This is a genomic window from Lysinibacillus sp. NPDC095746 (assembly GCF_044763535.1).
Classification (GTDB): domain Bacteria; phylum Bacillota; class Bacilli; order Bacillales_A; family Planococcaceae; genus Lysinibacillus.
In genome coordinates this window covers 1-57,671 of sequence record NZ_JBIWGL010000021.1, presented here as the reverse complement: position 1 = coordinate 57,671, position 57,671 = coordinate 1, and the positions used below count along the sequence as shown (strand labels likewise).

At 36.1% G+C, this 57,671-nt stretch carries 50 protein-coding genes and 2 pseudogenes (1 of these 52 running past the window's edge); 50 read left to right on the top strand and 2 right to left on the bottom strand.

The window, feature by feature from the left end:
- From ACIQ7N_RS16165 to ACIQ7N_RS16015, 31 genes and pseudogenes are all read left to right on the top strand, one after another.
- Nucleotides 1–366, top strand: the final stretch of a protein-coding gene (locus ACIQ7N_RS16165; RefSeq protein WP_132360512.1) for a sensor histidine kinase. 783 nt of this gene lie to the left of the window's left edge; only the last 366 of its 1,149 coding nucleotides appear in the window; the start codon falls outside the window, past its left edge; it ends in the stop codon at nucleotides 364–366.
- Between the two features lie 35 nt (nucleotides 367–401).
- Nucleotides 402–1,076 (top strand): response regulator, encoded by a 675-nt coding sequence (locus ACIQ7N_RS16160; protein WP_132360514.1) that lies wholly within the window; start codon nucleotides 402–404, stop codon nucleotides 1,074–1,076.
- 478 nt (nucleotides 1,077–1,554) lie between these two features.
- Nucleotides 1,555–2,118, top strand: a complete 564-nt coding sequence (locus ACIQ7N_RS16155; protein WP_402933845.1) for a nuclear transport factor 2 family protein — start codon at nucleotides 1,555–1,557, stop codon at nucleotides 2,116–2,118.
- Between the two features lie 400 nt (nucleotides 2,119–2,518).
- Nucleotides 2,519–3,361 (top strand): DegV family protein, encoded by an 843-nt coding sequence (locus ACIQ7N_RS16150; RefSeq protein ID WP_402933842.1) that lies wholly within the window; start codon nucleotides 2,519–2,521, stop codon nucleotides 3,359–3,361.
- Between the two features lie 228 nt (nucleotides 3,362–3,589).
- Nucleotides 3,590–4,957: an ATP-dependent helicase ComFA gene (locus tag ACIQ7N_RS16145; RefSeq protein WP_402933839.1), complete on the top strand. Its 1,368-nt coding sequence runs from the start codon at nucleotides 3,590–3,592 to the stop codon at nucleotides 4,955–4,957.
- Nucleotides 4,954–5,544, top strand: coding sequence for a ComF family protein (locus tag ACIQ7N_RS16140; RefSeq protein ID WP_402933836.1), 591 nt, complete (start codon nucleotides 4,954–4,956; stop codon nucleotides 5,542–5,544). The genes ACIQ7N_RS16145 and ACIQ7N_RS16140 overlap by 4 nt, the downstream gene beginning before the upstream one ends.
- A 299-nt stretch (nucleotides 5,545–5,843) precedes the next feature.
- Complete coding sequence (locus tag ACIQ7N_RS16135; RefSeq protein WP_132360524.1) at nucleotides 5,844–6,257, top strand: TIGR03826 family flagellar region protein; 414 nt, start codon at nucleotides 5,844–5,846, stop codon at nucleotides 6,255–6,257.
- A gap of 388 nt (nucleotides 6,258–6,645) precedes the next feature.
- Complete coding sequence (gene flgM / locus ACIQ7N_RS16130; protein WP_132360526.1) at nucleotides 6,646–6,906, top strand: flagellar biosynthesis anti-sigma factor FlgM; 261 nt, start codon at nucleotides 6,646–6,648, stop codon at nucleotides 6,904–6,906.
- Nucleotides 6,907–6,933: 27 nt separating this feature from the next.
- The gene (locus ACIQ7N_RS16125; protein WP_402933832.1) at nucleotides 6,934–7,434 is read left to right on the top strand and encodes a flagellar protein FlgN; all 501 of its coding nucleotides are present in this window, start codon (nucleotides 6,934–6,936) and stop codon (nucleotides 7,432–7,434) included.
- Between the two features lie 49 nt (nucleotides 7,435–7,483).
- Nucleotides 7,484–9,025 carry a flagellar hook-associated protein FlgK gene (flgK, locus tag ACIQ7N_RS16120; RefSeq protein WP_402933829.1) on the top strand — a complete coding sequence of 514 codons (1,542 nt, stop codon included), beginning with the start codon at nucleotides 7,484–7,486 and terminating at the stop codon, nucleotides 9,023–9,025.
- A 29-nt stretch (nucleotides 9,026–9,054) separates the two neighbouring features.
- Nucleotides 9,055–9,975: a flagellar hook-associated protein FlgL gene (gene flgL / locus ACIQ7N_RS16115; RefSeq protein WP_402933826.1), complete on the top strand. Its 921-nt coding sequence runs from the start codon at nucleotides 9,055–9,057 to the stop codon at nucleotides 9,973–9,975.
- Between the two features lie 112 nt (nucleotides 9,976–10,087).
- Nucleotides 10,088–10,651: a DUF6470 family protein gene (locus tag ACIQ7N_RS16110; protein WP_402933823.1), complete on the top strand. Its 564-nt coding sequence runs from the start codon at nucleotides 10,088–10,090 to the stop codon at nucleotides 10,649–10,651.
- A 14-nt stretch (nucleotides 10,652–10,665) separates the two neighbouring features.
- Nucleotides 10,666–11,109 carry a flagellar assembly protein FliW gene (gene fliW, locus ACIQ7N_RS16105; RefSeq protein ID WP_402933820.1) on the top strand — a complete coding sequence of 148 codons (444 nt, stop codon included), beginning with the start codon at nucleotides 10,666–10,668 and terminating at the stop codon, nucleotides 11,107–11,109.
- Entirely contained in the window at nucleotides 11,109–11,327 is a 219-nt protein-coding gene (csrA, locus tag ACIQ7N_RS16100; RefSeq protein WP_402933818.1) for a carbon storage regulator CsrA, read from the top strand. Before fliW ends, csrA begins: the two co-directional genes overlap by 1 nt.
- Before the next feature lie 180 nt (nucleotides 11,328–11,507).
- Nucleotides 11,508–12,320: a flagellin N-terminal helical domain-containing protein gene (locus tag ACIQ7N_RS16095; protein WP_402933815.1), complete on the top strand. Its 813-nt coding sequence runs from the start codon at nucleotides 11,508–11,510 to the stop codon at nucleotides 12,318–12,320.
- Nucleotides 12,321–12,419: 99 nt separating this feature from the next.
- Nucleotides 12,420–14,117, top strand: a complete 1,698-nt coding sequence (locus tag ACIQ7N_RS16090) for a motility associated factor glycosyltransferase family protein (RefSeq protein WP_402933812.1) — start codon at nucleotides 12,420–12,422, stop codon at nucleotides 14,115–14,117.
- Nucleotides 14,118–14,119: 2 nt separating this feature from the next.
- Nucleotides 14,120–14,461: a hypothetical protein gene (locus ACIQ7N_RS16085; protein ID WP_402933809.1), complete on the top strand. Its 342-nt coding sequence runs from the start codon at nucleotides 14,120–14,122 to the stop codon at nucleotides 14,459–14,461.
- Nucleotide 14,462: 1 nt separating this feature from the next.
- Nucleotides 14,463–15,662 (top strand): 6-hydroxymethylpterin diphosphokinase MptE-like protein, encoded by a 1,200-nt coding sequence (locus ACIQ7N_RS16080; protein WP_402933806.1) that lies wholly within the window; start codon nucleotides 14,463–14,465, stop codon nucleotides 15,660–15,662.
- 31 nt (nucleotides 15,663–15,693) lie between these two features.
- Nucleotides 15,694–16,695: an NAD-dependent 4,6-dehydratase LegB gene (locus tag ACIQ7N_RS16075; RefSeq protein WP_402933920.1), complete on the top strand. Its 1,002-nt coding sequence runs from the start codon at nucleotides 15,694–15,696 to the stop codon at nucleotides 16,693–16,695.
- Nucleotides 16,692–17,852, top strand: coding sequence for a LegC family aminotransferase (locus tag ACIQ7N_RS16070; protein ID WP_402933803.1), 1,161 nt, complete (start codon nucleotides 16,692–16,694; stop codon nucleotides 17,850–17,852). Before ACIQ7N_RS16075 ends, ACIQ7N_RS16070 begins: the two co-directional genes overlap by 4 nt.
- The gene (gene neuC / locus ACIQ7N_RS16065) at nucleotides 17,849–18,976 is read left to right on the top strand and encodes a UDP-N-acetylglucosamine 2-epimerase (RefSeq protein WP_402933800.1); all 1,128 of its coding nucleotides are present in this window, start codon (nucleotides 17,849–17,851) and stop codon (nucleotides 18,974–18,976) included. Before ACIQ7N_RS16070 ends, neuC begins: the two co-directional genes overlap by 4 nt.
- On the top strand, nucleotides 18,973–20,052 hold the full coding sequence (gene neuB / locus ACIQ7N_RS16060; protein ID WP_402884410.1) for an N-acetylneuraminate synthase: 1,080 nt from the start codon (nucleotides 18,973–18,975) through the stop codon (nucleotides 20,050–20,052). The genes neuC and neuB overlap by 4 nt, the downstream gene beginning before the upstream one ends.
- Complete coding sequence (locus ACIQ7N_RS16055; RefSeq protein WP_402933797.1) at nucleotides 20,045–20,668, top strand: acetyltransferase; 624 nt, start codon at nucleotides 20,045–20,047, stop codon at nucleotides 20,666–20,668. Before neuB ends, ACIQ7N_RS16055 begins: the two co-directional genes overlap by 8 nt.
- Before the next feature lie 4 nt (nucleotides 20,669–20,672).
- Complete coding sequence (locus ACIQ7N_RS16050) at nucleotides 20,673–21,725, top strand: nucleotidyltransferase family protein (RefSeq protein WP_402884407.1); 1,053 nt, start codon at nucleotides 20,673–20,675, stop codon at nucleotides 21,723–21,725.
- A complete protein-coding gene (locus ACIQ7N_RS16045) occupies nucleotides 21,715–22,395 on the top strand; it encodes an acylneuraminate cytidylyltransferase family protein (RefSeq protein ID WP_402933794.1) in 681 nt (226 codons plus the stop codon). Before ACIQ7N_RS16050 ends, ACIQ7N_RS16045 begins: the two co-directional genes overlap by 11 nt.
- A 51-nt stretch (nucleotides 22,396–22,446) precedes the next feature.
- Nucleotides 22,447–23,670: a flagellin lysine-N-methylase gene (gene fliB, locus ACIQ7N_RS16040; protein ID WP_402884405.1), complete on the top strand. Its 1,224-nt coding sequence runs from the start codon at nucleotides 22,447–22,449 to the stop codon at nucleotides 23,668–23,670.
- Nucleotides 23,671–23,990: 320 nt separating this feature from the next.
- Nucleotides 23,991–24,380 carry a flagellar protein FlaG gene (locus ACIQ7N_RS16035; RefSeq protein ID WP_402884403.1) on the top strand — a complete coding sequence of 130 codons (390 nt, stop codon included), beginning with the start codon at nucleotides 23,991–23,993 and terminating at the stop codon, nucleotides 24,378–24,380.
- A 24-nt stretch (nucleotides 24,381–24,404) separates the two neighbouring features.
- A complete protein-coding gene (gene fliD, locus ACIQ7N_RS16030; RefSeq protein WP_402933791.1) occupies nucleotides 24,405–26,738 on the top strand; it encodes a flagellar filament capping protein FliD in 2,334 nt (777 codons plus the stop codon).
- Nucleotides 26,739–26,784: 46 nt separating this feature from the next.
- On the top strand, nucleotides 26,785–27,144 hold the full coding sequence (locus ACIQ7N_RS16025) for a flagellar protein FliT (RefSeq protein ID WP_142509112.1): 360 nt from the start codon (nucleotides 26,785–26,787) through the stop codon (nucleotides 27,142–27,144).
- A gap of 233 nt (nucleotides 27,145–27,377) precedes the next feature.
- A complete protein-coding gene (fliS, locus tag ACIQ7N_RS16020; protein ID WP_142509111.1) occupies nucleotides 27,378–27,788 on the top strand; it encodes a flagellar export chaperone FliS in 411 nt (136 codons plus the stop codon).
- Nucleotides 27,789–28,015: 227 nt separating this feature from the next.
- Nucleotides 28,016–29,160, top strand: a pseudogene (locus ACIQ7N_RS16015) (ISL3 family transposase).
- 136 nt (nucleotides 29,161–29,296) lie between these two features.
- On the opposite strand, the gene ACIQ7N_RS16010 reads toward ACIQ7N_RS16015, so the two are convergent.
- Nucleotides 29,297–31,318 (bottom strand): sulfatase-like hydrolase/transferase, encoded by a 2,022-nt coding sequence (locus ACIQ7N_RS16010; protein WP_402933788.1) that lies wholly within the window; start codon nucleotides 31,316–31,318, stop codon nucleotides 29,297–29,299.
- Between the two features lie 114 nt (nucleotides 31,319–31,432).
- On the opposite strand from ACIQ7N_RS16010, the gene ACIQ7N_RS16005 reads away from it, so the two are divergent.
- The 9 genes and pseudogenes from ACIQ7N_RS16005 to prfB all read left to right on the top strand — a co-directional run bounded on the left by ACIQ7N_RS16005 (nucleotide 31,433) and on the right by prfB (nucleotide 41,993).
- Nucleotides 31,433–33,007 carry a phosphotransferase gene (locus ACIQ7N_RS16005; protein WP_402933785.1) on the top strand — a complete coding sequence of 525 codons (1,575 nt, stop codon included), beginning with the start codon at nucleotides 31,433–31,435 and terminating at the stop codon, nucleotides 33,005–33,007.
- Entirely contained in the window at nucleotides 33,004–33,969 is a 966-nt protein-coding gene (locus ACIQ7N_RS16000; protein ID WP_402933782.1) for a DMT family transporter, read from the top strand. Before ACIQ7N_RS16005 ends, ACIQ7N_RS16000 begins: the two co-directional genes overlap by 4 nt.
- Nucleotides 33,966–34,658: an NTP transferase domain-containing protein gene (locus ACIQ7N_RS15995; protein ID WP_402933779.1), complete on the top strand. Its 693-nt coding sequence runs from the start codon at nucleotides 33,966–33,968 to the stop codon at nucleotides 34,656–34,658. The genes ACIQ7N_RS16000 and ACIQ7N_RS15995 overlap by 4 nt, the downstream gene beginning before the upstream one ends.
- A gap of 547 nt (nucleotides 34,659–35,205) precedes the next feature.
- Nucleotides 35,206–35,349: pseudogene (locus tag ACIQ7N_RS15990) on the top strand (flagellar protein FliS); the annotation flags it as partial.
- 346 nt (nucleotides 35,350–35,695) lie between these two features.
- On the top strand, nucleotides 35,696–36,079 hold the full coding sequence (locus ACIQ7N_RS15985; RefSeq protein ID WP_402933776.1) for a PilZ domain-containing protein: 384 nt from the start codon (nucleotides 35,696–35,698) through the stop codon (nucleotides 36,077–36,079).
- A 164-nt stretch (nucleotides 36,080–36,243) separates the two neighbouring features.
- Entirely contained in the window at nucleotides 36,244–36,795 is a 552-nt protein-coding gene (gene hpf / locus ACIQ7N_RS15980; RefSeq protein WP_402933773.1) for a ribosome hibernation-promoting factor, HPF/YfiA family, read from the top strand.
- Nucleotides 36,796–37,306: 511 nt separating this feature from the next.
- Complete coding sequence (gene secA, locus ACIQ7N_RS15975) at nucleotides 37,307–39,817, top strand: preprotein translocase subunit SecA (protein WP_248717925.1); 2,511 nt, start codon at nucleotides 37,307–37,309, stop codon at nucleotides 39,815–39,817.
- 396 nt (nucleotides 39,818–40,213) lie between these two features.
- Nucleotides 40,214–40,759, top strand: a complete 546-nt coding sequence (locus ACIQ7N_RS15970; RefSeq protein WP_132360583.1) for a competence protein ComK — start codon at nucleotides 40,214–40,216, stop codon at nucleotides 40,757–40,759.
- Nucleotides 40,760–40,888: 129 nt separating this feature from the next.
- Nucleotides 40,889–41,993, top strand: a protein-coding gene (prfB, locus tag ACIQ7N_RS15965; RefSeq protein WP_402933768.1) for a peptide chain release factor 2 whose coding sequence is annotated in 2 segments (ribosomal slippage) — nucleotides 40,889–40,963 and nucleotides 40,965–41,993 — 1,104 coding nt in all. Because the reading frame shifts where the segments join, the coding sequence is not laid out codon by codon here.
- A 225-nt stretch (nucleotides 41,994–42,218) separates the two neighbouring features.
- Here prfB and ACIQ7N_RS15960 read toward each other — a convergent pair.
- Nucleotides 42,219–42,728, bottom strand: a complete 510-nt coding sequence (locus ACIQ7N_RS15960) for a competence protein ComK (RefSeq protein ID WP_132360585.1) — start codon at nucleotides 42,726–42,728, stop codon at nucleotides 42,219–42,221.
- 225 nt (nucleotides 42,729–42,953) lie between these two features.
- Between ACIQ7N_RS15960 and ACIQ7N_RS15955 the strand changes: the two genes are divergently transcribed.
- The 10 genes from ACIQ7N_RS15955 to ACIQ7N_RS15910 all read left to right on the top strand — a co-directional run bounded on the left by ACIQ7N_RS15955 (nucleotide 42,954) and on the right by ACIQ7N_RS15910 (nucleotide 57,047).
- Entirely contained in the window at nucleotides 42,954–43,196 is a 243-nt protein-coding gene (locus ACIQ7N_RS15955; RefSeq protein ID WP_274068068.1) for an IDEAL domain-containing protein, read from the top strand.
- A 319-nt stretch (nucleotides 43,197–43,515) separates the two neighbouring features.
- Nucleotides 43,516–45,495: an excinuclease ABC subunit UvrB gene (gene uvrB, locus ACIQ7N_RS15950; protein WP_132360589.1), complete on the top strand. Its 1,980-nt coding sequence runs from the start codon at nucleotides 43,516–43,518 to the stop codon at nucleotides 45,493–45,495.
- A 7-nt stretch (nucleotides 45,496–45,502) separates the two neighbouring features.
- Nucleotides 45,503–48,367, top strand: a complete 2,865-nt coding sequence (uvrA, locus tag ACIQ7N_RS15945) for an excinuclease ABC subunit UvrA (RefSeq protein WP_402933766.1) — start codon at nucleotides 45,503–45,505, stop codon at nucleotides 48,365–48,367.
- 575 nt (nucleotides 48,368–48,942) lie between these two features.
- Nucleotides 48,943–50,136: a DUF4097 family beta strand repeat-containing protein gene (locus tag ACIQ7N_RS15940; RefSeq protein WP_402933763.1), complete on the top strand. Its 1,194-nt coding sequence runs from the start codon at nucleotides 48,943–48,945 to the stop codon at nucleotides 50,134–50,136.
- Nucleotides 50,137–50,409: 273 nt separating this feature from the next.
- Nucleotides 50,410–51,096, top strand: a complete 687-nt coding sequence (ftsE, locus tag ACIQ7N_RS15935; protein ID WP_132360596.1) for a cell division ATP-binding protein FtsE — start codon at nucleotides 50,410–50,412, stop codon at nucleotides 51,094–51,096.
- A complete protein-coding gene (gene ftsX, locus ACIQ7N_RS15930) occupies nucleotides 51,086–51,970 on the top strand; it encodes a permease-like cell division protein FtsX (RefSeq protein WP_132360598.1) in 885 nt (294 codons plus the stop codon). The genes ftsE and ftsX overlap by 11 nt, the downstream gene beginning before the upstream one ends.
- 78 nt (nucleotides 51,971–52,048) lie before the next feature.
- Nucleotides 52,049–53,365 (top strand): murein hydrolase activator EnvC family protein, encoded by a 1,317-nt coding sequence (locus ACIQ7N_RS15925; RefSeq protein ID WP_402933759.1) that lies wholly within the window; start codon nucleotides 52,049–52,051, stop codon nucleotides 53,363–53,365.
- A gap of 700 nt (nucleotides 53,366–54,065) precedes the next feature.
- Nucleotides 54,066–54,689: a hypothetical protein gene (locus ACIQ7N_RS15920; RefSeq protein WP_402933756.1), complete on the top strand. Its 624-nt coding sequence runs from the start codon at nucleotides 54,066–54,068 to the stop codon at nucleotides 54,687–54,689.
- Between the two features lie 40 nt (nucleotides 54,690–54,729).
- A complete protein-coding gene (locus tag ACIQ7N_RS15915) occupies nucleotides 54,730–55,323 on the top strand; it encodes a redoxin domain-containing protein (RefSeq protein WP_248717931.1) in 594 nt (197 codons plus the stop codon).
- A gap of 275 nt (nucleotides 55,324–55,598) precedes the next feature.
- Entirely contained in the window at nucleotides 55,599–57,047 is a 1,449-nt protein-coding gene (locus tag ACIQ7N_RS15910) for a S41 family peptidase (protein ID WP_402933752.1), read from the top strand.
- The last annotated feature ends 624 nt before the right edge of the window (nucleotides 57,048–57,671 follow it).

Sequence of the window (57,671 nt, the reverse complement as noted above, 5' to 3'; positions counted from 1 at the left end):
TTATCGACAGTGACTGAATATAATCCTGGTGTTGAAGTTCATTTCCAATCGAGAAGCACCGAAAAGCGTATACCATCAAACTATGAAGTATCTATTTTCCGATTAGTGCAAGAATGTGTAACAAATGCCATGAAGCACGGGAAATGTAAAGATATTTGGGTAAGACTGGAGTGGTTGAAAGATGCCGTAAATATCGTTGTAAAAGACGATGGTATAGGTTTCAATCCACAGGAGGTTAAAGACCATTCTTTTGGGATTTTAGGTATGAAAGAACGTATCGAAATTTTGGATGGGACGATCTCAATTAAAAGCGAGATAAATCGAGGTACGACGGTTTTATTTAAAATTCCGTTAGAAGTAGAGTAAAACGATTGTTGGAGAATTTTAGGGGGTAAAGACAAATGACGAAGATTATTATTGTAGACGATCACCAGCTATTCCGCGAAGGAGTAAAACGTATTTTAGATTTTGAAGATACATTTGACGTAGTAGCAGAAGGTGACGATGGTACAGATGTGGTTTCTTTATATGCTGAAAATCAACCAGATGTTGTACTAATGGATATAAATATGCCAGGGAAAAATGGAGTAGAGGCAACGGCAGAATTAATTAGTGAATTCCCAGATGCGAAGGTTATTATGTTATCCATTCATGATGATGAAACATACGTAACACACGCGCTTAAATCTGGATCACTTGGCTATATGCTAAAAGAGATGGATGCTGACGAAATTGTCGAGGCCATTAAAGTAGTTGCGAATGGTGGATCTTACCTACATCCAAAAGTAACTAAAAATTTAGTAGCTGAATTCCGTCGTCTTTCTGAGCATGAAAATAAAGGTAACTTCCATCAAACAGAAATTCGCCGTCCATTCCATTTACTAACGAAACGTGAATGTGAAGTATTACAATTATTAACAGATGGACAATCTAACCGTACAATTGGTGAGACACTGTTCATTTCTGAAAAAACAGTTAAAAACCACGTTTCAAGCATTTTACAAAAAATGAATGTAAACGACCGTACACAAGCTGTTGTTACAGCCATTAAAAATGGCTGGGTTGAAGTACGCTAATAGTATATATTGAAATTAAAGCTGTTTTTAAAGGCTACTATTTTATTTAGTAGTTTTTAAAGCAGTTTTTTTACCTTATTTCAGCAAATGTTTTTGTATCGAAAGTAAAAGCGTACGCTACAGAAGCCTCCCGCCTCTAAGGTGGTGAGATGAATGCAGATTTAAGCTACTTTTCATTAGGTCGGCTTGTGTCACGGAATCAGCTTGTGCCACAAAGTAGATTCCTGACGCAATTATGCCGAGGCATAGTTGATGGCGAAATCGTACCGTTGTCGACCTACACCTATTGGAAAAGAAACTCACGTTATTCAAATACCGTATAAAGGTGTAAAAATTTATACATAGTGATTACATAGATAGTGCAACATTTTAAAACCATGGGCGTCATAAGGAAGATGTAACGCCTAAATGTTGAAAATGCACAACAAAATTCCTACAACGGAATTTATATGCTACAATATGCGCGGGAGGTTTTTTGATGTTAAAGAAAAGTTTTCTAGCAGTTTTTACCTTATTAATGTTAACTACATTAGTGTTAACTGCCTGTGGTAATAAAAAAGATGATGAAATGAGTGCAGAAGAAAGACAAAAAATCATTGATGATGGAACTGTCGGATTTGAAAAGAATGGTGGGCAAATAACAAAGGCAGAAAATATCCCTGCTGAAGAAAACAAAGCGATATTAGCAGCTTTTAATGAATATATTGCAGCTCTCAATTCAAAAGAAATTGATCGTTATATGCAAACACTCTCAAAGAATCCAAAAGGTTTCAATTATGAAGGAGAAAAAAACTACATTACAGATGTATTTAAACAGTCAGACGTTAAACGAGATGCGAAAAATACAACGATTATAAAATATAGCGAAAATGAAGCACAGGTCTATTCCAATATAACATCGCATTTTGTACAAACTGCAACAAATGTAAAGCATGAAAGTGCAGGACAACAAGTTACAGTATTCGTCAAAGAAGATGGACTCTGGAAAGTCACTAGCGTCTTCTATACTGGAGATGAAACGAAATCAACTACTGGCAAATAAAATGAGGATATCTTCATTCGGGCTCATCACTAGAGTTAAGGTTGGGTGATTTTCTGAAATTAGCGTCAAGAGTAAGCTAGATAGAGAAACGAAGGCAAAAAGCATCGCGCCCAACGACTCATTGGACTTGCCTAGCTGGAACGGAGATCGCCCCCAATTTATGGTGATGTGCCTTTACTTACTTAATAGAAAGATTTATTAAACGAAGATAAATCTGTATATATAGAAAATGAATGTGAAATGGACGCTAAGTTATCAATTTAGCAGATGTCTAAAATGTTGAAAGAGTGAAGAGGACTGACCACTATTCGACATTCAGACGAGATTACGCAATGTCGTAATTCATTTCACATTCATTTCTTTTTATTGTAAACTATGTAGAATAGGAGAGTGGACATGGATGAGGACAGCAATCGTAACAGATAGTACTGCATATATTCCGGCTGAGGAACGAGAACGCTTAAACATTCATATGATTCCGTTAAGTGTAAATATCTCAGGGCAACTATTTGCAGAAGAAGTAGATATCACAGCATCTGAATTTTATGATAAAGTACGTGGGGCAAAGGAATTCCCAAAAACGACGCAGCCCCCAATTGGAGAATTTGCCTCTCTTTTTGAGGAGCTGGCAAAAGAGTATGATGAAGTAATATCTATTCATTTATCAAGTGGAATCAGTGGAACATATCAAGGTGCAATTCAAGCAGGCGAGATGGTGGAAGACATTGATGTATACGCTTTTGATAGTGAAATATCCTGTGCGGTACAGGGATTTTACGCTCTAAGAGCAGCTGGAATGGCGGCTAAAGGTTTTTCTGCAAAAGAAATTCTCGCTACATTGGCGGACATGAAGCAATCGATTCGTGCTTACTTCATTGTAGATGACTTAGCGCATTTACAACGCGGGGGACGTTTGTCTTCAGCAGCGGCATTAATTGGCGGCTTATTACAAGTAAAGCCAGTACTGCATTTTGTGGACAAGGTTATTGTACCTTTTGAAAAAATTCGTACGCGTAAAAAAGCATTAAAGCGTGCGGAGGAGCTACTAGCTGAGGATGTTCAAAAGTATGAAGCACTAGACGCTGTCGTAATCCACGGCAATTGCCAGGCTGAAGCAGAAGAATGGCTAGCACAATTAGCAGCAACCTACCCGAGCGTTAACTTTAAATTAAGCTATTTCGGTCCTGTCATTGGCACACACTTAGGTGAAGGCTCAATGGGGCTCGGCTGGACAAAAAAATAATAGTAAATGTGACAGCCTCTACAACAAATTTGTAGAGGCTGTTTTTTTATTTTGGGGCATATCCGTATAGCTGGGGAAGCGGGGAATCACGGCTAAAAGTGCCAGAATCGCCGGTAGACCTGTGAATATCGCGGCTAAAAGTGCCAGAATCGCCGGTAAACCTATGAATATCGCCGCTAAACCTACTAGAATTGCTGATAAAAACACCCACATGAAAGGAGCAAAGCAATGAAATACAAAGGTTGGTTATTGCCACCTGAATTACGAGATTTTCATGAAGGACGTATTTGGTTAAAGGAGCATACCCCATTTTCAAAGAAAGATATCGAGAAATCTATTAATCACAAGTATTTCAATATAATAGAAGGGATTCAAAAAGAGCCACATCTAAAATGCAATCGTTGCCATAATGATGATCCACAGCAATTTACAACGTTCGATTGTTCAAAGTGCCAACAGCCATGTGTATATTGTAGACATTGTCTAAAAATGGGCAGAGTGAGTAACTGTACGCAATTGATGATTTGGACTGGCCCTCGTGCCATTCGAACAAGAAAGCATTCACTCAAATGGGCGGGGCAATTTACAGTACTTCAACAGCAAGCGGCAAACGAAATGCTAGAAAGTGTTAAAGCAAAACGTTCTCATCTCTTGCATGCAGTATGTGGGGCGGGAAAAACAGAACTGCTTTTTCCAACTGTACAGTATGCGTTAGAGCAGTGCTTACGGGTATGTATCGCTACGCCTCGTACAGATGTAGTGCTAGAGTTATATCCACGTTTTCAAACAGTTTTCCCGCAAACAATAATCCATGCACTATATGGTGGATCACCAAAGCAGGAGAGCTATGCACAGCTTGTGTTGGCTACAACTCATCAGCTTTATCGTTTTGAACGAGCGTTTGACGTTATGATTGTTGATGAAGCTGATGCGTTTCCCTATACATTTGATGAAACCTTACAAAGCGCTGTACAAAAGGCTAAATCGGAAAACGGACCAATATTGTTGGTCACAGCAACACCTTCACATAAATTACTGACTCAGTATCAAAATAAAAGCTATTCATTCATCCCAAAGCGCTATCATAACCGTCCATTACCGGTCCCTCGATTTCATTCTCTATGGAACTATGAAAAAAGCTTAAAACGGGGGAAAATCCCGCGAAAGCTAAAACGATGGACAGAGGAACGCCTTGCACGAAAAGAGCCTTTTCTATTATTTTTCCCGAAAGTAGAGTTAATGAAAATAGCTACGCCTCTTTTTCAGTTATTAGATGGAAGCATCATGGCGGTGCATGCGGAAGACCCTGATCGTAAAGAAAAAGTGCTTAAACTACGCCATGAAGAAGTTCCAGGTTTACTGACAACGACCATATTAGAAAGAGGAATTACGATAAAGAATGTACAGGTTGCAGTTATTGGGGCAGAGTCAACCATTTTCTCCTCAAGTGCACTTATACAAATCGCTGGGCGGGTTGGGCGAAATGCTGATTTTTCGGATGGAGACGTCGTATTTTTTCATCATGGCATTACGATTGAAATGGATGATGCGCGTACTAAAATTCTTTATTATAATAAGAAAGGATTTTCACAATGAATAAAATTGAAACACTGTGCTTATTATGCTCACAGCCTTTGCCATCTGCAATTTCATGGGAAATACTTTTAACTAAACAATTTCAATCAACCATCTGTGATCGATGCTCGGCTCGCTTTGAATATTCCTCAACAGCAGCAGCACTTTACCACTATAACGATGCGATGAAAGATTATTTGCATCACTATAAATTTCTGCAGGATGTCGCACTTGCTAAAGTATTTCGGCAGGAGCTACAAGCACGATTCAAACATGAAAAAGCAACCATTATACCGATTCCAATGCATCCCGCTAAACAAAGGGAGCGTACCTTTTCGCATACGGAAGAGTTATTAAAAGCTGCTACTATTCCTTTTATACAACTTTTAGAAAAGACAACGGCAGAAACACAAAGCTCCAAAAATAGAGAGCAACGCATCCAAGCAGCTCCCCTTTTTCGTCTAATGACTGGAGCATTTGTAGAGCATAAAGAATATCTTCTTTTTGACGATATAAAAACGACAGGAACCACTTTGCAGCATGCCACCGAGATTTTAATGAATGCGGGTGCTAGAAATGTCAAAAGCTTCACACTAATTAATGGATGAAAATGCTAATGCATTGTGTATAATAGATTACGAGTAAATAAGATTCGTATCTAGCAGTTATTATATTCATTCAGAAAAGATCCCCACTTATGAAAGTAGGGAGATGAATGCGGATGTGATCACTTTTCAGTGGGTTCCCAGACACCTACTGAATGAAAATAAAGCCTCCGGCGGATGTCATGAATTTTGAATTGTGCGGGCACAATTCAAAATCCGGACGCATTGTGTATCTGTAGCGAAAGCAAAGCGTCAGCTACAATTACGCCTAGGCGAAATTGATTTAAGAGGAGGAAGAGTAGATGGCAGAGGTTCGTAATTGTCCGAAATGTAATGAGTTTTTTAATTATACAGGGGTCAGAGAAGTATGTCATAAGTGTGCGCAATCTGAAGAGGACTTATATCAAATCGTTTACCGCTTTTTACGTAAACGTGAAAACCGTGCTGCGACAGTAGAACGTATTGTTGAAGCAACTGGAGCTGAAGAGGAGTTATTGTATAAGTGGGTACGTAAGGGGCGCTTACAAACTGCGATGTTCCCTAATCTTGGCTATCCATGTGATAACTGTGGTCACCTAACGACAACAGGCAAGCTTTGTACAAAATGTCAGGATGAATTGAAGGCGGATTTACGTACATTTGAAGCGGCGAAGGAATTCCGTGACAGTGTGGCAGAACGTGATCGTGTAACATATCACGCAGAACGAAAACGTTAACTTCTTTCAGCGAGTGTCCAAGCACCTGTACCTGTCGCTACGCTTTCGGTACAAAAGGCATCCGCAATCAGTCTAAGAACGCCACGTCCTGTGGCAATTTATCTGCGCAAGCGAAGCGACAGCAGCAACGACTGAGTGACCAATGGAATAAGAAGGAGTTTAATTTAGTATGTTAGCCTAAAATCATCGTATCCTTGCGATAACAGCTATCTAACCTGTATCACGCAGACCTAAGCACGGACGCAATTATGCCGAGACATAATTGCTAGATCCAAAGTGTGTTAATTTTAAACAAAATTAGCACACTTTTTTATATTTGAAAACTTAACATTATGTGAGACAATCCGAAATAATAGGAAGATAAGCTTTTTAGATAGGGGGGTATTAAATGAAAATTACATCTTATGGGATTAATGCAGTAAACGCCTATAAAAATCAGGTGCGCAATGTAAAATCAAGTACGAACAAAGCATCCTTCGCAGATAAAATCGAAATTTCAAAGACTGCACAGGAGATGCAAGGAGTTTCAACATACAGCACAGAGCGTGCAGAACGCGTACAACAACTAAAAAAAGATATCGCTTCTGGTGAATACAAAGTAGACGCTCGCAAAGTTGCAGAAGATATGCTGAAATATTATCGTTTCTAAGGAATATCAGAAAGGGTGCTTAGCAAAATGTCTACAGAAGCGATCTGTTCAACATTAACAAAGCTAGAAAGAATGCATAAAAGCTTACTAGAACTAGCCATTAAAAAAACTGAAATCATTACAGCTGGGAATATCGAAGCACTGGACCAAATGCTCAAGGATGAGCAGGCGCATGTAGCGGCCATCGATAAGCTCGAGCAACAGCGTCAGAAACAGGTAACGGACTACCTTGAAGCAAAAGGACTTGCTTCAACTGACAAAGCAACTGTCGCTGATGTCATCGAGGCTGCTGAACAACAAACTGAAAAAGACATGCTCTCAGCAGTACGCAATCGATTATTGCAAATTATCAACGACTTAAAAAACCAAAATGATTTAAATCAAAAACTAGTGTTCCAATCATTACAATTTGTCAACTTTACATTGGACGCTTTACAACCTCGTCCTGAACAAATTAACTATTCTGGCAATGAGGTTCGTGGCACAAATACAGTGGCAAAAAAATCATATTTCGATTCTCAAGCATAGTTTTTAAGAAATCAATTGCTGAAAAACGGTTACTAAGGGAGGAAAAAGAATGCGCTCAACATTTATGGGCTTAGAAGCGAGTAAACGTGGTTTATTTACACAACAGACAGCTTTATACACAACAGGACATAATATTTCCAATGCAAATACATTAGGTTACACTCGCCAACGAGCAAATATGCAAGCAACTCCTGGTTTTCCAAGTCCAGGCTTAAATCAGCCTGTCTATCCTGGACATCTTGGAACAGGGGTAGAAGTAAGCTCGATCCAACGCATGCGCGATCAATTTACTGATCGACAATATCGTCAAGAAACGAATAATTTGGGTTATTGGGATTCAACAGCAAAATCGATTTCGCAGATGGAAGATATCATGTCAGAGCCTTCAGAGTTTGGTATTAACCAATCATTCACAGACTTTTGGAAGTCTATGGAGGATGTTATTGACAATCCAAAAGATACAGCTGCACGTCAGGTATTAATTTCAAAAGGAATCGCAATTGCTGAGTCCTTTAAGTATATGGATGGACAGCTAAAACAGATCCAAGGTAATATCGGGAATGAAATTAATGTTTCGACGGATAAAGTGAATTCAATTTTAAAACAAATTGCAGCCCTGAATAAACAAATTCAAGAAGCTGAACCGAGTGGTTATGTGCCAAATGATTTATATGATGCACGTGATGTATTAGTAGATCAGTTAAATGAATATATTCCTGTAACGGTTTCATTGCAAAAATCAGGTGGTTTAGCAAAAGATGTTGCTGAAGGTTCAATGACGATTACATATGTATCAGCAGATGGTACTCCTATTAAATTAGTGGATGGTAGACAATACGCTGCACTTGCAACGATGGACACAAACAATCAGCGCATTGATGGTGATGTAGATGATCAAGCGACAGGGAGCTATGCTAACTTTAAGGAAATTAAAATTTCTGCTATTGGCGAGCCACCAGGAGATCCAGCGAATGGAATTGCAATTGATTACAAGCAAATGGACCCTGGTAAAGGTACATTACGTGCATTGATTGATGCGTATGGACATAGCGGTGGACAAGGCACTTATCCAGAAATGCTTGCTAATTTAGATAAACTAGCAAACGAATTTATAACAAAATTTAATGAAGTTCATAGTAAAGGTTTTGGTTTAGATGATACTACAGGTCAGAACTTTTTCTCTGGGACGACTGCACGTGATTTTAAGGTAGTGATTACCGATCCGAAGCAAGTAGCTGTATCTGATACGGCGGGTGAGGAAGGTAATAACGGAAACATGCGTAAGTTAGCGGCGCTACAATCGCAGGCTCAAGATAACTTAAAGAAAGGTACTTTCCAAAACTATTATAAATCATTAGTAGGGGACTTAGCGGTTAAGGGACAGGAAGCTGAACGTAGTGCATTCAACTCTGAAACAAGGCATTTGGAAATCTTTAAGCGTCGTAGTTCTATGAACTCAGTTTCCTTAGATGAAGAGATGACGAATATGATCACATTCCAGCAAGCATACAATGCCAATGCACGTATGATTACAGTGGTAGATGAAACATTAGATAAAATCATCAACGGTATGGGAAGAGTAGGGCTATAATAGCCACTTAACTGAGAGGAGATAAATTTATGCGCGTTACACAATCAATGCTATCGAGTAATATGCTACGCAATTTAAATACAAGCTATAGTAAAATGTCTAAATATCAAAATATGTTGGACTCAGGAAGTGTAATTACTAGACCATCCGATGATCCAGTTGTAGCAGTAAAGGGAATGGGCTATCGTATAGATCTTGATAAAAACCAACAATACCAACGAAATCTACGTGAAGCAAATACATGGCTAGATACAACAGACGAAGCGCTTGATCAAGTAGGCGGAGCATTAAAACGTGTAAAGGAGCTTATTGTACAGGCTGCTAACGATACAAATACTACTGATGATCGTCAAAAGATCAATGCAGAAATGCGACAAATTAAGGAACAATTGCGTGATATTGCCAATACAAAAGTGGGCGAAAACTATATCTTTTCTGGCACGCATACAAACCAACCTCTTTATATTGATGAAACAGGTCCGCAAAACCCAGCGATTACTACTGGGGGAAATAAGCCGATTGAAATTAACGTTTTTGATGGTATCTCGATGAATATTAATACTCAAGGTGCTGATTTATTTGAGAATATTGATGGTTTTATGACGCACGTAACAACACTTTTAGAAAGTGGCGCAACAGGTCCGGAGATTGGCAATGCACTCGGTTTAGAAGTCACAAATGGCGCTAATAAAATTCCTGGTTTAGATGGTATTTATGAAAATACATTGGCTGTAAGAGCAGATGTCGGCGCTCGTCAAAATCGTGTAGAGATGATGGAAAATAGACTAAGTCTTCAAGAAATTAATGTAACAAAACAACTATCTAAAAATGAAGACACAGACTATGCGAAGACGATTACAGATATGGTTACACAGGAATCTATTCACCAAGCCGCTCTATCGGTAGGAGCAAAAATCATTCAGCAAACGTTAGTAGATTTTATCCGATAAAATCTACTAGGGTTCTGCCCCGAAAGCGAAGCATTTGGGGCCAAACTTTATAATGAATAACAGAGCGTTTGGACATTATGTTCAGGCGCTTTTCTTGAAAGGAGAATAGTAAATGCGACTTCCACAAATTCAAATTCAAACAACCGATGCAAAAATAGAACTTGAAATTAGCAAGCCTCAACAATCTATTGAACAGCCGAGAGCTACTCAAACAATTGAACAACCAGCAGCTATTCTGGAGATTCATACAACTAGAGGCGTTTTACAAATCGACTCTTCTCAAGCTAGACGAGATATAGGGATGATTGGTCCTTTGGAATCAAGTGCAAACTATGCTGAAGAAGGTAAACAAGGAGCACTTCAGGGAATGGCACGTAGAGCAAGCGAAGGACGTCAATTAATGGAGAATGCAGGTAAAGGACAAGGACGTGCGATAATTCAAAATATCGCAAAACAGAATCATGGTCCTCATCGTACTCCGTTTAATATTAAATTTGTCCCATCTGTAGGTTCTGTGAAGATTGACTATACACCAGGTACTACAGACATCAATATTGAGAAAAGAGAACCGATAATTGACGCAAAGGTGAACAAACCTATTCACGACTACACACCTGGTAAAGTATCTAGTACAATGGTACAAAGACCAGATGTTAACATCGACGTGATTATTTAAAGGAGCGCATGAGTATGAAAATAGCTACTAAATTTTTAGGTGAAATCGAAATTAAAGAACAAGATATTCTAACATTTGAGCAAGGCTTATTAGGTTTGGAAGACTACAAAAAATTTGTGTTACTACCTATAGATGCAAACCTACCATTAGTATTACTTCAATCAGTTGATCAAATGGAAATTGGTTTTGTCATAGCGTATCCATTTGCCTTCAAAAAAGATTATAGCTTTGATATTAGTGAAGATGATCGTGAGCAACTACAAATTGAAAAAGAAGAGAATGTTCTTACATACACTATTGTTACGATGAAGGAAACATTGCAGGATTCTACTATTAATATGCTAGCACCTATCATTATTAACATGGATAAAAAACTAGGTAAACAAATTGTTCTCCAAGATAATAAGTCCTATCCGTTACGCTACCCAATGCAATCATTGGAAGGAAGTGCGAAATAATGCTAGTCCTTTCACGTAAAAAAGATGAATCTATTATGATAGGTGACCAAATTGAAATTAAAATATTAGCAGTGGATGGCGAACAAATTAAAATTGGTATTGTTGCACCAAAAACAGTAAAAGTACATCGCTACGAGGTTTTTGAAGCTATCCAGGCACAAAATAAGGAAGCTTTATCAGCATCATCAAGCTTCTTAGAACAGCTAACGAAAAAATAAAAAATTTAAACAAGTAATTTATTACATAAAAAATAAAAAAAATTTTAAAAAACTATTAAACATTTCCAACTAATAACGATATATAGATTGTAAGGGGCAGGAAGTACATACATACTACCTAATCCGATATTCCACACGGATGTGGAATAACAAAAACAAACATTCAAGGAGGAATTCCAAATGAGAATTCAACACAACATTTCAGCTTTAAACACACACCGTAACCTTTCTTTCAACAACACTGAAGCTTCTAAAAACCTTGAGAAGTTATCTTCAGGTTACAAAATCAACCGTGCTGGCGATGACGCTGCAGGTTTAGCTATCTCTGAAAAAATGCGTGGACAAATCCGTGGTCTTGACATGGCGACTAAAAACGCTCAAGATTCAGTATCTTTAATCCAAACTGCTGAGGGTGCTCTTAACGAAACACACGCTATCCTACAACGTATGCGTGAATTAGCAGTACAATCTGCGAACGATACAAACGTTTCTACAGATCGTGATGCACTTCAAAAAGAAGTAGATGCATTAACTTCTGAGATTACTCGTATTTCAACTGATACAGAGTTCAATACTCAAAAATTATTAAACAGTAGCTTTAAAGGGAAAGTATTCCATATCGGTGCGAACAAAGGCCAAAATATTACATTAACTATTAAAGATATGGGTGCTAAAGGTATTGGTGTAAGTGGAGTTAAGATTGATAAACAATCTGTAGCTAACGGTGCTATCTCGACTATCAACAAAGCTTTAGAAACAGTATCTACACAACGTTCTGCTCTTGGTGCAGTACAAAACCGTTTAGAGCATACAATCAACAACTTAGGTGCTACTTCTGAGAACTTAACAGCTGCTGAATCACGTATTCGTGATACAGATATGGCTAAAGAGATGATGGGCTTCACTAAGAACAATATCTTAATGCAAGCTGCTCAATCTATGTTAGCTCAAGCTAATCAACAACCTCAAGGTGTACTACAATTATTACGATAAGACTTAAATTCTTTAGAAGGCTCTCTCCGAATATTGAGAGAGCCTTCTTTATTTTTTTCAAAGAATGCCGATATACAAAATGAGGTGATAGATATATATATGGAATTACTAAATATTAAAAGTATATCTGCAAAAGACGGCAATGAAACGTTCGAAGTGAATGGTTATTTATTGCATAGTAAATATAATCCTAATCGAGAAGCGGAAAGTTTGATAAAGAAAGAGATTAATAAAAATTACGTAAATGTTATTTTTGGATTTGGAGGAGGATACCTTGCTGATGCACTAGTAAAAGAAGAAATAAGTAATGACAAAATATTATTTATTGAACCTATCACTACTTTTGAAAGATTTGATACTAAACAATATGATATTGTTTTTGGGGATAATTTAGATACAATACAAGAAGCAATTGAAGGAAAGCTCCGTTTTTTTAGTAGAAAGATTAATGTAATTTGCGCACCTAACTATGATAAAATTTTCCATTCTTTATATGTGAATGTTTTGAAAAAGGTAAAAGACATCCAGAATTTAAATATTGTTTACAATAATACAATTAGGGATTTAAGTGTTACATGGCAGGAAAATAGTATTCGTAATATGCTGCCAACATATATTAATGGATCTTTAAATGTATTAGAGAAATATTACAATTGCCCAGTAATAGTGGCATCTGGAGGACCGTCATTAACTAAACAATTAAATTTGCTGAAGGAAATTAGAAAAAATGTTATATTAATTGCGGCTGGTTCAACTGTAAATACTTTGATAACACATAATATTGAACCTGATTATATCATAACAGTTGATGGGTCTGAAATAAATTATGATTCTCACTTTAAAGATTTAAAAGTTAAGTCTGCTGAGCTAATGTATGCTTCAACTAGTCATTATAAAATACAACAAAATTTTAAAAATAGACAATATGCTTTTTTAGATACTAGGGAAAATAAGTATAAAGAGCATGTGAATAAGACAATGGGAATTGACTTGCCCAATATTTTAGGAGGCGGCTCGGTAGCAAATTTTGCATTAAGTATTGCTCGTTATCTATCTACAGGACCAATAGCCTTAATAGGACAGGATTTAGCTTATACTGAAGGCAAAACTCATGCAGAGGGAAATAAAAATTTAAAAGACGCTAATACAACGTTTCTAACTAATCAAGGAGCATTTGAAATAGAAGGATACTATGGTGAAAAAGTAATGACAGACTATTCATTATTTTCTATGAAAGAAAGTTTTGAGGAAATAATGCGGCAGATAGAAGACCCTAATACAATTTTTAATTGTACAGAGGGTGGATTGAAGATAATGAATATACAGCAAAAATCCTTTGAACATTTCTGTCATCAATTTGTAAATCGAAATAGTGAAGTAAAATTATATAATGTAAACGAGAACAAAAAAGATTTGGCAAAATATATAAGTACTGTTAGAGAAGAGATAAGAATTTATAAAAATATTATTTTAGAGTTAAAGTTGGCTCAACAGGCTTTAGAAAAAAATACTTTATCTACAGAATTTGCTCCTAGTATTTTAAAAACGTTAGATGATGTAGATATTAAGGTAGCAAAACTAATGAAAAAAGTAGTTATGGAGCGTATTAATGATCCTATTACGTTAGATGTTATGACTAATTATGAGGCTCAAGGAGAAGAAACTCCAGAACAAAAATACCAACGTGTTTATGAACAAAATAAAGAGTTATATGACAGACTAAGCAAGGCTACCGAACAATCTATTCAGTATACACTAGATGCAATTAGAGAAGCGGAAGAGCTTAAGGGGGAGTAAAAATGGAGATTAATGAACTTTTCGAAAGTTATAATGACTATGTTAAGAAGATACCAGGTGGGGCTATATATATTGCTAACTACTTACGTGAGGACAAACTAAATGATGCTTTAATAGCGATTAAAGCTTTTTCAGAAGGTGTACTTTGGCTTTCGCAAGCATGTGACCTATTAGTAAAAAACGGTGCTGAAGTAGCATTAAATATTGAGCAAATTCAAGAGTTTTTAATAGAGGTAAACGATGGTTTAGAAAAGCAAGATTACGTATTAGTTGCCGATATGTTTGAATATGAAATCGCTCCTTTTTTTGAAGAAGTAATTCGCGCAAAAGGAACGGTACAATAAATTGCAATGGCTAGTAGAACGAGCGAAAAATGAAGAACCTACATTACAGTTAAATGGGGTCTTTATCTATAGCAAGTACCGACCAAAAGAAGATGCCTTACGCTGGATAAATGCCGAGATTAATGCAGAGGCAAAAAGTTACTTATTAATTGGTTTGGGTTTAGGATATCATTTAAAGGAACTTATTAGCCAAAGTAAAAATAAACCCGTGACGGTATATTATTTTGATAAACATGAATATGAATTGTTTTTAGCTCATAATAGTGATCATTGGTGGAAAAAGGAAAATGTACATATAGTTCATGATTTAAGTCAAAAAGAACTTCATGATAATGTTCAGATTTTACTTCCAAATGTCTGGATTAAAGGGATTGGTCAAAGTCATCCCTTATTTTCAATCTTAGAAGTGATAAAAATAAACCAACTTTCTCTTAAAAGAGATTCAAGTAAAATGGAAGAAAATTTTTACTACAATACTATTTTAGATGACGACATCATTCAAGTAAAAAAACAGAGTAGAATCGGTTGTTTAGTTGCAGCGGGACCATCGCTGAACGATACAATACTATGGTTAAAGAAGTATCAACATCAAGTGGATATTTATGTTGTAGGGGCGGCATTAAAAAAATTATTGGCAAATGGAATTATACCAAAAGGTGCGATTTTATCTGATGCTAATGATGAGACTATACTCCAGTTTCAAGATTTAAATTTTGAAGGTGAGTTGTATTATTTATGTACTGCAAACTATAAAAGCGTAGCTCTACATTGTAGTAAACGCTATATACTTTTCCAGCAAGGATATAAATTAGCTGAGGAAGAGGCTGAAAAGCGAAATGCACCGCTAATTGAAACAGGGGGATCTGTAGGAACCACAGCCTTTAGCTTACTTGAGTATTTAGGATACGATACTGTAGTTTTATTTGGTCAAGATTTGGGATTCCCGGGTAGTCAAACGCATGCAACAGATTCTACATCAGGGAGAAATGCTTCTAATGATACTTTTTTAAGAAGTATAAAAGGAAATGATGGAAGCAATATTCATACAACGGCGATGCTTCAAGTGTTTTGGTATTGGTATAATCAAAAAATGGAAAAAACAAAAGTAAAAGTATTTAACACGGCTATAAAAGGAGCCAAAATCAAGAAGGTTCCTTTGATAAGTGAAGAGAAATTTGCAGAATTAATAGCAAAAAAATGAATAATTATTTAGAAGAAGAGGGATAAGTGTGATGCAAAAAAAGATTTTGGTAACCGGAGCAGATGGCTTCATAGGCTCACATTTAACAGAAACATTAGTACGACAAGGTTATGATGTTCGTGCATTTGTTTATTATAATTCATTTAATTCATGGGGCTGGTTAGACCAGTCTTCACCGGAAATTAAAGCATCATTGGATGTGTTTTCGGGGGATATTCGTGATCCATATGGTGTAAAAGAAGCTATGAAGGGCTGTACTCATGTCCTTAATTTAGCAGCTTTAATTGCCATTCCGTATTCCTATCATTCTCCAGCAACTTATGTAGATACGAATGTGACAGGGACATTAAATGTTGTACAAGCAGCGAAAGAGTTAGGTGTAGAAAAGGTGGTACACACTTCTACAAGTGAAGTATATGGAACAGCATTATATGTACCAATCGATGAAGAGCATCCATTACAAGGGCAATCACCTTATTCTGCATCAAAAATAGGTGCTGATCAAATGGCTTTGTCATTTTATCGCTCATTTGATACACCTGTATCTATTATTCGTCCATTTAATACATATGGACCACGACAATCTGCTCGCGCGGTTATACCGACGATTATAAGTCAGTTGGCAAGTGGCAAAACGAACATTAAGCTTGGAACTGTAAGCCCTACACGGGATTTTAACTATGTAAAAGATACAGTGAACGGTTTTATATCTGTAATGGATTCTATTAATTCAATTGGTGAAGTCATTAATATCGGGTCAAACTATGAGGTTTCGATTGGTGAAACTGCAGAAATGATTGCAGATATTATGGGTGTAGATTTAACTATCGAAACGGATGAACAACGCCTACGTCCTGAAAAAAGTGAAGTCGAACGCCTTTGGGCTGAGAACAAAAAGGCGAAGGAACTACTTGGTTGGGAGCCACTATATGGAGGCAAAGTAGGCTTCCGTCGAGGTCTTGAAGAGACAATAGAATGGTTTACAAATCCTAAGAACTTATCTCAATATAAGGCAGATGTTTATAATATATGAGTACTCAATGGTTGGAATTTGCAGATAATGTAAAACGGTTTTATGGAAAAGAGTTTGTGCCTTTACATGAGCCCACATTCAATGATAAAGAAGTTGAATATGTGACGGATTGTGTAAAATCAGGTTGGGTGTCCTCAGTGGGAGCTTATGTTAATCGTTTTGAGGAGGACTTAGCTAAATTTGTCGGTGTTAAGCGTGCAGTTGCTGTTGTAAATGGTACAGCTGCACTGCATATTGCATTAAAGGTTTCAGGCGTAAAGGCAGAAGACGAAGTTTTAATGCCTTCACTTACTTTTATTGCAACAGCCAATGCTGTGTCATATTTAGGTGCAGTTCCACACTTTATAGATGTTTCCTTTACTACTTTAGGTGTTGATGCAGATAAATTAAAAATTTACTTAGAGCAAGTTGGAAAACTACAAAATAATCAGCTTTATAATAGAGAAACAGGAAGACGTATTTCAGCACTTGTACCGATGCATACATTTGGTCATGCAGCTGACATAGAGGGTTTACTTAAAGTATGTGAGATGTATAATTTGATTCTTGTTGAAGATGCAGCTGAGTCATTAGGTACATATTATAATGGAAAACATACAGGTAACTTTGGAAAAGTAAGTGCAATGAGCTTTAACGGCAATAAAATAATGACGACTGGCGGTGGCGGCGCGATTGTGACAAATGATGATGCATTAGCTGACTATGCAAAACATTTAACAACAACTGCTAAAGTTCCGCATCGATGGAAATATGAGCACGATGAAATCGGGTTTAATTACCGAATGCCGAATTTAAACGCTGCGTTAGGCTGTGCACAATTAGAAAAGATGCCGATGTTTATCCAACAAAAGCGCGAGTTAACAAAGCTGTATGAGCAATGGTTGGTTAATATAGATGGTGTTCATTTATTTAAAGAGCCTGCAAATACTAGAAGTAATTATTGGCTACAAACTATGCTACTTGACGAGCGATTTAATCGTGATGAGGTGTTGGGCTTTTTAAATGAGCAAGGTGTAATGAGTCGCCCTATTTGGACGCCAATGCACCACTTAGCAATATATCAAAACTGTCCAAAATCAGATTTAAGTGTGACAGAACAGTTAAATAAATGTGTTGTCAATATTCCTAGCACACCAATAAGTGAGGGGTCACGATGAAACGTAAAATTTGTATTGTGACTGGTACTAGAGCAGAGTACGGTTTATTATCAAATCTTGCCAAGCAACTTCAAAAAGATAAAGAATTTGATTTACAAATGGTTGTAACGGGAATGCATTTATCTCCAGAGTTTGGAAGCACATATAAAGAAATTGAAAATGATGGTTTTTTGATTGATGAAAAAATAGAAATTCTTTTATCTGCGGATTCTTCCACTGGCATCGTGAAGTCGATAGGACTTGCCACAATTAGTTTTGCCGATGCACTTAACCGTTTACAACCAGATTTAATTATCATTTTAGGTGATCGTTTTGAAATGTTAGCAGTTGCTCAAACAGCGCTTATTATGCAAATACCTATTGCACATATACATGGGGGTGAATGTACTTTTGGTGCGTATGATGATGCTATTCGTCATACCATTACAAAAATGGCTACCTGGCATTTTACAAGTACAGAATCCCATCGTAAACGTGTTATTCAATTAGGCGAATCTCCAGAACGTGTCTATAATGTCGGTGCTCTCGGAATAGAAAATATTGCGAATATGAACCTCCTGACGCGAGATGAACTATTTCAAAAACTTGGGCTTGATGAGCAACGACCTATGTTTTTAATAACATATCATCCTGAGACGAATGGTCATATAAATGGGATACACGAATTGTTAAAGGCATTGGAGAATTACCCCAACATTAATCTGGTGTTTACAAAATCGAATGCTGATAATGGAGGAAGGATGATTAATGAATCTATTCAACAATTCATATTAAATCATAGTAACGCTAAAATATTTGATTCACTTGGTCATTTAAAGTATTTAAGTGCGGTGAAGAATGCAGACGTTGTTATTGGAAATTCTTCTAGTGGGTTAATTGAAGTTCCTTATTTAGAGACACCTACTGTTAATTGTGGAAACCGTCAGGAAGGGCGTGAGCATCCCAACTCGGTATTTAATACAAAAATGGATACTGAAAATATACGTAATACTATTGAAAAAGCAAGGAAATTTAGCGATAAGTATGAACATATATTTGGTGATGGAATAGTATCTGAAAAAATAATTACAATATTACGCAGTTTACCTTCATTTTCTATTCAAAAGGGGTTTTATGATTTATGAAGAATAAAACATATATCATCGCTGAAGCAGGTGTCAATCATAATGGTTCATTGAAAATGGCAAAAGAGCTTGTGATGGTTGCAAAAGAAGCTGGGGCTGACGCGGTAAAATTTCAAACATTTAAAGCAGAAAATCTAGTTACAAAGCAGGCACAGCAAGCAGCATATCAAGTTGAAAATTTGAAAGAAGCAACATCTCAATTTGCAATGTTAAAAAAGCTAGAATTAACTTACGAGGAATTTATTGAGTTGCAGTCATTTTGTCAAACAGAGCAAATTGAATTTCTATCGACACCTTTTGACTTTGAAAGTGTCGATTTTTTACTAGATGAAATTGAGATTGCAACGGTTAAAATTCCTTCAGGAGAATTAACGAATGCACCATTCATTCATTATATTGCAACGAAACAAAAACCAATTATCTTATCCACTGGAATGGCAACTATCGAAGAGATTCACGAGGCATTAGCATTTATAGCCTATGGTTTAGTGAAATCTAAGGAACCTGTTACGATAGAGCGAGTATATAGTTTTTATGCTACTGAAGAAGCGAAAGCAGCGTTACAAAAATTCGTAACACTTTTACATTGTACCACACAATATCCAGCGCCAATGGATTCCATTAATTTAAAAGCAATGCGTGAAATGAAAAAAGTCTTTCAGTTACCTATTGGATTATCAGATCATTCTGAAGGAATCCATATCCCGCTTGCAGCAGTAGGTATAGGTGCAACTGTAATAGAAAAGCATTTTACATTAGATAAAACGTTAGAAGGACCGGATCATGTGGCCTCATTAAATCCAGATGAACTTAAGTCAATGATAATAGGAATTAGAGAAGTAGAACAGGCATTAGGAGATGGCATAAAAAATCCAACACCTATAGAACTACAAAATCGTATTCCTGCACGGAAAAGCTTAGTTGCTAAAAATCCGATACAAGCAGGTGAAGTATTCTCTGTTAGCAATTTGACTGTAAAAAGACCTGGAGATGGTATTCAACCTTCTAAATATTGGTCTTTCATCGGTGAAATTGCTTCAAAATCATATGAAGAGGATGAGCTAATAGATGAATAAACCAATTATTATTATTGGGAATGGGGGGCATGCCTCAGTAATAACAGAAATTTTACTTGCACAGAAGCAAACGATTATCGGATTTACTGCACCGACTATAGAAGAGAATGATTTTGATTTAACTTACTTAGGACCTGATGAGGTAATAGAAGATCATAATCCAACTGACATTGAACTAGTACTTGCTATAGGGGCTGTTAAGCCGTCACCATTAAGAGAAAAAATATTTAATGCATTTACGCAAAGAAAGTATCGTTTTAAATCTGTAATCCATCCTTCAGCCATTATTGCTCCTTCCGTTCAATTAGGACAAGGAGTTCAAATAATGGCTGGTACTATTATTCAAACGAATACAACAATTGCCGATAATAGTATTATAAACACTGGTGCGTTAATTGACCATGATTGTCAAATAGGTTCCCATATACATATTGCGCCAGGCACTAAAATATCTGGCAGTGTTAATATACAAAAAGGAACACATGTCGGAACAGGTGCAACGATTATTCAAGGCATTCATATAGGATCAAATTGTTTAATTGGTGCAGGAGCAGTAGTGATTAGTAATATTGCAAATGGCATAAAAGCAGTTGGCGTACCTGCAAAGGAAGTGTAATTCTATGAAGCAATGGCAAAAAACATTAGTTAATCAAAATCATACTTTACTAGATACAATGAAAATCATTGATGATTCTTCTTTGCAATTTGCAGTAGTCGTAGATGAAGAACAACATTTACTTGGGACTGTAACAGATGGAGATATTCGTCGTGGCATTTTGCGAGGTGAGGGTCTCGATGTAACAATTACATCAATCATGAACAAAAATCCGATAAGTGCAATAAAAGGTCAAAAATACCATAAATATAAGCAATTAATGAAATCTAAAATGCTTAAGCAGTTACCTATAGTCGATGATAATAATAGAATTATTAATATACTTTTTGCGGATAATATTGAAACTTCATTAAATAAAAACACGGTTGTATTAATGCTTGGTGGATTAGGTACAAGGTTGCGACCATTAACAAACGACACACCAAAGCCAATGCTTAGAGTAGGGAATAAACCTATTTTAGAAACAATAATAGAAGGTTTTAAGCAATATGGCTATACTGACTTTATTTTTTCTGTGAATTACAAAAAAGAAGTTATTCAGGACTATTTTCAAAATGGAGAAGCTTTCGAGGTAACTATTGAATATATTGAGGAAGACAAGAAAATGGGAACTGCTGGAGCACTTTCGTTACTAAAAAATAGACCAACGAAACCATTTTTTGTGATGAACGGGGATTTGCTAACACAAATTAATTTTGACCAACTTATGCAATTCCATATGGAGCATGAGTCTGTTGCAACAATGTGTGTAAGAGAATATGAATATCAAATCCCATATGGTGTTATTGAAACTGATGGTACAGATTTGGTGACAATAAGAGAAAAGCCAATTCATCGTAGTTTTGTAAATGCGGGAATTTATGTATTAAATCCTGATGTGCTTGACCATATTCCACAGGATAAGTTTTATGATATGCCGTCTTTGTTTGAGAGTTTGATTAAAAAAAATGGTAAAACATCTGTATTTCCTATTAGAGAATATTGGTTAGATATTGGACAAATGGATGATTTTAATAGAGCGAATAATGAGTTTAAGGAGCTTTTAAATGAAGCCTAAAGTTTTAGCAATTATCCCTGCACGTGGAGGTTCAAAAGGTGTACCACGGAAAAACATCAAAGAATTGGCGGGAAAACCACTAATTGCATGGACAATTGAAGAAGCAAAAAAATCAAAATATATTGATAGAATAATTGTTTCGTCAGAGGATAAAGAAATCTTACAGGTTGCCCAAAAATTTGGTGCAGATGTTCCTTTTGTACGACCTGCAAATTTAGCAGAAGATACAACAGCTGGAATTGAGCCGGTTCTACATGCTTTAGAGCATTTTTCTGACTACGAATATGTTGTTATGTTACAGCCAACATCTCCCCTGCGCTTAGTTGAAGATATAGATGGATGTATAGAACAGCTTTTACAAGAAAATGGGGAGTTCTGCGTTAGTGTATGTGAGGTAGGGCAATCGCCTTATTGGATGTACACATTAGATAGTTCTGCTAAAATGCAACCATTGTTGAAACAACAGACGTTGATAACGAGACGTCAGGATTTGCCGAAAGTATATACGTTAAATGGGGCAATATATCTTGCGAATATTGATCTTTTAAAACAAACGAGAAACTTTATAACAGAAGAGACTATAGCATATGTTATGCCAGTCGAGAGATCGTACGATATTGATACAGAAGAAGATTTTAAGATATGTGAATACCTTTATACGAATCTCTAATAAAAACTATTTAATTTATAATAAGAGAAATTAGGATGTGTAAATATAAATATGAGACCGATTTTAATTCCAGATTACTTTGAAGAGTTTAGTTGTATTGGTGGTGCTTGTGAAGATACTTGTTGTGCTGGGTGGAATATTACGGTAGATAAAAGGACTTATCAAAACTATCGTAAAGTAAAACATCCAGAAATAAGAGAGAAGTTACAACGTTATGTGAAGCGTAACCGAAGTCAACAGGACGATTCGAGTTACGCAAAATTAATTTTAGATGAGAATAAGAATTGTCATATGATGTTAGAGGATGGGCTATGTGGTATTCATAAAGAATTGGGAGAACAGTTTTTATGTAATACTTGTGCTACTTATCCAAGACAATTTACTAAAGTAGGTTCTTTTGTTGAAAAAAGTTTAACTTTATCTTGCCCTGAGGCAGCAAGAGTTGCTCTCTTGCGTGAAGAAGGTTTAGGGTTTATTGAGACAGAGGAGCCCAAAGATACTCGTGGATTAATGAGTAATGAACTTAATTTGGAGAAGCATCCACTATTTTGGGATTTCAGAGTTTTTACTATCCAGCTGATGCAAAATCGTAAACAATCTATTGAAATCCGATTAATAATTTTAGGTCTATTTATTCAGAAAATTGAGCGATTAAAATTAAGTGACTTAGAGCAACAGCTACCTACAATTATGGAAGATTATTTAAACCGCTTAGATAACGAAGAATTCATTGAATCATTAAAAAATATTGAAGGGAACTTAAATTTTCAGTTAAATTTAGCTAGAGACTTAATACGTTATCGCATGTCTGCTGGTGGAGTGTCATCGGAAAAGTATTTAGCGATTCTACATCAATTATTAGATGGATTACTATTAGACGAAAATGACAATAAAGAAGTGCAGGACATGGATCAATCAATTGCTAAATACCAACAGAGCTATCTAGAATTGTATGAACCATTTATGAAAAAGCAAGGCTATATGCTTGAAAATTATGTTGTCAATTATATATTTAAAAACCTATTTCCATATGATTATAATACAATGTTCGAGAGTTATATGATGCTTGTTATTCATTTTACACTCATTAAATTACATATGATTGGTATGGCCTCAAAGCAGCAAAAATTAACTCAAGACATGGTAATTGAATGTATACAACAACTTGCAAAAGCAATTGAACATAATTCTTCTTATTTACAAGGCGTTCGTAAGGGTATGGAGGACTCTGGTTATACTACAATGGGACATATGTTTGTGATGATTAGTAATTAATTATAGTTAGTTGTGGCAACGTAGGATAAAACCCGGATTAGATATAAAAAAATTTTTAAAAACACTTTTATGGAAGTCCATAACGGCCTTCCTGCAAAAAAAATTAGGAATAAAATCCTCTGGAATTAAACACTGGTACACTCGTTTGTCGTAATAATGAGTTATTTATCTAATTCTCAATTTTTTATCCCAAGAACTCCATTATAAATATGAGAATTTCAGTTTTTATTGATGATTTGTGGAAAAACTGAAATTCTTTTTAATTTGTCCGATATTATTTTTAGTAACGCCTGTAAGAAATTCAAGGGGGATGTGGAAACATGCGTATATCAGAAAATACAAATATGGATGCAAAGGCGATAATCCAAACTGGTACTAAAAATAAACCAGTAGTCGAGGGAGGAACCAATCAAGGAAGTGAAGTTACTATAAAAATATCTACATCTAAAGTTGAACAAGTCCAATTACTTGAAAATGCTGAGGAAACTAAAGCTAAAGTTCAACAAGCTGTAAATACAATGAACCAAATGTTAGAAGTTACACACAGCGCAGCGAAGTTTGTATATCATGAAGGGTTAGAACGATATTATGTGACGGTGGTTGACCAAAATACCGAGGAGGTAGTAAAAGAAATACCTCCCAAAAAGCTATTGGACGCATTTTATGAAATGCAGAAAATGCTTGGTGTGATTGTAGACAAGAAAATATAAAACATTAATGAGGAGGAAAAGAGTATGGTAACAAGAATTGGCGGTTTAGCGTCTGGTATGGATATTGATTCACTTGTAGAGAAATTAATGAAGGCAGAACGTATGCCTTTGAATAAAACGTTTCAACAAAAACAATTATTAGAATGGAAACGTGATGCATATCGTAATGTTAATGCAAAGTTAAAAACATTCGATACTTTCTTATTAGATAAAATGATTCTTTCAGGAAAAATGAATCAAAAAACTGCAACGTCATCAAATGAAAATTTAGTATCAGTAAAGGCTACTTCAGGAGCAACTGGTAATATTACAATTGGTGGTGTATCACAATTAGCTTCAGCAGCTCAAGCTGTAGGTAATCAAACTGAATATACCGGTGACTCAAAGTTAAGTGAGCTAAATTTGAATGTAAATTCTATTTCTATCCAATCAATTGGTAAGGATGGTAGATTAACAACAGAGGCAACAAAAGTTAATTTTACTAACGATATGACAATTAATGATTTAGTAAAGACAATTAACGGTACTGGTGCGGGTGTTACTGCTTTATTTGAAGGTGGAAAATTGTCCCTAACTGCTAAAAATACAGGTAGTGAAAAAGGTGGACAAGGTGAAATTATTGTTACAGGTGGATTGGAAGTATTTAACAAATTAGGGTTCGCATCAACTGATGGTAAATTAGCTAGCAATGGTAAAAATGCTATGTTTGAAGTGAATGGTATTCAAACAGAACGTTCATCTAATACTTTCACAATTTCAGGTTATGAAATGACATTAAAACAGACTTTTAATGCTGGTGACGTTGCTTTAAAGCAATATGAGGCTGCAAAATTAGAGCTTAAAAATGCACAAGATGCTATGGTAGGACCAAATGGGCTTACTCAAAAGTACATTGATGGTGCGAATCGTTACTTTGGGACATCTTTTTCTACGATAGATGAATTGAAAAATGCTACATTACCTCCTAGCGCATTTAAGACAGATTTTGATACTGCATACAATGGTAAATTTGCTTCAACTTTAACTGAGCAGGAGCAATCGGTTTATAAAGATTTTGCTGATAAAAATCGTATTGCGAATTTAAGTGATGATGATATTGATACTATTAAAAATAATGATTTTGATACATTAAGAGCGATGAGCCAGTTCAGCGTTTATAGTGATGCAGATTTAAATAGAATGAAAGATAATGCAGATAGCCTTGAGAATTTCCGTAACCAGGCGAATAATGAAGCAGATGAAAGACTTTATAAGGGAACTAATAAAAATTTACTTACAAATGATGAGGCAATTACGTTTTTAAATAGCATGAACGGTAAGACAACAGAAGAAATTAAAACTGCTATAAATAATCTTGCTGATGGCTCTTTAAAAACAATGCTGAAAGATACAGATGTAGAACAATTGCAGTTCCTTTCGCAGGATTCAACTAGACTAACTGAATTTAAGGATATTGCGGCAAAGCAAGTTACTTATGAAAAAGAAAAAGCGAGTTATGATAGTGTAAAAAGCAACTATGAAGCTGGCTTGCAACGTGAAAAAGATGCGGAACAAGCTTATGCTAATGCTGAAGAAGTAAAGAACAATACTCCAACAGGTGGTACGACAGCAGCCCCTGTCACAATGCAAGCTACTTCTGATACAAAGGCTGCGAAGGAACAAATCACGGAGTTTGTTGAAAAATATAACGAAATGATTGATGAGTTTAATAAACAGCTAAAAGAAAGTAAATATCGTGATTATGCACCACTAACAGCTGAGCAACGTAAAGATATGAGTGAAAATGAGCAAAAGCTTTGGGATGAAAAAGCGAAGAGTGGTTTATTGCGAAGTGATTCAATTATTCGAGATGGTATGGCAAAAATGCGCGAGACATTTATGGGTAGCGTTGCAGGCCTTGGCGATAAATTCATGGATTCATTAGCTGAAATTGGGATTACTACTTCAAAAGATATGAAAAATAGTGGTAAGCTTGTTATTAATGAAGGAAAACTAGATGCTGCATTAGAAAAAGATCCAGATCAAGTGTTTAAAATGTTCTCACAAACGGGTGATGTCACTGTAAAAGAACAAATAGTGAATGGAAAAACAGTAAAAGTTACAGAAGATAGTCGTGGGATTGCATGGCGTTTACGCGATGAGATGAAAAAAATGACAACCCAAATTGAGAAACAAGCAGGAAGAGATGGAGCTGTTAACAATACATTTAGTTTGGGTAGGGCAATTAACGAATCAGATACGCGTATGACGAAATTACAAGCTAAACTAAGAGATGTCGAAGCTCGTTATTGGAAACAATTTGCAGCTATGGAGCAAGCAATCAATAAAGCAAACAAGCAATCAAGTTTGTTCTCATAAGGTTAAGGTTTTGGCTTGTTTCTAATTAGCAAAGTAGGAGAACATTATGCAATTAATAGATCAACTATTACAGGTATCAGCTAATTTATTTAAGCTATTGGGAGACAGCCCAAATGGTGAAGAGCGTGATGAATACATTGACAACATCAATAGCATGTTGGACAAACGTGGAACGATTATTGAAGCTTTGATTCAGGAAGGATTTCATTTCGATGAACAAAATCGCATACACGGTACGTTACTTGAATTAGATAACGGTATAAAAGAACGATTGGTTGCTGTCATGAACGCTGTAAAGCAGGATATGGCAAACTTACAAAAAACGAAAAAAAGTGAACAGCAATACTTCAATCCCTACTCGAATGTTCGTGTAATGGATGGGATGTATTATGACAAAAAGAATTAACATTATATCTCTATTTAGCGTGGCGGACGCCGCCGACTAATGAAAGATAAAGCCCCGGCGGATATCATGGATTTTAAAAGAAGTGAATTGTGATAACACAATTCAAAATCCAGACGCATTGTTTATCTGTGTGACAGCAACAATACCGCAGAGGCGTATTTGAGTTATTAGCTTTTCTTCATAAAATGGTTTAAACTAGTAGAAAAGTAACATTTCAAAGGAGTTGTCCTTTATTGGCAGCAAATTTAACAGCACAAAATGCATACAAACAAAATAGTGTTACAACTGCTTCTCCTGGCGAGCTGACGTTAATGCTTTATAATGGTTGTTTAAAGTTCCTACATAAAGCAAAACATGCGATTCAAGAAAAAAATGTCCAGGAAAAAAATACGAATCTTATAAAAGCACAAGCGATTATTAGTGAGCTTATGGTGACATTAAATATGGACATCGAAATATCAAAAAATATGCTTGCTCTCTATGAATATATGAATCGTCGTTTAGTTGAGGCAAATATTCAAAGTGATGTCGCTATTATTGAAGAAGTTGAGGGATTAGTGACGGAATTCCGTGATACATGGAAGGAAGTTATTCGCATCAATCGACAGCAGCAATTCGGTCAGGGAAACACTGGACAAATTTAGACAATAAAAGAGGCCATCGATTTGGTGCTGCACCCCGAAAGTTAGAGTAATAAATCTAACTTTTGGGGTTTTTTTGTATGGCGAAATATAGCCAAGGTTTTAAATTAGGTTCTATAATATTTGTTGGGGTATTCACACAATTACACGCATAAAAAAAGCACAGATTCACTGATTTATATATACTTGAATTGTCTAGAAACAAGTAAATAGAAAGGTGAACTGTGCAAATGAATTTTAACATGAATATCCCAGGATTAAAAGATGTAGAGATTACAAAAGTAGAAGAAGTAGGCGAACGAATCGCATTGTATGTACAATTGCCTAAATGTACCCATCAATGTCCAGTTTGTAAAAAACAAACATCGAAGGTTCATGATTACCGTATACAAAAGATCAATCATTTAAAATGGTTTGAACGTCTAACTATTCTTTTCTATAAACATCGTCGTTAAGCTTGTGATTGTGGAAAGCGTTTTTCTGAAAAATCCCCCTTCGTGGATAAATATCAACGTTACTCAAAGGAATGGAATCAAGTAGTGAGTATACGTGCTATTAAAGCTAAAACATTTAAAGAAGCTGCAGAAGTACTAGGTACATCAACCACGACGATTATTCGCCGTTTTAAAAAGGCAGCGAATAAACAATTAGTAGAGGATGTACGTTTACCAAAAGCGATCGCGATTAATGAGTATAAAGGAGATTCAGATATAGGCACGATCAACTATATTGCGAATGCGGAGACGCGCGAACCGATTGATATTTTACCGAATTGTAAAAAAGAAACAATAAAAAATTACTTAAGTCAATATGGAACAGATGTTGAGATAGTGGTCATGGATATGAATCCAAGTTTTAAAGCAGCTGTTCGTCAATCACTAGGTCGACCAGTTATTGTGGCAGACCGCCTTCATTTTAGTTGTTATATCTATTGGGCAATGGATGAAGTGTGCCGACAAGTACAAAAAGAATGGGACAAATACAATCGCACAAAGTGTAAACGTATGCGTCATGTATTTTATAAACGTGCATCTAAATTATCATCGAAACAACAGTGGTACTACAGCGCTATACAGAAATGTCTAAAACATTAAAAGTAGCTCATGAATTAAAGAAAGCCTATTGTGAATGGTTTGATTGGGCAAAGACAAAGAATGATGTTGTAAACTCTTAAAAGCAATTCAAACATTGAAAACTGGCAAGTAGAAGTTTTAAATAGCTTTAGTTTTGGTTATTCCAACAGCTTCTTAGAAGGCATTAATAATAAAACAAAAGTGATGAAACGGAATGCATATGGCTTCCAACGCTTCGATCACTTTCGAGTAAAATCTTATTAAATTTAAAGTATAAAGAAATCGGAGTTCATTTGGGCTAACGTGCTGAAAGATTAGGGTACCCCAACATTTAACTAGGTAGAAGAATTATGATTAGTAATAGTAATCAATTATGTTATTTCATGTGATAAAAATTTTAAGTTTCTAGTTTCATTTTATTGAAGTTTATGCTATTTGCTATTTCTGAAGAATTGCTCTCTTCTCTAAAATCCAATTAGTATAGTAGTCTATTATTTTTTCTATATCAGTATCTTTTAAATTATCATTTAATTTAATTAAATCTGTCTTAAAGTGTTCTAAATCGACTCTTCCATAATTATCAACACTATCCTCTGTTTCAAAATAAAATTGAAAATCCCTCGTATAAATTACAGCTTTATAAGTTTGATTCGGATGATAAGATTCTGTCATGACTTCTTTACGTTGTTTGCCACCGAAATCCTCTAATGTTTTACCATGCAATTTTTCTTTATCATATTCGATATTTAATATATCTAATATTGTAGGGTAGATATCAAGATTGCTCATTAATTTATCACTAGTTCCTTGCATTCCCCCTCCTAACAACATAAATGGTACTTTAGTTCTCCCATAGTTTAGGAAATGCTTAGGTTCTTGCTCAATATATCCTTGCCCATGATCAGAGTGAATAATTAGAAGAACGTCATCTTCATCATAATTATGTTTGATATAATTGAAAAGAACTGATAAATGTAAATCGATTCTTTTCAACTCTTCTCCATAACGGAGAATTTTATTTTTTTCATAATCTGTAAGTACGGAGGTATCTCCCTTCTTAGAAAATAATCGATTTAGTACATTAGTATTTACTTGACTATTAATGGATAAAAAGATTTCATCTGCGACATCATGTAAATCAGGTAGAACTAACCAAATATAGTTATTTTTTTCTTTGAATGTTTCTAAATGATCGATAACCTCTTCCATTATTTCTCCTGCACCAAAACCACCCATAGAGTTTTTAAATACAATTCGATCAAAACTCTTTCCATAGCCGTGGGGTGGTGTGCCGCGCCAATCACCAGTAAAGGAAGCAGTAAAATATCCTGATTTACGAATCTTTTCAATTAGTGATTCTTGCTTCTCTGAAAAATCATGTCCAAATGTTGAGTGGTATTGGCCATGTGCAATAGTATCCATTGCGGTAACTAGCCCTGCGTTACTTGGAAAAGTCCAATCAGCAGAAGCATAGCAATTTGTATTTTCGTATTTACCATTAAAAGTATTTAAAATATTTGGAATCAATAATTCTCTATCGTTTTCTTCTAAGTACTTACCAGATAAACCATCGATAAAAACATGAGCTACTAATCTATATTTTTTTGGCTCATCATTCAATGCAATCGGATTACCAATAAATATAGGTTTATTAGCAGTTATTTCAATTTCTCCTGGATCAAATGTCAAGTAGTTATATTGATTAAACTTTAAAAGAGAATTAGTAAAATCATATGTAGTATTATTTATTTTAATTGTTAACTCAGTATCTTTTTCTAAAAATGAAAAAGGTAAAGTTGTTTTCTTAATAAAAGCAAATTGATAACGTTTTGCTTCATGTCCTTGAAAATATTCTGTCTTTGTAAAAAATCTGTGTAAATCATCAATATTTTCAATAAATAATGTTTTGTATAAATTCGTCATGTTTTCATTTTCAGTACCACGATTTTGAACCTGACGAATTATGCTTTCTCCAAATTTATTTAAAGGATAGACCCGTTCATCAATTTCTTTAGAAAGTTGGTCAACTTTATTTAGGTACTTTTGTAATTGTTCTGATGAATAAATTTGTTGTTTTTTTAATGTATATACCATTTCATTGAGATTATTTCGTACAGCTTCGATCTCTTCTTTATTCTCTGATAATCTTAAACATCTTCCAAAATGATAAAAGCTATTATCGTATTTTTGTAAAGTGAAATGAATTAAAGCCGCATTAAAATGCAGTGAATAGGAATATGAAAATTGCTGTAATCCTTCTTTGACTTTCAAAGCAGCTTCTTCAATGTCCCCAGATTCGAAAAATAATGTTGTGCTAACGATGTAATAAGTCTCTGTTTTTGCAATTTTTGACAAATCATCTAAAGCAGTTTTTACTTCTGCTCTTTCTTCTTTCCTCATACTATCTTCAATTCGATTGTGCAAATTTTTTACAATCTCAATTACTTTTTTACTTGACAAAACTTTTTCCTCCTACTATAAACTCATGTATTTAAAGTTTTTATATAGTATAATCTTTATAATACATAAACACATTTTACCAAGTTTTGATATTGAATGAAAGGTTTCAAAGAAATGATGCATAATATAAATACTGCTGTTATTTTAGCTTCAGGATATTCCAATGCTTTCGACATACCATCTTGCTTATTAAAAGTTGACCACCAAACTATGATAAAAAGAACAATTGATATGTTGAAAAATAGAAATATTTATGAGGTTTATATTATCGTGGGTTATAAAAAGAACTTAATTATAGAAGAGTTAGAAAATGAAAATGTAAATTTTATAATCAATTCCATATATACATCCAATGGCACGATGAAATCATTAAGTCTACTGAAAAAATATCTAAATAAAGATTTTATTCTAATAGAAGGTAATTTATTTTTTGATGAAAATATTCTTACAACACTGCTAGATTCGCCTAATTCAAATTGTATTACTTATACTGCTTTAAATGGATCTATGGAGAAAACTTTTATTGAATGTACTGAAAAGAATCATTTAATTTTCATGTCAACTTCTAGTGTGGCGGTTGGAATTTCTAAAATATCTATTAAATTGTTCAGAGAAATGTTGGTATTATATGAATCCGCTACTTACAATTGGTTGAACTATAAATATTTCATTTTAAAGTGTAGTAAAAATTTGCCCATATCCTGTATTAATATAGATAATAAAAAATGGCTTAATATAAATTCTAATGAACAATATAATAAAGCAGTCTATCGAAAAGTCAGTGGAAAAACAATTCAGTTTATTACAAATTATTTACATCAAGCTATTGGAACTCAACCTAAAGAAATTAGGAAAATTGAATTCTCTGGAGGTATGACCAATAAAAATTATAAAATTACTTTAACAGATGGAAATGAATTGCAAATTAGAATACCTGGGGCTGGAACAAATAGTCTAGTAAACCGACATAATGAAATTATCAACTCAAAGGCGATAGAAGCTCTAGAAATTAATGTACCCACTTTTTACTTTAATGCTCATGATGGTGTCAAAATTGCGAAATATGTAGAAGATGCACAGACTTTGTCGAAACGAACAGTTGTAACAACAAATAATATGGAGAATATAGCCATTATTCTAAAGAAATTACACTCTTCTAATGTTAAAATGAATAATGCTTTTTCATTTAAAAGTATAATCCAAGATTATGAATCTGTTATTATCACTAAAACAAATAAATATTACATAGATAAAAAATACCCTGATTTTCCTGAGATAAAAGAAAAAATAGAATATTTAAATGATAAAATTCAGCAACTAAAATCCTTTTCCGTATGTCCTTGCCACAATGATCTAGTTCCAGAAAATTTCATCAAATCGAGAGGTGGGGAAATTTTCTTAATTGACTGGGAATATTCTGGATATAATAATCCTTTTTGGGATTTAGCTGCCTTTATTTTAGAAAGTGAACTGACGATAGATGACGAACAGCAATTTTTAAAATTCTATTTTCAGCGTCCTCTTTTAGAAGAGGAGTATTTTCAGTTGAATTTTTATAAATCAGTACAGGATATCCTTTGGAGCCTCTGGACAATTATAAAAGAGTTACATGGTGACTCTTTTGGAAATTATGGTTACAAAAGATATGAAAGGGGATCCAATCTATTAAAGGGGTTGGATTACTGTTGAAAATTACACAATACGAGATAAGGGGACAATGGATCGGTCTTTTGGGTGGAATTCTATGGGGTGTCAATACAATAATCATAGGAATTATTCTATCTTGCTCGATTTTTGAAAATTATCTTTTTGTAGCCCCTTTAATCTCAACCTTTTTACATGATACTTTTTCGAGTGTATGGATGTTATGTCATACTTTACTTTTTAAACGAACACAACAGCTCAAACAATCATTAAAAAGTAGGGATGGTAAAGTAGTAATGATTGCTGCACTTTTAGGGGGCCCAATAGGAATGTCTGGATTTATATTGTCCATTTATTTTATTGGTCCTTCCTATACGGCCATTATATCTTCGATGTATCCTGCAGTAGGATCTTTTTTAAGCTTTTTATTTTTAAAAGAAAAAGTGACTAAGAAAAATATTATAGGACTTTCTCTTGCCATGATAGCAACAATTTTTTTAGGGTTAACTTCACAAGAAGAACCGCAAAATTTAATTTTAGGATTATCTTGCGCTTTGTTATGCGTTTTAGGATGGGGATCTGAATCTGTTATCTCCGCATATGGTATGAAAAATGAAGTGCTACCCTCTATTGCTTTACAGATCAGACAAACAGTTTCTGCAATAGTTTATGGTGTATTAATAGTACCGATTATTGGGGGAATTCCTTTAGTAAAATTAGTATTACAAGATTTTACAATAATTTTATTTGCATTAACTGCATTAACAGGCACAGCTTCATATTTATTTTACTATACGTCAATCAATCGCGTTGGTCCTATTAAAGCTATGGGATTAAATATTAGTTACTCTGCGTGGGCTGTTTTATTCGGCCTATTACTAGGATTTGAAGCAGGAGTAAAAGAATTTTTATTAGCCTTGCTTATTATTACAGGATCTATCTTGACAACAAATAATCCAAAAGAATTTTTTACAATTCTATCTTTCAAAAGAGGTGTGAAACTATGAACGCAATTATACTTGCAGCGGGACTCGGATCTCGTTTCGAAGAATGGACAAAAACAAAACATAAAGCACTTTTGCCAATAAATAAAGTACCTAACTTAGAAAGAACTATTCAATTTTTAATTGAAGCAAAAATCAATGAGATTTACATTGTTACTGGACATTTAGCTAATCAATTTGAATATCTGACAAAAAAATTTCCAGGAGTAAAATTAATCTTCAATAATATGTATAAAGAATACAATAGTATTTACAGCTTCAAATTAGCACTACCTTTTTTTGAGGATTCATTTATCATCGATGCAGATACAGTCTTTCTTGAAAATATTTTTTTAAACCTTAAACCTATACAAAGTACATATTTTACAATTATTCGAATCGATCAAGAAAATGAATGGTGTCCAATATTAGACAACAATCAAAAAGTAATAGATATAAAAATCACTGACGAACAACTCCCATCTTTATCAGGAGTTTCCTTTTGGGAAATGCAAGACTGTAAAATAATAAAACAAAACTTTTCAAATTACTTGCAATCCAAAAATCTTAAAAAACCTTCCTTATACTGGGATAACATACCTTTGGATTTAATTGAAACTTTAAATATCACTATTTTTCAATTAAAACAAAATACTTTATATGAGATGGACAATCAAAAAGACTATTTAAAAATTATCAAGTCAATTTCATAATAACTCTATTTTCGGAGTAAGATAAAAGGTTCTAAAACTTGTTATTGAACTGCTCTAAAAATGTGATAAATATAAACACCTTTCGTTGAAAAATGGGTAGTACCTTATCAAATCAACGTGGAGGTGTTTTTCTATGGGGACAAGAGTGAGTTTTATCCAGTAGAAGTGAAAATGAAAGTAATTTAAATAGAGATTAGCGGGGAATTCCTACAAAACAAGTTTTACAAGAATCGGTTATTCGTAATTATTTTCAGCTGAAAATATGGGTGAAATGGTACAGGCGAATTACATCACCTTAAACGGCCTGTAGGAAAACAATATACCTATGACAAAGGAGGAGAAAGTTTTGCTAAGTTACAAACTGGAGAATCGTTATTTAAAGCAGCAAATTGAAGGTTTATAAAAGTAAGAAGTGTTGAAGAAAAAAGTAGTCCCAAAAATTCAAGTACAGCTAGTTAAGGAGATAAAAGAAATCATGCCGATTAATGAAAACCGCAGTGATTTAGGCGTGAAGCCAATAGAAAAAAGCTGAATATATGAATCGTATCTAGTTGAAGCAAACATTAAAAATGAAATTGTTATAATTGAAGAAGTTGAGGGATTAGTGACGGAATTCCGTGATACATGGAAGGAAGTTATTCGCATCAATCGACAGCAACAATTCGGTCAGGGAAACACTGGACAAATTTAGACAACATAGAGACCATCGATTCAAGATGGTCTCTTTTCTTTGCAAGAAATACGAGACACGGCATTTTATATCATACAAAAGGGAAACATTTAACTCATTTCAGCGGGTGTACAAACATCCGCTGAAATGAGTTAAAGCCTCCGGCGGATACCACGGAAATCGGAATGGAGTTCTTTGTGCAAGCACAAAGCCGATTCCGGACGCAATTATGCCGAGGCATAATTGATTTGTTCATAAAATAGGTCTTTATCCTGTATAATATGTTACTTATTCCCTCTAGATGTAAAACATGCATCGTGTCATAATCAAGCTAAATAGATGTTTCGAATAGTATTGGGGTGGGTATATGATATTTAAGCGCCAAGAAGGCTTTCGATTTAAGTTCGATGAGCCTGTTAAAATGACTTTTGCGATATATGAGGATGGAAGAGTGAATCAAGCGCAAACGGCAATGGCTGATTTGCTTGATATTAGTCCACGAGGTTTAAAGATGTTTACTGAAGTGGATTTAGGTGTTAATCCTCCTCCTTTAGATTTACGCTTTGTTCTTGATACTAGAGAGGTACGAGCTTATGGTGAAATAATTTGGAGCCGTCCTTTTGGCAAGGGCAAACAATATGGCGTTAATTTTAATAATCAAGAATCGGTGGAGGATTTGATTGTCGAAGAGTTGAAACTACGCCGAAGAAGAGAAGCTGATGAGGCAAAACTAAATAGCATTCATTTATAAAGTGAAACATTCATCAGCGGAGGACTTTGTTTATTTTGCTGTCGCAGATGCTACACATTATTATTGTAGTAAAAATTTTTTTGAAAAAAAGATAATTATTTTAGAGGAATTTCGTACACTTGTGTAGAAGTATAAAGTATAGCAGTTATAAAGGAGGAGTTTACATGTTAAACTTTAACATTCGCGGTGAAAATATTGAGGTAACTCCAGCTATTCGAGAGTATGTTGAGCACAAAGTCGAGAAAGTTGAACGTTATTTTAACGAAGATGTTAACGCCAACGCTAACGTAAATTTAAAGGTTTATAATGACAAGCAAACGAAAGTGGAAGTTACAATTCCAATGAAGAACTTAACTCTTCGTGCGGAAGAGCGTCATAATGATATGTATGCGGCAATTGACTTAATCGTTGATAAATTAGAACGTCAAATCCGTAAGCATAAAACAAAAGTAAACCGTAAATTCCGTGAGCGTGAAGGTACAGGCCTTTATTTTGCTACTTCTCAAGCAGCAGCAGATGCATCAGCAGAGGAAGACGAATACTCTATTGTTCGCACAAAGCAATTTGATCTAAAACCGATGGATCAAGAAGAAGCTGTCTTACAAATGAATATGCTAGGGCATGATTTCTATATCTTTACAGATGCAGAATCAAACGGCACAAATATTGTCTACAAACGCAAAGACGGTAAATATGGCTTAATTGAAACAACTTAAACTTTAATATGCACAAGGGCTCTCGCGAAAAGCGGGAGCCTTTTTATTTTCCCCTCGATAGTAGTAGGATGAATGCAAATATATATAAGATAAGCCTCTAGCAGATATCACGGATTTTGAAAGGAGTCACCATAAGGATGTTAGCCTAACAGCGTCGCTTCCTGCGACAACGGCTAAAGGACCTGCGTCGGTGTTGCTGCCGCCACGCTTTCGCGCAAAAAGCATCAGCCGCTGCCGCTACGCTTTCGCGCAAAAAGCATCTGTCGCTACCGCTACGCTTTCGCGCAAAAAGCATCTGTCGCTGCCGCTACGCTTTCGTGCAAAAAGCATCTGCCTGGCCGAAACACACAATTCAAAATCCGGACGGCATTATTTATTCGTAGTACAGCAACAACAATTATGCCAAGCCGTAATTGATATGATTTCCTTTCATGCTAGGGACTCTGTTTGCATGAATCTGTTATACAATGGTAAAATGGAAGCTGAGACTATATAGGAAGTGAAAAAATTCATGGTAAACCTATTAAATAAATTATTTGATTTCAATAAACGTGAAGTAAAAAAATTAGAAAAAATCGCTGACCAGGTTGAGGGATTCGCTTCTCAAATGGAACAGCTTTCAGATGATCAATTACAAGCGAAAACAGAAGAGTTTAAAAAACGCTATGCGGACGGAGAGAGTTTAGAGTCGATTCGTGCGGAAGCTTTTGCCGTTTGCCGAGAAGGGTCAAAGCGTGTGTTAGAGATGTACCCATTCCGTGTGCAAATTATGGGTGCTGCGGCATTAGATGAAGGTAATATTGCGGAAATGAAAACCGGTGAAGGTAAAACGTTAACGGCTACAATGGCTGTTTACTTAAATGCCATTACTGGTAAAGGCGTACATGTTGTGACAGTCAACGAATATTTAGCGAGTCGTGATGCTGAAGAAATGGGGCATTTGTATAATTTCTTAGGTTTAACGGTTGGTTTAAACTTGAACAGCCTATCAAAAGAAGAAAAACGTGCAGCCTATGAAGCGGATATTACGTATAGTACAAACAATGAGCTAGGCTTTGACTATTTACGTGATAATATGGTGCTTTATAAAGAAGAACGTGTACAACGTCCGCTGCATTTTGCAGTAATCGATGAGGTTGACTCGATTTTAATTGATGAAGCGCGTACGCCATTAATTATTTCGGGTCAGGCTGGGAAATCAGCGCAGCTATATAAACAGTCGAATGCGTTTGTTCGTATGTTAAGTGCAGAAACAGATTACACATATGAAGAGTCGACAAAAGGTGTTACGTTAACAGATGCTGGTGTTGAAAAAGCAGAGAAAGCATTTGGTATTGATAACCTATTTGATTTAACGCATGTGCGTTTAAACCATGCGATTAACCAATCGCTAAAGGCTCATGTCAGTATGCATAATGATGTTGATTATGTTGTACAAGAGGGCGAAATCGTTATTGTTGACAGTTTTACAGGTCGTTTAATGAAAGGTCGCCGTTACTCAGATGGACTACATCAGGCAATCGAGGCCAAAGAGGGTGTAGAGATTCAAAATGAATCGATGACGATGGCAACAATTACGTTCCAAAACTACTTCCGTATGTATCAAAAGCTTTCGGGTATGACAGGTACTGCGAAAACAGAGGAAGAGGAATTCCGTAATATTTATAATATGAATGTTGTCGCGATTCCTACGAATAAGCCGATTGCTCGTGATGACCGTCCGGACTTAATTTTTGCTTCGATGGAAGGGAAATATAAAGCGGTGGCGGCAGATATTGCAGAGCGCCATAAAGCGGGACAACCAGTTCTTGTTGGTACTGTCGCAATTGAAACGTCTGAAATAATTTCGAATTTATTGGATAAACATAAAATTCCACATAATGTCTTAAACGCGAAAAACCATGAGCGTGAGGCTGAAATTATTGCGAATGCAGGTACAAAAGGTGCAGTAACAATTGCAACAAACATGGCTGGCCGTGGTACAGACATTAAGCCTGGGGAAGGTGTAATGGAGCTCGGTGGTTTAGCGGTAATTGGTACGGAGCGTCATGAATCACGTCGTATCGATAATCAGCTGCGTGGTCGTTCTGGCCGTCAAGGGAACCCAGGGATTACTCAATTCTATCTATCATTAGAAGATGAATTAATGCGTCGTTTTGGTTCTGATAATATGAAGAACATGATGATGAAATTAGGAATGGATGATTCACAGCCATTACAATCTAAAGTTGTTTCGAGAGCAGTAGAATCAGCTCAAAAACGTGTTGAAGGTAATAACTTCGATGCTCGTAAACGCTTATTACAATATGATGATGTGTTACGTCAGCAACGTGAGATTATTTATAAAGAGCGTTATGACGTATTAGAAACAGAAAATATGCGTGTGCTTGTTGAGTCGATGATTCAAGAAACAATTGATAACATTGTTGCAGTGTATACGCAAGGCGAGGAGAAGGATTGGAACTTAAAAGCGATTGATGACTTTGTCGCTGCAAACCTATTAGATGAAGGCGATCTAAAGGTGGAAGATTTCCAAGGTAAATCCGCAGAAGAGATTAACCAGCTAATTTCAAACGCTGTTCAAACGCGTTATAATGAAAAAGAAGAACAGCTTACACCAGAACGTATGCGTGAATTTGAAAAGGTAATCTTACTTCGCTCAATTGATACAAAGTGGATTGATCATATTGATGCGATGGATCAACTACGTCAAGGTATCCATCTTCGTGCATATGGTCAAAATGATCCACTTCGTGAGTATCAACAAGAGGGCTTTGCTATGTTTGAGGATATGGTCGCTTCCATTCGTGAAGATGTAGCAAAATATGCGATGAAGGCAGAAATCCATAATAATTTAGAGCGTGAAGAAGTTGCAAAAGGTCAAGCTGTTAATCCGAAAGAGGATGGCGGCTCAGCTCCGAAAAAGCAACCTGTCCGTAAAGCTGAAAATGTCGGACGTAATGATTTATGTCCATGCGGAAGCGGTAAGAAATTTAAAAACTGCCATGGTGCAGCTCAATAATATTCGAAAAAGATCATTTTAACTGTATGTTAAAATGGTCTTTTTTTCGATGTTTTAGGATCTTTTCACGGATCCGCCTGCTGCTAGACTATAGCGAATGTGCGAACAATCGAAAGTTAGTAGTTTTCTAATATTAGAAAATTCTAAAAAGAGGTATATGATACTACAACAATAGGTAAATAGTTCAATGGAAAGGGTAATGTTTATAACTTTCTTGTGATTTATTATAAATATGTGAATAGTTTAAAAGTTTTGGGTATTTGAGTCTATTTTTAAATAAAGGGGGGATTTATGGATATAGATTATAATCCTCGAGGAAATACATTGGCGTTTACCAATATATTTATTAGTTTTTTCTCTTTACTAGAAAAACATACAATTTTGAGGAGGATTGACATGCATAATGATGACATTATGAGTAGTAAAACGATGCTGTATATACCGGAGTATGATGCACATGGTAACTTGGGTACACGTGTAATAGAAAGGGATCGCGAATATATATCAAAATTAGCGCCGACAAAATTAATGGATTATAATCTACGTTATTTCGGTTCTAGCCTAAGAGGGGCTTTTGATGGATCGAGAATGATACTTGGAAAGTTGAATAAAAATCCAATAGTTGTTCATGAACAAAGTAATATTGTATGGTTTCCAAGTAAGTCTTATTTACGACGTGACTGTAAATGGTTTGCTGTTCATCATATTCAGGACTATCTAGCTATCGATAAAAAGAATACAAAAGTAATTTTTATGAACGGCTATGAAACTAATGTGGATCTAAGTGTTAGATCATTTGAAAACAGAATTCAAAGAGCTTTTCTACTAAAATATAAACTGGAAAAACGAACAAAAAATTTATTAGTTCAATATGATCAAAGTAAAGTATTCCAACGTATGGCAAACGATGTTATCTTTGAGGATGAAGCTGAAAAAGACTAAAACGAATGCTGAGGTTGTAAAAAAGTATGTTTTCCGCCGTAAAAACGTTATAATAAAGAGATCGGGGCTTTAAAGAAGTATCAGTATTTTAAAAGTTTGCCCCATAAATAATGTTCGGAGGATTTAACAATGATTGAATTAGCAGATGTACGTAACGCGTTAGACACTTCAGCCAAAAAATTGGCGGATTTTAGGGGGTCTCTTTGACTTAGAAAACAAAGAGGCACGTATTCAAGAGTTAGATGAAATGATGCTTGAGCCAGGTTTCTGGGATGATCAGCAAGGGGCACAGGTAATCATTAATGAGAGTAATGGCTTAAAGGCAACTGTTAATGAGTATAAAGATTTATTAGAAACATATGAGAACCTAGATATGACGTTAGAGCTATTGCGCGAAGAGCCTGATGAAGAATTGCAGGAGGAGCTAGGCAATGAATTAGTAGAATTCCAGCAAAAAATGGGCGATTTTGAGCTGCAATTACTATTAAGCGGTCCATACGATCAAAATAATGCAATTTTAGAGCTACATCCAGGAGCAGGTGGTACGGAATCTCAGGATTGGGGCTCGATGCTGCTTCGTATGTACACACGCTGGGCGGAAAAACGTGGCTTTAAAGTCGAAACAGTTGATTATCTTCCAGGCGATGAAGCAGGAATTAAATCTGTAACATTGTCCATTAAGGGTCATAATGCTTATGGCTATTTGCAAGCAGAAAAAGGTGTTCATCGTTTAGTACGTATTTCACCGTTTGACTCTTCGGGTCGTCGTCATACATCGTTCGTTTCTTGTGATGTTATGCCTGAATTCGATGACAATATTGAAATTGATATTCGTACAGAGGATTTAAAAATTGATACGTATCGTGCAACAGGTGCAGGTGGTCAGCATATTAATACGACAGATTCAGCTGTTCGTATTACGCACATTCCAACTGGTACTGTCGTCCAATGTCAGGCAGAACGTTCACAAATTAAAAACCGTGAAAAAGCAATGACAATGTTAAAAGGGAAACTCTATCAATTAGAGATCGATAAGCAGCAGGCACAGCTAGATGAAATCCGTGGTGAACAGAAGGAAATCGGCTGGGGCTCACAAATTCGTTCCTATGTATTCCATCCATATTCAATGGTGAAAGATCATCGTACAAATGAAGAAACAGGTAATGTAGGAGCGGTGATGGATGGTGACGTAGATCCATTCATTAATGCATATTTACGTTCAAAAATCGGCTAATGAAAGCCCCTCAGAGACACAATAAAATTGTGCTTTGAGGGGTTTTTTAGTTTCAAAATCAATTGTGCATCGGCATAATTGCATCCGGAATCGGCTTTGTGATATCCGCCGGAGGTTTATCAGCGGATGTTGGAACCCCCCCTGATAAGTGACTTAAAACCGTATTTATCTCACCCCTGTACCTGTCGCTACGCTTTCGATCAAAAGACATTTTGCTGAAAGAAGTTAAAAAGGTGGATGATACGGAGCGTCTTGGCTAATCTCCTTGCGCTCATTCATGTAATGTTTATAGAGCATCGATGCATTGACAAATTGCTTGCTAATCGAAGCATATTGAATAGGTAGCTCAATCTGTTTATCATTTTTCAGTGTGACGATACAGCCCGTTTTACTCGCTACAATATTCGAAATGGCGTGAAGTCCAATCCAAATATTGTGGATAGAGTTTGGAGAATACGTTGGTAAAAAAATACAAGGATAACCATAATCATAAGCAACAACGATTGGAAGCTTATGTTGATTGCCGAAAAAGCGTTTGGCGGAATGTCTTGCTGCTTCATAGGTTGTGCCGAGTGAGATACAAGATTTTCGTAATATATGCATTGGTTTCCGCGTGACGATAAGCTCATTATGCTTATCAATGACCCGTGTGAAAATTTTAGAATCATACTGCATTGGCTGAAGTAAATAGGTGTTGAAAGACATTAAATACCCATTGATGTAGTTTGCAGACATCTATGTAAACCTCCCTTTTCTATTTGTTATTGAAGTGTAGAACATAAAATTGAATTCTGAAAGTATAGACAAAAGGAGAAAACCGTTGATATTTCAAGCTTTTGTATAGAGAAATTGCTTGAAATTGCACAAGATTAATAGTAAATCGGAGTGATTTTCGGTTCTTAAGCATTGCATTTTAACATCAATTTTCTTATAATTTAGAAAAGGATCGAGGTGAGATCGTTGGATAAATATTATTCGTATACAGATTTTCTAAAAGCCGTTGGTCAGTCAAAGAAAGTTGATGAGGCAGAGAAATTATTAAACGAGATTTATTTAGATTTATTTTTAAATCATATCCAGCGTATGCATCGTGAAGAGCAGCTCATGGTTCTGATAGATAGAGCACTCGATGAAAAAGATGAAAATGCATTTCATCTATACGCAGCCGAACTAATAACCTTACACCAAGATGCAAGTGAATAATATGACGAGCCCGCTCTCCGTTTATTGGAGAGCGGGATTTTTTTGCTATTTTTGTGCCAGCTGATCAGATTTTCCGGTAATAACCCGAGATTCCCTCTAAGGTAATGCATTTACATTTTCCCATGTCGATTAGCTAACATTTGGAAAGGGTAATCTATTGATAGATAGGTTGTCATTAGTACATATGTTCTATCGCAATCACCTTAAATAGAGCAAACGGAAATTTTTTTACAAACATTCGTTCGTTAAATGTTCGAAATTTAAATTATGCTATGCTAAAATATATGTATCAAATTGGTAGGAAGGGACGGGGACATGTGTGCAAACATTTGATTTACAAGCGCCATATACGCCTGGTGGAGATCAACCACAGGCAATTGCGGAATTAGTGGAGGGTGTACGTGCAGGTAAACGTCATCAAACGTTGCTCGGTGCAACAGGAACAGGAAAAACGTTTACGATTTCTAATGTCATTCAACAAGTAAAAAAACCGACACTTATTATGGCACATAATAAAACATTAGCAGGTCAATTATATAGTGAGTTTAAAGAGTTCTTCCCTAATAATGCAGTTGAATACTTTGTCAGCTACTATGATTACTTTCAGCCAGAGGCATATGTACCGCAGACGGATACTTACATCGAGAAAGATTCAAGCATTAATGATGAAATTGATAAGTTGCGTCACTCTGCAACATCTGCATTATTCGAGCGTGATGATGTCATTATTATAGCATCCGTGTCCTGTATATATGGTCTAGGTTCTCCAGAAGAATATCGTGAAATGGTCGTATCGGTGCGGACTGGAATGGAAATTGAACGTAATCAGTTGCTTCGAAAACTGGTCGATGTACAGTACGAGCGTAATGATGTGAGTTTTACACGTGGGACGTTTCGAGTGCGTGGCGATGTAGTGGAAATATTCCCTGCATCTCGTGATGAGCATTGTATTCGCGTGGAGTTTTTTGGGGACGAGATCGATCGAATTCGTGAGGTAGATGCGTTAACGGGTGAAATATTAGCGGACCGTGATCATGTAGCTATTTTCCCAGCATCCCACTTCGTTACACGAGAAGAAAAAATGCTAAAGGCCATTGAAAATATTGAAAAAGAGTTGGAGGAGCGTTTAACTCTTTTACGTGCAGAGGATAAATTGTTAGAGGCACAGCGTTTAGAGCAACGCACTCGCTACGATTTAGAAATGATGCGTGAAATGGGCTTTTGCTCAGGTATCGAAAACTACTCGCGTCATTTAACATTGCGTGAAGCGGGGGCAACTCCATATACGCTACTTGACTATTTCCCTGAAGATTTTTTACTTGTTGTCGATGAAAGTCACGTTACGTTACCACAAGTTCGAGGGATGTATAACGGTGACCAAGCACGTAAAGGTGTGCTAGTTGAGCATGGATTCCGTTTGCCATCAGCACTAGATAACCGCCCTTTACGTTTTGAAGAATATGAGAAACATATACATCAAGCTATTTATGTATCAGCAACACCTGGCCCGTATGAGCTTGAGCATTCTCCTGAAATGGTGCAGCAAATTATTCGTCCAACAGGGCTACTTGATCCACAAATTGACGTCCGTCCTATTGAAGGGCAAATAGATGATTTAATCGATGAGATTCAAGGTCGTATTGCTCGTAATGAACGAGTGCTTGTTACAACATTGACGAAAAAAATGTCAGAGGATTTAACGGCTTATTTGAAGGAAATGGGTTTAAAGGTGGAGTACTTGCATTCCGAGATTAAGACGCTAGAGCGCATTGAAATTATTCGCGAGCTGCGCAAAGGTACTTACGATGTTCTAATCGGCATTAACTTATTGCGAGAAGGGCTAGATATTCCTGAGGTTTCGCTTGTGGCGATTTTAGATGCTGACAAGGAAGGATTTTTACGTTCAGAACGCTCACTCATTCAAACAATTGGACGTGCTGCACGTAATGCCAATGGTCATGTCATTATGTACGCAGATAATATGACGGATTCGATGAAAAAGGCGATTGAGGAAACGAAGCGTCGTCGCACACTGCAAATGGCATATAACGAAGAGCACGGCATTACACCGAAAACGATTGTTAAGAAAATTCCTGATGTTATTCGTGCGACACAGGTGGCAGAGGAAGAGGAGTCTTATGTAACGAAGGCAACAAAAGGTAAGAAGCTGACGAAGGCGGAAAGAGAGCAATTACTTGCAACTTTGGAAGTAGAAATGAAGGAAGCGGCAAAAGCACTCGATTTCGAACGTGCTGCTGAGCTACGCGATACAATATTTGAATTGAAGGTAGAAGGGTGAATGGCTTGTGAAAAATACTGAAATTGTCGTGCAAGGTGCACGAGCTCATAATTTAAAAAATATCAATGTCACAATTCCGCGCGATCAATTAGTCGTGCTAACAGGGTTATCGGGCTCAGGGAAATCATCATTAGCGTTCGATACGATTTATGCTGAGGGCCAACGTCGTTATGTTGAATCCCTTTCAGCTTATGCCCGTCAATTCCTAGGTCAAATGGATAAACCAGATGTCGATGCAATAGAGGGATTATCTCCCGCTATTTCAATCGATCAAAAAACGACGAGCCGTAACCCACGTTCTACAGTTGGGACAGTAACGGAAATCTATGATTATTTACGTTTGCTATTTGCGCGTATCGGTAAACCTATTTGTCCAAATCATGGTATTGAAATTACGTCCCAAACGATTGAGCAAATGGTCGATCGTTTAGTAACTTATCCAGAAAGAACGAAAATGCAGTTGCTTGCTCCGATGGTTTCAGGGCGTAAGGGAACGCACGTAAAGCTACTGGAAGATTTAAAAAAGCAGGGCTTTGTTCGGGTACGTATCGACGGTGAGCTACGTGATTTAGATGATGCTATTGAACTTGATAAAAACAAAAAGCACTCAATAGAAGTAGTCATCGATCGTGTTGTGATGAATGAAGGTGTCGCGGCACGTCTTAGTGATTCTTTAGAGACAGCATTACGTTTGGCTGATGGGCGTGTACTTGTCGATGTGATGGAACATGAGGAATTATTATTTAGTGAGCATCATGCTTGTCCTTTATGTGGATTTTCAATCGGGGAGCTAGAGCCTCGCATGTTTTCATTTAATAGTCCGTTTGGAGCTTGTCCAAGCTGTGATGGTTTAGGCTCAACACAAGAGGTAGATCTTGATTTAGTAGTGCCTGATTGGGACCGTAGTTTATTAGAGCATGCTATAGCACCGTGGGAACCAACAAGCTCTCAATACTATCCACAATTATTAAAGGCTGTGTGCGATCATTATGATATTCCAATGGACGTCCCAGTAAAGGATCTTCCGAAAGAAAAGATGGATAAAATTTTATATGGTTCTGGTAAAGATAAAATCCACTTCCATTATGAAAATGAGTTTGGCAATGTGCGAGATCAAATGATTGAATTTGAAGGTGTTGTCCGTAATGTGGAGCGCCGTTTTAAAGAGACAACGTCTGACTATGTGCGTGAACAAATGGAAAAATATATGGCGCAGCAAGCATGTCCATCTTGTAAAGGTTATCGCTTAAAGCCTGAAACATTAGCTGTAAAATTAGCAGATAAACATATTGGCGAAGTTACACAGTATTCGATTCAGGAAGCTGATACATTTTTCAAAGAGCTAGATTTATCAGAAAAGGATATGAAAATTGCTCGACTTGTTTTACGTGAAATTGAAGAACGACTGGGCTTCCTAGTCAATGTAGGGTTAGATTATTTAACGTTAAGTCGAGCAGCAGGGACACTTTCAGGTGGAGAAGCTCAACGAATTCGTCTTGCGACACAAATCGGCTCGCGTTTAACGGGCGTTCTCTATATTTTAGATGAGCCATCAATCGGCTTGCATCAACGTGATAATGACCGTCTTATCAGTACATTGCAAAATATGCGTGATATAGGCAATACGCTTATTGTTGTTGAACACGATGAAGACACAATGCTGGCGGCTGATTATCTTATTGATGTGGGTCCTGGTGCAGGTGTGCATGGTGGTCAAATTGTAGCGGCCGGGACACCCCAGGAAGTAATGGAACATGAAAAGTCATTAACAGGGCAATACTTAAGTGGCAAGAAATTTATTCCATTGCCAATTGAGCGACGCAAACCGAATGGGCGCAAATTATCGATTAAAGGTGCCAAGGAAAATAATCTTAGAAATGTAAAAGTTGATGTACCACTTGGCTTATTCGTTGCAGTAACAGGTGTTTCGGGGTCAGGAAAATCAACGCTTATTAATGAAATTTTATATAAGTCATTAGCTCAAAAGCTTAATCGCTCAAAAGTGAAGCCTGGCGAACATAAAGAAGTAACAGGAATTGATGAGCTCGAAAAGGTAATTGATATTGACCAATCACCAATCGGTCGTACACCTCGCTCTAATCCAGCTACGTATACAGGCGTTTTTGATGATATTCGAGATGTTTTTGCAACAACAAATGAAGCAAAGGTACGTGGCTATAAAAAAGGTCGCTTTAGCTTCAACGTTAAGGGAGGCCGCTGTGAGGCTTGTCGTGGTGATGGTATTATAAAAATTGAAATGCATTTCCTACCAGATGTTTACGTGCCGTGTGAAGTCTGTCATGGGAAGCGTTATAACCGTGAAACGCTTGAAGTGAAATATAAAGATAAGAGCATTGCAGATATTTTAGATATGACGATTGAAAATGCAGTAGTATTTTTCGAAAATATTCCGAAAATCCAGCGTAAACTACAAACAATCGTAGATGTAGGATTAGGCTATATGAAATTAGGACAGCCTGCTACGACTCTATCCGGAGGTGAGGCACAGCGTGTAAAATTAGCCTCTGAATTACACCGTCGTTCAACAGGTAAATCATTCTATATTTTAGATGAGCCGACAACGGGCCTACATGCGCATGATATTGCACGTTTACTTGTTGTTTTACAGCGTCTTGTAGAGAATGGCGATTCCGTGCTAGTAATCGAACATAATTTAGATGTCATCAAAACAGCAGACTACATTATCGATTTAGGACCAGAAGGTGGCGATAAAGGTGGTACTATTGTTGCGACAGGCACACCAGAAGAGGTCGCTGAAGTAAGTGGCTCTTATACTGGGAAATATTTAAAACCGATATTAACAAGAGATCGTATGCGTATGGAAGCTGTTTTAGCCAAAGCTTCTCAATAAAGTCCCAAAAAGTTCGCAAATTTCCTAAGGAGATTTGCGAATTTTTTTACGATAAGGGGCATACTGCGAAGGCGGATGTCGATAAAAATTAAAAGTTGGGTGATAAAACGTAAAAGTTAGTCGATAAACTTCAAAAGTTGGGTGATAAAACGTGAAAGTTAATCGATAAACTTTAAAAGTTGGATGACATTCTATTAAAACGTATGTCATGTGAATAAGTTGATTGGAGTGGAGGCTGGGCGACTCCTCGGGGATCAGCGTCACAGATGGTCTTGGAGCGAGCTTTGCGAGTGAAGCGGCTCATCGGACGCCCCCAGGAGCTCTGCTCTGCGCGAAAGCGAAGCGTCAGCGGCAAATGTTTTATCTGCGCGAAAGCGAAGCGTCAGCGGCAAATGTTTTCTGTAGCGAAAGCGAAGCGACAGCAACAAAGCGCCCAGCCGGAACGGAAATCAACCCCACGCTATTGGTAACGAGCTTAAAAAAGATATATCTCCAATATTTTCATTTTTATGGTGAAACTTTTCACAAAATGAATCGTATAAATAATATAACGAACTGAGGGAGGCTATTTTATTATGCAAAATGAACGTCAACGAATTTTAGAACTTGTAGAAAAAGGAACAATTTCAGCGCAAGAGGCGATTACATTATTAGAAGCATTAGAGCAACCTAGCAAGTCCACTCAAAATGTTATGAATGATGTAGTAAATGAGGACCAGTATTCCGCTACAGAAAAAGAGTCAGTATTTAAAGATGAGAGTCAAAACGAACAACAATCGCAAAAAGACGAAGATTTCTCAAAATATTTCCAAGAAGAAATGCGAGATTTCCGTAAAGATTTATCACAAATTGGTTCTCTCTTTATGGATATGATGAATACGGCAGTAAAAAAGGTTAAAGAATTTGATGTTACCTCTCCATTTGGTGATAAATTCGAGTTTACACATACGGAAGAAGTTTCAGATGAACGTGTGGACAAAATAATTGCTGAATTACCGAATGGCAATTTTGCATTAGAAACTGCTGAAGGAGATAGCTTCCAAGTCATTTGCAAGGTAAAGGCACCTTTTGTTAATGATAGTGAAGAAGAAACGCGCGCTAACTTCCTAGAGCAATTCGTTGTCAAGGAAGATGGAGATTCACTACGAATTTTAAGTCAACTTAAGCTTGTTCAAGTAAATGTTAAAGTACTTGTTCCAAAGGATAAATTAGAAAAATTATCAGTACGTTTAATGAACGGTAATGTTACTTTACAAGATACGGATTTCGAGCAATTAAAAGTAAAAACATTAAACGGTGCGATTAAAGGCTCTAAGTTTAACTTTGGAAAGGCAGAAGTAGATTCGTCAAATGGTTCGATTGAATTAACAAATGTTCGCGGTAAAGATTTAGAGGCTGAAACATTGAATGGCCGTGTCTATTTAGATGGTGCATTGGATGAAGTTGCAGCAAAATCGGTTAATGGACATGTTGTTGTCACTACTTGCTCTACTAATTCATCGAAAATCAAAGCACAAACAGTCGCGGGAGCTGTTGAATTGTATGTGCCACGTACACTATCGTTAAGCGGTAAAATTGTTACGAACTTTGGTAAAGTAGATGTTGGTATTCAAGATGTTTCAAAAATTGAATCACAGGATCAATTTTTATCAAAAGTAGTACGTTTTGATAAAGAAATAGAGAATGCTAATCGTTTATTTATTGAAGGTGAGTCTAAAACAGGTGCAGTTTTAGTACGCTATACAACAACTGACGAGCAGCATATTTAACGAATAAAAAGCATTCAGGCTAAGCATAAAAGCATAGCTGAATGCTTTTTTGCTGTTTGAAAACATAAGAAAAGCAGAAATCGACTTTCCACTATTGGGCTCGATTTCTGCTTTCTTGTCTGTCGAGTTATGTTAATTTTGTGGCAATGAAATAACGAAATAACAGGAACTACCACGGAATGAAATGAAACTGTAATAATAAAGGGAGAAATAGAGTGCTATAATAGAGAACGAAATACCTCTTACATGGTAAGAGATTTAGGTGGTTTAAATATGATAGAAATGAAGAATGTGACAAAGAAGTACTCAAATGGCGTTGTTGCGACAAATGGGATTTCTGTTAACATAAAGCAGGGTGAATTTGTCTATGTTGTAGGTCCAAGTGGTGCAGGTAAATCTACATTTATTAAATTAATGTACCGCGAGGAAAAAGCTACTTCTGGAGAAATTACTGTTAATGGCATAAATTTAGCAGAATTGAAAAATAAAAAGGTACCTTTTTTACGTCGTCAAATTGGTGTCGTTTTCCAAGACTTCAAACTGCTACCTCGTTTGAATGTATATGAAAATGTAGCGTTTGCACTAGAGGTAATTGAGGAAGACCCAATAGAAATTCGCCGTCGGGTAATGGAAGTTTTGGAGCTCGTGGGGCTAAAGCAAAAGGCAAGAATGTTCCCTAATGAGCTTTCAGGTGGCGAACAGCAGCGCGTTTCGATTGCACGATCTATTGTGAATGTGCCAAAGGTCGTTATTGCAGATGAGCCTACTGGAAATCTTGACCCTGAGACATCATGGGACATTATGAATTTATTCGAAGAAATTAATGCAAGAGGTACAACTATTGTGATGGCAACCCATAACCGTGAAATCGTAAATACGATTCGTCGTCGAGTAATTGCAATTGAAGGCGGCATGATTGTCCGTGATGAGCACGGAGGTGAATACGGCTATGAAATTTAATACAGTAAAACGCCACTTCCGAGAAAGTGTAAAGTCTCTTGGTCGTAATAGCTGGATGACTATTGCCTCCGTTAGTGCAGTTACAGTGACATTAATATTAGTAGGCGTATTCGCGCTTATTATGATGAACTTAAATAAAGTAGCATCTGATTTAGAGAACGATGTTGAAATTAAAGTGTTAATTGATGAAACAGCAGATAAAACAGCTGAAAAGGCACTCATGGAAAAAATAAAGAAATTGCCTGATGTCGCAGAGATGACTTATTCGACAAAGGAAAATGAATTAACGAAATTAGTAAAAGATTTTGGGGACGATTTTAAACTATTTGAGCAAAGTAATCCATTACGTAATGTTATTTATGTGAAGGCTTCAAATCCTCAACAAACAGCTACTGTTGCTAAAAAAATTGATAAATTTGAGCATACATATGACGTTATGTATGGTGAAGGCAAAGTAGAAAAACTATTTAATTTCTTAAATATTAGCCGCAACGTAGGGATAGTACTTATTTGTGGATTATTATTTACAGCAATTTTCTTAATTTCTAATACGATTCGAATTACTATTATCGCACGTCGTGATGAAATAGAAATTATGAAACTAGTTGGAGCAACGAATTCGTTCGTGCGTATCCCATTTTTATTAGAAGGAATGTGGCTCGGAATTTTAGGTTCTATTATTCCAATCGCGGTCATCGCAACCCTTTACCACAATGTATATAAAATTATTGCGCCTCGATTAAAAGGCGAACTTGTTCAAGTACTTGATTTCTCACCTCTTGTGTACCAAGTAAGCGGTCTACTATTACTCATCGGTGTACTAATTGGTATTTGGGGAAGTTTCATGTCCGTACGTAAGTTTTTAAAAATCTAGCTTTCGTTAGGCTTCGCACTAGTTGTGTTAGCCGGAAGACAATCAACCAAAATTAATAGTCGAAAAGGAGTTCAACCGGTGAAAAGTATGGCGAAAAACTCATTGAAAACACTTACTGCAGCATCTGCATTATTTCTTTTTATCCAAACTCCATCATCGTATGCAACTAGTTTATCGGATTTAAAAGATGAAAAAAAACAAATTGAATCAAAGAAAGATGGCTTAAATTCATCCATCAATAATAAAAAAAGTGCTATTTCTGAAAATGATAACAAGCAACAAAAATTATTAGATCAAATTAAAACATTAAATGCTGAAATTGATAAAACTAACGGTACTATCAAAAATGTTTGGGCAGAAATTCAAGCTACAAATAAAGAGATAAAAACTTTAGAAGATTCTATTGCAGAACTTCTGCACAAAATTAAAGAGCGTGATTTATTGTTAGAGGATCGTGCTCGTGCCATTCAGGCAGGTGGTTCCGTTAGCTATTTAGATGTACTTCTTAGTTCTAATAGTTTCATAGATTTTATCGACCGTTTCTCTGCTGTCAATGCATTACTTGAAGCGGATCGACAAATTATCCAGGATCAAAAAGAGGATAAGCAAAAATTAGAGGAACAAAAACAAGCTTTAGAAGGAAAACGCCAAAAGCTCGAAGATAAAAAAGCTGAGCTCGATCGTTTAAAAGCATCATTGGATGGACAGAAAGCTGAGAAAAACAAAGTAATTGATCAATTAGAAAAAGAACAAGAAAAGCTGAAGTCAGAAAAGGTACTGCTTGAGAAAGAGTATTCTGAGGCTCTTGAGATTAGTGCGGAATTACAACAAAAAATCATTGATGAGCAAAATCGATTAGCGGAAATTGCTCGTCAACAAGAAGCGAAACGTAAGGCAGAAGCCGCTGCCGCAGCCAAGGCAGCTAATTCAAACAATAGTGGTGGTGGGTCAGGATCTGGATCTTCAATAGTCAATGCGCCACAATCGAATGGTACTTGGATTAAACCAACAAATGGTCGTTTAACATCGACTTATGGCTGGCGTGAATTTGGTGGTTCAGAGTTCCATTATGGGATCGATCTTGCAAATAGTATAGGTACGCCAGTATGGGCAGCAGCTGACGGTGTTGTTTCCTATGCTGCACCACTTAGCACGTATGGTAATTGTGTCATCATTACACATTCTATCAACGGTCAAATTTACACGACCGTATATGCACACTTAAACTCCTTTAACGTTAGTGTTGGCACAGAAGTATCCCAAGGGCAACAAATTGCTGCTATGGGTAACACAGGCCGTGTAACAGGGCCTCACTTGCACTTCGAAGTGCACATCGGTCCATGGAGAGGACAAGCAGTCGGAAGTGACAATCCATTAAAATATATTCCAATTTAACGTCTTTCAGCGAATGTCTTCCCCGCTATAGGTGGAAAGATGACTGGTCAACTAAAGCCTCCGGAAATATAGAAAGCTATACATTAGGAATCTTCTAATGTATAGCTTTTTTATATTTTCATTAAGTTACCGAAACATCAAAGCGAATGTTCAAAATAACTTGCTAGTTAAGATTGGGCAGTGTCAATAAACTGAGGAGGATTTGCAGGGAGTCAGCACGAAACGTTGGAGGATCGATGAATAGAAACGGCAAGGTGGTGGATAGAACTAGCAAAGTGGTGGATAGAATCATCGAAATGATGGATAGAACTATGAAACTGTGGATAGAACCGGCAAAAAGATGGATAGAACCATCAAAAAAATGGTTAGAACTATCGAAACTGTGGATAGGATAGGCAAAGTGGTGGATAGAACGTAATACCGTTTTTGGAAATCGATATAATGCTCACTCAATTTTTGACGTTAAAAATATATTCATCTGTAGAACCTGAACTTTTTTAGCAGATGTATTATTTGGAAGCCTCTTTCCTAGTATGCCATCATATTATGTAATATTATTTATAGTGTGAATACCTAGTTGGGTATTTCACTAGAACTGTTCATAAAAAGTCTATTCAGGAAGATTTTTTGAACACAGTGTGAAATGACAGTTCATATAAAAATTATATGCTATGCTGTAGCTATCTGGAGGATTTATTAGATGAATAACACAGAATGGTTCTCTATTCGGGCATTAACATTACCAGCAACAGCTGTTGCTCTACTTGTGGCCTTTTTCATTGTATGGCTAGTTTTACGGGTACAATTTTCTAAGAAATGGGCAGGGGTATATGGCGACGCGGTCTTTACCTTTATTGTCGTTTGGAAATTTAGCATAATTGTCACTGATTTTAAAGCTGTTATCGCTCAACCATTTTCGCTTCTTTATTTTAATGGTGGAACAATTGGTGTCTTATTAGGGGTAATGGCAGTGTCATTACAGCTTTGGTGGAAGCGACAACAATTTCAGTTTGACGCAACTGGAGTCGCTGCCTGTAGTTGGGCAATCATTTTAACGCAATCGATTTATCAATGGCTTGTAGTGTTACTAAATGAAAATCAAACCACTAGCGAAGTGATAACTTTACTTGTGCTAAGTATACTAACAGTCCTCATATTATGGAAAATAACAGCTATCAACCGTGCTTTATTTTTATATACAATTGGTTTTATGATTGTTGCTCTCTTTCAGCCTTATGGTTTATGGCAACCAGCAGTAGGTGTGAGCGTCATATTACTTATATTAGGTTTAGTGATTCAGCGTTTTGCTGGCGCGTCTAAATGATATGGTTCAAAAATAAAGTACTATTATTGGGAGGTAAGGAATGAAAAAAAATATTGGGCTACTTATCGTCGTATTATTGGTAGCTGTGATGATTGGTACATATGTTAAACAGCAAATTGATAAGGATCGTGAAATTGAAACAACTTCTCTTGGGAAAGAAATGGATGAACGAAAGATTGGTTTAAGCAATGGGGATACGCCACCGGATTTTACGTTAACAAGTTTGGATGGTAAAAATGTAACTTTGAGTGAGCTTCGTGGAAAAAAAGTTGTGTTAAACTTTTGGGCAACATGGTGCCCACCGTGTAAGGCAGAAATGCCACATATGCAAAATTATTATGAACAATATGCTAAAAAAGATAATGTAGAAATTATAGCTGTCAATTTAACAAGTGAAGAACGAGATGTTACAGCTGACGCAAAAATAGATTCTGTGATGACATTTAGAGATAGCTTTGATTTAACATTTCCTATTTTACTTGATCAAGACCCGAAAAACTCAATCGGCATTGCCTATCAAATATTGACGATTCCTACAACCTATTTTATTGATTCAAATGGATATATTCAACGTGCTATAAAAGGGCCGATGAATGTAGAAATGTTAAAAAAATATGTAGATGCATTAGACTAATCAAATCAAAGAATCTGCTCCTTTTCTTAAAAGAAACGAAGCAGATTTTTTATTTGTTTAAAAAGCGCCTACGATTCTTGATGGATACCCACGCTAGGGAGGTAAATACCCGCGATTGACGATAGAATATCTGCGCTAGAAATCAAATACTCACGCTATGCAATAGAATACTCTTGATACAAAAATCATAGTATTTCAACAAATTATTTTGAAGTTTAATCTTGTATGTTTGAAAAATAAACTTCATACAGTAGAAGAGACGGAGGAGGGAAGGTTTGCGCAAAATAATGGCTGGTGTCGGCGTACTTGCTAGTAGTCTATTGCTAGGTAGTGGAGTTTATTTTGACTGGTTTAATTTAGGGGATAAAAAGGAGCCGGTCGTTACAGAGGTTGATTCAATTAATGAAGCGTTGAATTTAATTGAGAAAAAATCTGTATACAGTACGAAAAAAGATGTTTTGGTGGAGGGGGCACTTCGTGGTATGGCCGATGCAATAAAGGACCCTTATAGCACCTATTATTCGAAGGAAGAGGCGGAACAGCACCGACAAATGTTAGCCGAGGAAAGGGTAGGCATAGGGATTGAGCTATCTGAAAATAACGGAAAATTTATTGTTGTATCTCCAGTGCGTTCGTCCCCGGCAGATAAGGCAGGAATGCGCTCTCTCGATGAAATTGTACAAGTTGATGGCGTTCGGGTAGATGGCAAAACGATGAGTGAATTAATGCATTTAATTCAAGGGGAGAAGGGGACGAAAGTAACTATTGTCGTCTATCGTCCAAGTGAAGATAAACATATTAAAATGACGATGGAACGAGCTGCAATTTCTAATAAAACAGTAACGAGCGAAGTAGTGAACGTAGAAAATACTCCGCTAGGTTATGTGGAAATCTCACTTTTCGGTGAAAAAACAGCAAATGAGTGGGTTGCCGAAACGAGTAAATTGCTCCGAAAAGATATAAAAGGGTTAGTGATTGATGTGCGTGATAATCCAGGTGGTTATTTACATAGCGTCGCAGCCCTACTGAGCACAGTATTGGAGAAAGGCAAAGTGTTTGCCTATATGCAAAATGCTGAAGGTGCTATGGAACCGTTAAAAACGGAATCAAAAAGCTTTGACGAAAAGTATTTGCAGACAATGTACAAGATACCAATTGTTGTTTTACAGAATGCGGGCAGTGCATCTGCTAGTGAAGTACTTAGTGGCGCTTTAAAAAGCTGGGGACGTGCCTCCCTTGTTGGTGTCAAGAGTTTTGGAAAGGGAACAGTTCAGGAGTCTTGGTCGCTGAAAAATGGTGGCGAGCTTAAACTGTCCACAAATAAATGGCTGACGCCAAAGCGCGAATGGATTCATGGGCAAGGTATTGAGGCTAATTTAGTAGTTGAACCAAATGAATTATTCGCTTTTCAAATGCATCCATTATCAGGAAAATTTAAAGAGGGCGATATGAGTGAAGAAATTGCTTATACGCAAAATGCTTTGAAAAAGCTAGGCTTTAAAATTGCTCGTTTAGACGGTTACTTGGATGAATCGACGGAGGAGGCGGTTAAACTTTATCGAGAGGATAAGAAATTGAAAAAGGCAGAAGATAATTATAATATGGACACTACCTTCTTTAACAGCTTAAACGAAACGTTGAAAAAATATAAAGAGGACCGTCAAAATGATTTACAGTTCCAAATGGCGACAAGCTTTTTACTGCATAATATTAAAGGAGAATAATAATATAAGAATGTAGATCGGTAAAAGGATTTTTTTGCTTTTGAATCCCCATTTTTAGTTGATAGTTGCGGAAGCGTGTAGCCCGTAGTAGCTTTAATATTTAATGATATTAAATAGGAGCATATCAAAAGAGCATGTTTTGAAAAAAGTGATCAAAGCATGCTCTCATTTAACTTTTTATAATTTCTATCCCCTTATTGAACTAAACTGAATTTTAGATAACAATAAAACATCGAATTTACCTAGATTGTTAGTCTAATATTAATTTGTTTTTTTAAATCCTATTAAATAGGTAATTTCTCAGGGGAATGAAAAATCACCGATTTTTTTAGAAAAAAGTGTTGACCTTTTTAAATTAAGAGTGTAGTATTATACAAGTCGCTAAGACAGCTACTGAAAAACAACTAAACTAGTTGTTGACATAGAGTTTACGACATGATATTATATAAAAGTTGCTGCTGAGAAAATGGCAACGAAATGAACCTTGAAAACTGAACAAGCAAAACGTAATCAATAAAGTTTTTACTAGCTAACCTCGAGTTAGTGAACGAAACAAAATTTTGGACATCAAACATGATGCCAGCAAAACAATTTGAGCTAATCAAATTTCTTTTTATGGAGAGT

Excerpts from the sequence above, each read along its gene's own strand:
- ACIQ7N_RS16160 (WP_132360514.1), top strand. The coding sequence starts at position 402 with ATGACGAAGATTATTATTGTAGACGATCACCAGCTATTCCGCGAAGGA.
- ACIQ7N_RS16155 (WP_402933845.1), top strand. The coding sequence starts at position 1,555 with ATGTTAAAGAAAAGTTTTCTAGCAGTTTTTACCTTATTAATGTTAACT.
- ACIQ7N_RS16150 (WP_402933842.1), top strand. The coding sequence starts at position 2,519 with ATGAGGACAGCAATCGTAACAGATAGTACTGCATATATTCCGGCTGAG.
- ACIQ7N_RS16145 (WP_402933839.1), top strand. The coding sequence starts at position 3,590 with ATGAAATACAAAGGTTGGTTATTGCCACCTGAATTACGAGATTTTCAT.
- ACIQ7N_RS16140 (WP_402933836.1), top strand. The coding sequence starts at position 4,954 with ATGAATAAAATTGAAACACTGTGCTTATTATGCTCACAGCCTTTGCCA.
- ACIQ7N_RS16135 (WP_132360524.1), top strand. The coding sequence starts at position 5,844 with ATGGCAGAGGTTCGTAATTGTCCGAAATGTAATGAGTTTTTTAATTAT.
- flgM (WP_132360526.1), top strand. The coding sequence starts at position 6,646 with ATGAAAATTACATCTTATGGGATTAATGCAGTAAACGCCTATAAAAAT.
- ACIQ7N_RS16125 (WP_402933832.1), top strand. The coding sequence starts at position 6,934 with ATGTCTACAGAAGCGATCTGTTCAACATTAACAAAGCTAGAAAGAATG.
- flgK (WP_402933829.1), top strand. The coding sequence starts at position 7,484 with ATGCGCTCAACATTTATGGGCTTAGAAGCGAGTAAACGTGGTTTATTT.
- flgL (WP_402933826.1), top strand. The coding sequence starts at position 9,055 with ATGCGCGTTACACAATCAATGCTATCGAGTAATATGCTACGCAATTTA.
- ACIQ7N_RS16110 (WP_402933823.1), top strand. The coding sequence starts at position 10,088 with ATGCGACTTCCACAAATTCAAATTCAAACAACCGATGCAAAAATAGAA.
- fliW (WP_402933820.1), top strand. The coding sequence starts at position 10,666 with ATGAAAATAGCTACTAAATTTTTAGGTGAAATCGAAATTAAAGAACAA.
- csrA (WP_402933818.1), top strand. The coding sequence starts at position 11,109 with ATGCTAGTCCTTTCACGTAAAAAAGATGAATCTATTATGATAGGTGAC.
- ACIQ7N_RS16095 (WP_402933815.1), top strand. The coding sequence starts at position 11,508 with ATGAGAATTCAACACAACATTTCAGCTTTAAACACACACCGTAACCTT.
- ACIQ7N_RS16090 (WP_402933812.1), top strand. The coding sequence starts at position 12,420 with ATGGAATTACTAAATATTAAAAGTATATCTGCAAAAGACGGCAATGAA.
- ACIQ7N_RS16085 (WP_402933809.1), top strand. The coding sequence starts at position 14,120 with ATGGAGATTAATGAACTTTTCGAAAGTTATAATGACTATGTTAAGAAG.
- ACIQ7N_RS16075 (WP_402933920.1), top strand. The coding sequence starts at position 15,694 with ATGCAAAAAAAGATTTTGGTAACCGGAGCAGATGGCTTCATAGGCTCA.
- ACIQ7N_RS16070 (WP_402933803.1), top strand. The coding sequence starts at position 16,692 with ATGAGTACTCAATGGTTGGAATTTGCAGATAATGTAAAACGGTTTTAT.
- neuC (WP_402933800.1), top strand. The coding sequence starts at position 17,849 with ATGAAACGTAAAATTTGTATTGTGACTGGTACTAGAGCAGAGTACGGT.
- neuB (WP_402884410.1), top strand. The coding sequence starts at position 18,973 with ATGAAGAATAAAACATATATCATCGCTGAAGCAGGTGTCAATCATAAT.
- ACIQ7N_RS16055 (WP_402933797.1), top strand. The coding sequence starts at position 20,045 with ATGAATAAACCAATTATTATTATTGGGAATGGGGGGCATGCCTCAGTA.
- ACIQ7N_RS16050 (WP_402884407.1), top strand. The coding sequence starts at position 20,673 with ATGAAGCAATGGCAAAAAACATTAGTTAATCAAAATCATACTTTACTA.
- ACIQ7N_RS16045 (WP_402933794.1), top strand. The coding sequence starts at position 21,715 with ATGAAGCCTAAAGTTTTAGCAATTATCCCTGCACGTGGAGGTTCAAAA.
- fliB (WP_402884405.1), top strand. The coding sequence starts at position 22,447 with ATGAGACCGATTTTAATTCCAGATTACTTTGAAGAGTTTAGTTGTATT.
- ACIQ7N_RS16035 (WP_402884403.1), top strand. The coding sequence starts at position 23,991 with ATGCGTATATCAGAAAATACAAATATGGATGCAAAGGCGATAATCCAA.
- fliD (WP_402933791.1), top strand. The coding sequence starts at position 24,405 with ATGGTAACAAGAATTGGCGGTTTAGCGTCTGGTATGGATATTGATTCA.
- ACIQ7N_RS16025 (WP_142509112.1), top strand. The coding sequence starts at position 26,785 with ATGCAATTAATAGATCAACTATTACAGGTATCAGCTAATTTATTTAAG.
- ACIQ7N_RS16005 (WP_402933785.1), top strand. The coding sequence starts at position 31,433 with ATGATGCATAATATAAATACTGCTGTTATTTTAGCTTCAGGATATTCC.
- ACIQ7N_RS15995 (WP_402933779.1), top strand. The coding sequence starts at position 33,966 with ATGAACGCAATTATACTTGCAGCGGGACTCGGATCTCGTTTCGAAGAA.
- ACIQ7N_RS15985 (WP_402933776.1), top strand. The coding sequence starts at position 35,696 with ATGATATTTAAGCGCCAAGAAGGCTTTCGATTTAAGTTCGATGAGCCT.
- hpf (WP_402933773.1), top strand. The coding sequence starts at position 36,244 with ATGTTAAACTTTAACATTCGCGGTGAAAATATTGAGGTAACTCCAGCT.
- secA (WP_248717925.1), top strand. The coding sequence starts at position 37,307 with ATGGTAAACCTATTAAATAAATTATTTGATTTCAATAAACGTGAAGTA.
- ACIQ7N_RS15970 (WP_132360583.1), top strand. The coding sequence starts at position 40,214 with ATGCATAATGATGACATTATGAGTAGTAAAACGATGCTGTATATACCG.
- ACIQ7N_RS15960 (WP_132360585.1), bottom strand. The coding sequence starts at position 42,728 with ATGTCTGCAAACTACATCAATGGGTATTTAATGTCTTTCAACACCTAT.
- ACIQ7N_RS15940 (WP_402933763.1), top strand. The coding sequence starts at position 48,943 with ATGCAAAATGAACGTCAACGAATTTTAGAACTTGTAGAAAAAGGAACA.
- ftsE (WP_132360596.1), top strand. The coding sequence starts at position 50,410 with ATGATAGAAATGAAGAATGTGACAAAGAAGTACTCAAATGGCGTTGTT.
- ftsX (WP_132360598.1), top strand. The coding sequence starts at position 51,086 with ATGAAATTTAATACAGTAAAACGCCACTTCCGAGAAAGTGTAAAGTCT.
- ACIQ7N_RS15920 (WP_402933756.1), top strand. The coding sequence starts at position 54,066 with ATGAATAACACAGAATGGTTCTCTATTCGGGCATTAACATTACCAGCA.
- ACIQ7N_RS15915 (WP_248717931.1), top strand. The coding sequence starts at position 54,730 with ATGAAAAAAAATATTGGGCTACTTATCGTCGTATTATTGGTAGCTGTG.